This window comes from Rhodococcus sp. NPDC060176 (assembly GCF_042728675.1).
In the GTDB taxonomy this organism is placed as follows: Bacteria; Actinomycetota; Actinomycetes; order Mycobacteriales; family Mycobacteriaceae; genus Rhodococcus_F.
Genome location: NZ_JBHWYS010000009.1, coordinates 57,672 through 115,342 on the forward strand (window position 1 = coordinate 57,672; position 57,671 = coordinate 115,342).

A 57,671-nucleotide genomic window follows, 5' to 3' on the forward strand; every position below is an offset into this window, starting at 1 on the left:
CCGAAATAGGCCGGGTCGTCGGAGTTGACCGTGACGATCAAACCCATCTCGAGCATCGATCGAAGCGGATGGTCCGACAGCGAATCGAACACTCGCAGACGAACGTTCGACAAGGGGCAGACCGTCAGTGGAATCTCCTCGTCGACCAGACGCTCGATGAGGGCAGGGTCCTCGAGCGCCCGGACGCCGTGGTCGATGCGCTCGGCGCCGAGAATGTCGAGCGCCTGCCAGATGTACTCGGGCGGTCCCTCCTCACCGGCGTGAGCAACCACGTGCAAGCCCTCGGCACGCGCACGGGCGAAGACATCCTCGAACAGTGAGGGCGGGTTGCCGACCTCGGCGGAGTCGAGTCCGAGTCCGACGATCGGCGCCTGCAAGCGAATGATCTCGGAGAAGACCTCTTCGGCGTCCTTGACCGGCTGATCACGGAGAATGGCGGCGATTGCCGCACTGCTGAGCCCGAACTCGCGCTCACTCGATGCCACCGCATCCATGATCCCGTCCAGGACCTCGGTCAGCGGAACACCGCGGACTACGTGCGCCTGCGGATTGAAGAAGAACTCGGCATGCGCCACTCCAGCGGCTGCTGCCCGACGGAAATACGCCCGTGTCAGGTCGGCAAAATCCTCCGCGGTACGCAGGACGGCCATGTTGGCGAAGTAGAGATCGAGGAACGACTGCAGGTCGGTGAACTCGTACCTCGACTTCAGATCGTCGATGTCCTTGTACGGCAAATCCATTCGATTGCGCTCGGCGAGCCGGTAGATCTGTTCGGGTTCCAACGAACCCTCGATGTGCATGTGCAGTTCTGCAACAGGAGTAGCCATTTCGGTTCAGCGCCCCTTCCAGACCGGGGCACGCTTCTCGGCGAACGCCGTTGCACCCTCGCGTGCATCTTCGGATGCGAACACCGGCGCCATGACCTGCAATTGCTTCGCGAAAGCTTCGTCGTCGGACCAGCCGCCGGCCTTGACGATGATCTCCTTGGTGACGGCAACCGCGAGCGGTCCGTTGTGGGTGATTCGATCTGCCAGGTCGAGTGCGCCTTCGAGCGCCTTGCCCGGCTCGGTCAACGTGTTCACGAAACCGTAGCGGTATGCCTCCTCGGCGGTGAAACTGTCACCGGTCAGGGCCAGTTCCAGTGCCTTCTGGTACGGAATCCGCTTGGGCAGGCGCAGCAATCCGCCGCCACCTGCAACCAGTCCTCGCTTGACCTCCGGGATACCGAACTTCGCTTCGGACGACGCCACCACCAGGTCGGTGGCGAGCACGAGTTCCGTGCCGCCTGCCAACGCGAAGCCCTCGACCGCCGAAATGATCGGCTTACGTGGGGGCCCTTCCGTGAATCCGAGGCCGCGTCCCGGCACGAGTACGTTCTCGCCGGCCACGAATGCCTTCAGATCCATACCGGCACAGAAGTTTCCGCCTGCACCTGTCAGCACCGCCAAGGACAGATCGTCGTCCGCATCGAGCTCTTCGACCGCAGCGGCCAACGCGTGACTGACCGCCGAGTTGATGGCGTTGCGCGCCTCGGGTCGGTTGATGGTGATGATCAGTGTCCGCCCGCGCCGCTCGGTGAGAACCTCGTCCGCCATGATGTCCCTCTCGTTTGTCGACCACACTCGCGTGACTACGCGACGTTGCGTTCGACAATACGGACGAAGCCATCGGGGTCGATCTGCGCGGTGTCGTGAGTGCAGAACCACCCCTGGGTGAATCTCGTCGAGGTCGCTTCCGGCGAATTCCAATACCGACGCGTGACACTCGGCCCGCGGCACAGCAACTCGCCGAAACCACCTGGCGCGTCCGGGCCGTACAACGCCACTTCCATTCCGCCGAAGGCGATTCCGACGCTGCCGAGGTGTGTGGGTGCCGACTCGGTCGGCAGAATGAGACCGGCCCCACAGGTTTCGGTTTTACCCCAACCGATCACATGTCGAGCGGCCGGGAACATCGTCAGCAGCTTCGCTTCCTGCTCGGCCGTGATCGGCGATCCGCTGCAGTCGATCCACTGCACCGACCTCGAACCGGCACGCGCCGCCGGTCCGAGCGTGAGCAACCGTGGCTCGAGCAAGTCCTCGGGCCGCCCGGTCACGATGTCGACGGTGTGCACACTCTCGCGCCAGAAGTCGCCGGCGAGGACCACCGTTCCACCGACCACCAGCGTCGCGAGCACGTGCACGAACTGACGCACGGACTTGAAATCATTGTCCACCAGCAGATTCCGCACACCTTCGACGCCGTAGTCGCGCGAGTGCAGAATACCGACGATAGCGGAGAGTACGTTCTCGTTACTCAACTCGACGCCCAGCATCTCGCCCGAAGGATCGGCGGTGTACGCGAGGATCGCCATCTCGTCCGGGGCGGCGCCGTCATCGATGAACGGAACACCGTGTGGGAGTTCCCCATCGAGCACCAGCACCGAGCCACTGTCCGCGATGACGAAGTCCGCTGCGTCGTCACTCAGGTGCACACCGACAGAGACCGGGACACCTCCCGCGAGGATGACGCCGAGGCACGCCTCCATCCACCGCACCCCCGCGGCGACACGAATCGCCACACGATCGCCGATCTCGACGCCTCGCGACTTCAGTCCGCCTGCGACCCGCGACGCCTCGGCCCACAGTTCCGCGAAGGTGACCTGCTCGCCGTCGACCTCCTCGACCGCAATGCGCGAGGAGAACCGATGAACGGCAATATCGAGGAGTTCGGACAGCGACGGGTCCAGTTGGCTGTACCGAAGCACTCCGTCCCCCGCGCGAGTGACGCGGGCGTCGGCGAGGAGCAGATTCGAACACGGGTATTCCACAAGCGTCGACCGCATCGATACCTCCACGTCACTGACGAACCCACCGGTCCTTCGACTATATGACGTGGATCACAGTTCGTGGAGGTCTCTGACGATAAAGGCCGTATATCTACTTTCCGGAGTAGACGGCCTTACCCGGGCCGGCGTCGAGGAAACTGCGGACGGCGCCGCGCAGGTCGTCGGTGTCGAACAGCGCGCCGGACACCCCGGGCGTCACCGAATCCGCATGAGCGATGCCGCCGGAACGCCACGCCGCCACGATCTGTTTGGTGGCGTCGTGTGCTCGCGTGGGTCCGTCCGCCAACCTGGTCGCGAGGGACCGCGCCGCACTGTCGACGTCGTCGTGAACTGCATTGACGACGCCCCAGGCGTGCAGGGTTGCGGCGTCGTACAGATCGCCGGTCATGACCAACTCCCGAGCCCGTCCGGAACCGGCGCGCTCGGCCAGGCGTTGCGGTCCACCCATGGACGGCGTCAGACCGACCACCGTCTCGACCAGCCCGAACTTTGCCTTGGGCGCCGCGAGAATGATGTCGCAGGCCAAGGAGATCTCGAATGCCGCAGTCAGCGTCAACCCGTGCGCCGCGTAGATCACCGGGCACGGCAATGCCTCGAGCGGATGGCAGATCTGGGCGAACAGCTCGCGCCACAATTCCGCGCCTTGCTCCGGGTTCAGTCCGTCGAAGACGTGGACGTCGACGCCGGCCGAGTTGACCTTGCCCTCCGCGCGCAGGAGGACAGCCCGCGGCGGATTCTCGGTCAACGCTGCAACGTCGGCGATGACCGCGTCGAACATGGCCTGGTCGAACAGATTGAGTGGTCCGTGCGCGAAGGTCAGGACAGCCACCTCGGCACCACCATCGGTGGTGAAGCGCTCGAGACGGGTGGGGTGCGATTCGGGAGCAGTCATGCCGCCACACTGCCACATGGAACCGGCCTACGATCGTCGGGTGGACGGTCTGAGAAATGCACTCGCGGACGTTGTGGGACACCGGTTCGTCGTCGAGGACGCCGACGTGTTGGCGACCCGTTCCACCGACCAGACGGGGCGCTACAGCGGGCACGCCAGCGCCCTGGTCCGACCCGGAAATACCGCCGAAGTCTCGGCAGTGCTGAACGTGTGCCGCTCCCACGGTGTACCGGTCACCGTTCAGGGCGGACGAACCGGCCTGGTCGCGGGCACGGTGCCCGAGCACGACGACGTCCTGCTCTCCACCGAACGCCTCACGACGATCGGTGAAGTCGACGCGGCCGGCAGGCGGATCACCGTCGGAGCGGGAGTGACACTCGCGCAGGTACATTCCGCCGCGGCCGACGCCGGCCTGAAATTCGGCGTCGACATAGCTTCACGGGACACGGCGACCATCGGCGGCATGGTCTCCACCAATGCCGGTGGCCTGCACACGGTTCGATACGGGAACATGGCCGAACAGGTGCTCGGCCTCGAGGTGGTGATCCCCGACGGAACCACCGTGCGCCGGTCACCGAAAGTGTTGTCCGACAATTCCGGATACAACCTGCCCGCACTGTGGGTGGGCAGCGAAGGAACTCTCGGTGTGGTCACGGCAGTCGATCTGGAACTGCACCAGGTGCCGGCTCACCGGGTCACCACACTGACCGGTTTCGACAGGCTGGAGGACGTCGTCGATGCGGGGCGAACGTTGCGCACTCTCGACGGCGTCGACGCACTGGAATTGTTGGACGGCCGCGGACTCGAACTGGCCGCTCGACACGCGAACGCCGCGGTGCCGACAGGGCGGGCGTGGTACCTGCTCGCCGAGGTGTCCGGTGCCCACGATCCGCTGGAACGCCTGGGCGAAGTACTCGAACGCATCGACCCGCCGGAAACCCCGGCGGTGGCGGTCGACGATCCCGGCTCGACGCGCTTGTGGGCAGCGCGGGAGTGCTTCGCCGAAGTGGTCGGACTGTTCGGTCCCCCACTGAAATTCGACGCGGCACTGCCCCTGGACTCGCTTGCCACCTTCGCCGAAGACGCCGCGGCGGTGATCGCGAGTCGCGCCCCCGAAGCGATTCCGATCCTCTTCGGCCACGTAGCCGAGGGAAACATCCACCTCAACGTCCTGAACTGCCCGAACGCCGACACCGTGTACCGCAGCGTCCTCGAACTGGTTCGCGATCACGGCGGAAACGTCAGTTCCGAGCACGGGGTGGGCTCGCTCAAACGCAACTATCTGGACCTGGCCCTCTCCGCGGAGGACATAGCCACGATGTGGGCGATCAAGCGAGCCCTGGACCCGAGCGACTATCTCAATCGTGCAGTGATGTTTCCCGACGCGCTTCGGCACTGACGGCCATCGCGTCGTCGTGTGCGTCGCCGCGCAGAGGCCGAGCGAAGCACACCGAAGCGACGAAGCCGATGAGCAGCACGCCTGCAGGTAGCCAGATCGACTCCGACATCGCCGTGCTGAACGGTTCACGAACGAACTCGGGCAGGTGACCCACTCCGGCTTCTGAACTGCCGCCGGTCAGACCCTGAGCCGCCAATCGTGCGGTGATCAGTGCGCCGATCGCGGCACTACCGAGAACCGCGCCGACCTGCCGGGTGGTGTTGTAGACGCCGGCTCCGGCGCCGGCCTGCATCGGAGGCAGGTTGTGTGTCGCGGTTGCCGCGAGCGGCGACCAGATGCATGCGTTGGCGAAGCCGATCAGACCGATCGGCAGGAGCAGTTCCCAGATCGCGACGTCGGGAGACATCACCAGCGCCAGCCAACCCAGGGCGATCGCGAACAGCAGGAAGCCGGTACCCGCGATGTAGCGCGGATGCGTCTTGTCGACGAGCTTGCCGATGATCGGCGCAAAAATGCCGGTCAGCACGGCCATCGGAACGAGGAGGAGCGCCGACTGCGTCGGGGAGAGTCCGCGAACTGCCTGGGTATAGAACATCAGCGGAAGGACCATCGACGTGATCGCGAAGCCCATCGCGGTGATGGCGACGTTGGCGAGCGAGAAGTTGCGGTCCTTGAAGAGTTCGAGTGGGAGCAAGGGCTCGTTCTTGTTGCGCGACTGGTAGAACACGAACACCGCGAGCAACACCACACCGGCGCCGATCAGGCTCCAGACGAATCCGTTCCAGTCGTACGAACTGCCCTCCTGGATTCCGAACACGAGCAGGAACATGCCTGCGGCGCTGAGAATCACGCCGGGAATGTCGAACTTGTGCTCGCTGGTCGGCAACGACGGAACAAGCTTCCACGCGAGGAGGAAGGCGATGACACCGACCGGGACGTTGACGATGAAGATCCATTCCCAGCCGAGATTGTCGACCAACACACCACCGGCAAGCGGACCGACCAGCGTCGCGACGCCGGCAACGGCGCCCCACAGGCCCATTGCGGCGCCACGCTTGTTCGGCGCGAACGTGCGTGTGATGACGGCCATCGTCTGAGGCGTCATCATTGCGGCGCCCAGACCCTGGAAAGCCCTTGCCACGATGAGCATCTCGACGCTGCCGGACAGACCACACCACAGTGAAGCGCCGGTGAACAGTACGAGGCCGATCATGTAGAGGTTCTTCGGTCCGAACCTGTCACCGAGTCGGCCGGTGACGAGCAGCGGCACCGCGTACGCCAGCAGGTACGCGCTGGTGACCCAGACGACCTTGTTGATGTCGGTGCCGAGGTCCTCCATGATCGCGGGGTTGGCGACAGCGACGATGGTGCTGTCCACCAGAATCATGAAGAACCCGATACACAGCGCCCACAGCGCGTGCCAGGGATTGACCTGCTTTTCCATCTTCAGTCCTTAGGTAGTGCGGACGAGCCCGCGGTGCCGGCCAGCCGGTCGAGAAGTTCTTGTGAGAGCCAAGGCATTTCGCCACTCTCGATATCTGTCACCAACGCGCCGATCCACTCTCTTTCGGCGATCGTGAGTGCGTGGGCGTAGTCCGCGCCCACCGTGAAGATTCGTGGTTTTTCCGCGGCCTTCACCGCTTCGTAGTCGACCTCGAATTTCGCAATCGTCTTGTCGAGGTGCGCGAGACGGATCCGAAGCATCTGACACGCAGTTGATGCGGAAAGGTTGTGCATTTCGGCGAGCGCGAGCGGCAACCGCGGATACTCCCGCACCGGAACCGCCAACATCTCACGTAGTTGGTGCTCGAGAGCATCACGGCCTCGGGCGGTGATTTCGTACGTCGTGCGCTCTGGCCGATTGCCCTCACGATCGGTCCCGATTGAAGCCAGCAATTCCTGCTTCTCCAGCCGCGCAACCGTGTGATAGAGCGATCCCGGCTTGATCTTCACCAGCTGATCGCCCCGTCGAACCGAGGCGAGTTGATACATCTCGTACGGGTGCATCGAACGCTCGGACAGCAGGCCCAGAACGGTGATTCCCAAAGGCGTCAGTGACACGTCACCCATGAGTCCCCTCCCTGACAAGCCGCAATTGACTATTTCTTGACTATTCCGCGCGAAATAGTCCACATGGAATATACGACCTTCGGCCATCTCGATCAACCCGTTCGAACCGGACTAGCCTGTAGCGAGTGGACGATCATCACCTCGACATCATCCGACTCGCATGGGCGCGCGAACTGGGCCTCGGCGACTCCGCGTTGCGACCGGCACACACCGCCAGGGTGGTCGGCGACGACATCCACGTACTGGACCTGGCCGGCGGTGGCGCGATTGTCGGACCGCAGTGGTTCATCGAGCGCACGGCGGACATCTCCGTCGAAGCGCTTCTACAACCTGCACGCCTACTGGACGTCACCGGCGATCACGGCGGCCGAATCACCGGACCCGTCGACCTCGCATTCCTCGGCGACTACACCGAGACACCACCAGAGGAACAACTGTTGATCTCCCACGAGGTCGACGACGCCCTCGCCGTCGCTGCGCTGTGCCCGCCCGACGACAGCACCACCGCTGATCTCGAGAACCGCACGCGGTGGTTCACCGCACTCACCGATGACAACGAGGTACTCGGATGCGCGGCGTACTCCGAATTCCAAGGTTTCGTGGCAGATCTCACGACCCTGACAGCCCCAGCGCACCGCCGGCGCGGAATCGGCTGCGGAGTAACACTTCTGGCTGCGGAGGACGCACTGGATTCGGGGTTGATCCCACAACTACGAACGAGTCGGGGCAGCGCCATCAGCGCAACGCTTCCACGTAAAGCCAAATTCGACGTTTTGGGGGCATACGCTCGAGTACACGTGCACCTGCCCAGTTGACACTCGAACGAGAGGAACCGCAGATGAGTACGGAAGATGGCGCGAGCGAACCGACATTCGTCGAAGAGGGTCGTGAATTCAAACGCGACACCAACTACATCCAGACCCGGATCACCGAGGACGGTCGCGACGGTTACCCCGTCGAACCGGGGCGATACCGGTTGATCGTGGCACGTGCCTGTCCCTGGGCAAACCGCGCCATCATCGTCCGCCGCCTGCTCGGCCTCGAAGACGTACTGTCGATGGGCATCTGCGGTCCGGTCCACGACAAGCGAAGCTGGACTTTCGATCTCGATCCCGGCGGCGTCGATCCGGTACTGAAGATCCCGCGACTACAGGACGCATACTTCGCCCGAGATCCCGACTACCCCAGGGGAATCACGGTGCCCGCCATGGTGGAGATCTCCACGGGCAAGGTGGTCACCAACGACTACCCACAGATCACCCTCGATTTCTCGACGCAGTGGAAGAAGTACCACCGCGAAGGTGCACCGGATCTGTACCCGGAGCCTCTGCGAAACGAGATCGACGAAGTGGCCGAGTACGTGTTCCGCGATGTGAACAACGGCGTCTACCGATGCGGGTTCGCCGGTTCACAGCAGGCGTACGACGAGGCATACGACACGCTGTTCGCCCGGCTCGACTGGCTCACCGAACGTCTTGCGCGGCAACGCTTCCTGGTAGGCGAGAGCATCACCGAAGCTGATGTACGCCTGTTCACGACACTGGCGCGATTCGATCCCGTCTATCACGGCCATTTCAAGTGCAACAGAAGCAAACTCAGCGAGATGCCGGTGCTGTGGGACTACGCGCGCGATCTGTTCCAGACCCCAGGGTTCGGTGACACCATCGACTTCACGCAGATCAAAGCTCACTACTACATCGTGCATTCCGAGATCAATCCGTCCGGAATCGTGCCCAAGGGACCGGAATTGACGCACTGGCTCGAACCACACGGCCGCGAACAGTTGGGCGGCCGACCGTTCGGGGACGGCACACCGCCTCATCCGCCCATCCCATCCGAAGTGGTCCCAGCGCAGCACTGGGCCACCAGATAGATCGCGGCGAGGCTACTCCCCTGCGTATGTCCCGAAACTCCAGTACACACCTTCTGGATCACGGCACGTGAAGCCTCGCGAACCGTAGTCTTCGTCGCGCAATCCCTGCGTGATCGTGGCGCCGGCGGCGACAGCGCGTTCGTAGAGTGCATCGGCGGCGTCTGCGTCGTCCACCACGATGTACACCGAACCGATTCCGGGTGGTAGGCCGGCGATCGCCGAATCGGTGCGCGGCGAACCCAGCATGATGCCGCCACCGCCCGGCCAGTCGAGTTGGGCGTGGTCGACCACGTCGCCCTCTCCGTAGACGGCCTTCTCCACGAAACCGAAGGTGCTCACCAGAAAGTGGATCGCCGAACGGGCGTCGAGGTAGCGCAGTGTCGGCCAGATGGTCGTCGTACGAGGTTCCGGGGTGGCGGTCATAACACTCGAACTCCTGCCTGGGAAAACTCACGAAGAAAACCGAGTCTCGTACGAGCCTATGGCCCCTGCGATCACCGCCGCTACCGAAAACTTCACCTATTCTCGAGATACGGTCCACCTCGTTTCAGAGGAGGACAACTGTGGAGGGGCAGCAATGAGCAAGTCGACGAACAACGACAGCGGGCGTATCGAGAAGGTCCTCGTTTCCGTTCTCGACAACGGAAGCCGCCTGCAAGCGCCCGCAGTGGCCAAATACGTCAACCATGTCCGTAAGGCGCACCCCGACGAGTCGCCCGCTCAGATCGTCGAGCGGATGGAGAAGATGTTCATTCTCGCCGTGACCGGAAGCGGCAGTGCCGTCGGTGCCACGGCCGCGGTGCCGGGCGTCGGCACGGTCGCGTCCATCGCTGCCGTCGGTGCGGAATCGGCTTTCTTCCTCGAAGCGTCCGCGCTGCTGACGTTGGCGATTGCGTCGGTGCACGGAATCTCCGTGCAGGATCACCAGCAACGACGCGCCCTGGTCCTGGCAGTCGCCCTCGGCGAATCCGGCATGGAGATCGTCCAGAAGGCCACCGGTATCACGGCCAAGAATTGGGGAACCGCGATCACGAGCAAGATTCCCGGACCCACGATGAAGGGAATGAACAGCACCCTCGTGCGGAAGTTCGTGACGAAGTACGCCGCCAGGCGCAGCGCACTGATCCTCGGCAAACTCGTTCCCGCCGGGATCGGAGCCGTCATCGGCGGTGCGGGTAACCGGGCCATCGGCAAGGGCGTCGTCAAGAACGCGCGTGAAGCCTTCGGACCCGCGCCCGCCAGGTGGACCGATCACCTCATCGTGATGCCTGCCGACGATGCCGCCCTCCTCCCCGAAACGAAGACACGCCGGGCAATCCGCAGATAGCTGTCCGGGCCGTAGGCTCGCATCACGTATTCGCCGCCGACCCGGGAGCAGCATTGACGAACACCGCACTGGGATCCTTCTCTGCGCCGATCGAGATTCGTGGGTTGACGAAGACGTTCAAGGCGGCGCACGCGGTCAACGACCTGAGCTTCGACGTACAGGCGGGCTCGATCACCGGCTTTCTCGGCCCGAACGGTTCGGGCAAGACAACCACGTTGCGCATGCTCCTCGGCCTGGTGTCGCCGACCTCGGGATCGGCCACCGTCAACGGAGCGCCGATGCGTTCGCTCCCCAACCCGGCGCGGACCGTCGGCGCCGTCCTCGACGTGGGCAGCCTCCATCCGAAACGCACTGCGCTGGCACACCTCGAGATCTACGCCGCCGCGATCGGTATGCCGACTCAACGCGCCGCGCAGGTACTCGGAATGGTCGGTCTGGGTTCGGTCGGAGCCCACAAGACCGGAACATTCTCGCTCGGGATGCGCCAACGCCTGATCCTTGCCACCGCGATGCTCGGTGATCCCGAGATCCTCGTACTCGACGAACCCGCGAACGGACTCGATCCGGAAGGCATGGCGTGGCTACGTCAGTTCCTGCAAACCTTCGCCGGTTCCGGCCGAACAGTTCTGATCTCCAGCCACGCGCTCCGTGAGGTGGAAGCAACCGTCGACAGCGTGGTCATCGTCAGCGCCGGCTCACTCGTCTACCAAGGGACCATGGACGAACTTCGCCGCTCGCAGCGCAGTCGACTGCTCGTCTCCTGCTCCAACCCCGCGCTCCTCGCCACGGCGTTGGCCGCTCGCGGAATCATCGACGCCCAGATCACTCAGGACGGACGGCTCGCGGTGGGCGGCACGGACACGTCCGCGCTCCCACCGGTGGCGACGGCGGCCGGAGTCACGATCTTCGGCGTCGCGACCGAAGGTGCAGATCTCGAGCAACTGTTCCTGGCGATGACAACGCCGCAATATGCCGTCCCCCCGGTCGGATACCACCGCCCACCCGGCCCGGGTTCGGGACCGGGCTACTACGGCCCTGCCGCATACGGACCTTCCGGAGGACACCGATGACCACGCTCGTGCGCGCGGAGACACTCAAAGTTCTCACCCGGCGCTACTGGTGGGCACTGGCAATCGCACCGGTCGTCGTGGCTGTGCTGATTGCTGCCTCCACTCGGACGTTCGTCGAAGTTGTGGCCGATTCCGCCGACACGACTTTCGACATCAACATTGTGTCCACCGGCGTCAGCCTGGGTGTCTCGAACACCCTTGTCCTGGTGTTCGCGGCCGTCTTCGGAGCGCTCACAGCCGGTTCCGAATTCGGCTACAAGACTCTCACCACGACGTTTCTCACCGCGCGTGGGCGCGACGGCGTTCTCGGCGCGAAGCTTGCCGTCGTCGCGGTATTCGCCGTCGGCTACGCGCTGGCGGTCGAAGTTGTCAGCATCGGTGCGATGTTGCTCTTCGGCCGGGATTTCAGCTTCACCACCGATCTTTTCGCCATCTGCGCCGCAGGCATTCTGGCGTGTGCTCTGTGGGCACTGCTGGGTGCCGGGGTAGCACTGCTCACCGGATCGTCGATGGCGGGCGCCCTTTCGGTCATTTTGTGGTTCGTCTTCGGTGAATGGATCGTCCGCGCAGTGCTGCTCGCGATGGATCTCGGCGGGATCGGCGCCGCGCTTCCCGTTTCGGCCACGATCGGCACGATCGTCAACGCGGCACCGTCGATCGACGTCGACGCCTTTGCGTCCTGGCCGAGCGGCCCGATGATGCTGGCCGCGTGGGTCGTTCTGTTCTGCGGACTCGGTTGGCTGCGAACCCGGACCCGCGACATCACCTGAAAAAGCTGTCTGGGGCCGGGTCTACCGTGGATCTCGATGAACACGATCAACACGGACAGTCCGGTAGCTGGAGACGTGGATCGAGCTCCGGGCTGGATCCGCCGCTTGGCCCACGCATGCTGGTTGCACCGAAGAGTTGCCATCGGCGCGCTACTCGTCACCGTCATCGCCTCTGCGATCGACATCTCGTTTCCACTCCTGACCCGCTATGCGCTCGACGCCGCCGGCCAGGAGAACCCTGGCAAGGTGATCGGCTTCGTCGCGTTGGCGATCGCGTTGCTCGCGATCGTCCGCTTCGCGTGCCAGTACGGCCGGCGGATGTTGGCCGGCCGACTCTCGCTCGATGTTCAACACGACTTGCGGCTCGCCCTCCTCGGCTCGTTGCAACGCCTCGACGGACGGGGACAGGATCAGATCCGCACCGGCCAGGTGGTCTCCCGGTCCATCACCGATCTACAACTCGTCCAGGGTTTGCTCGCCATGGTGCCGATGTCGGCGGGTGCACTCCTGCAATTCGTACTCGCGATCGGCATCATGGCATGGCTCTCCCCGCTGCTGACTCTCGTCGCCGTGGCCGTCATCCCCGCCGTAGGACTCGTGGTGTTTCTGATGCGGCCGATGCTGTTCGCCGCAACGTGGTCCGCGCAGCAGCGGGCAGCCGACCTCGCCCAACACGTCGAGGAAACTGTCACGGGAGTTCGCGTCGTCAAGGGATTCGGGCAGGAACAACGAGCCGTCGACCAGCTCGAAAAGCACAGTCGCACGCTGTACTCCGAGCGGCTTCGCGCCGCGTGGTTGAACGCAAAATTCGCGCCAACCATGGCCGCCTTGCCCCAGCTCGGGCAGGTGGGAGTGATCGCCCTCGGTGGGTATCTCGCGCTACACGACAAGATCACTGTGGGAACGTTTCTCGCGTTCGCCACCTACATCGTCACGATGATCGGAGTCACCCGAACCCTGTCGTCGGTGATCGTCATGGCGCAGCTGGCGCGCGCCGCTGTCGAGCGTGTCTACGACGTCATCAACGCCCAGCCAGACATCGCCGATCCTGACCATCCGGTGGACCTGCCCGACGGACCGCTCGGAGTCACCTTCGAAGACGTGGCATTTGGATTCGACACCGAACGCGGCGTCCTGACCGGGCTGAACATCCGCATAGAACCGGGCGAGACCGTCGCCGTCGTAGGTCCGGCCGCGTCGGGGAAGACCGCCTTGTCTTTGCTTCTCCCCCGGTTCTACGCGCCGACATCGGGTCAGGTCAGCGTCGATACCGCCGGCGAGACGTTCCCCATCGCCGAACTGCGCACAGAACAGTTGCGTGCCGCAGTCAGCCTGGTCTTCGACGAGCCATTCCTGTTCTCCGACACCATTGCCGCCAACATCGCACTCGGCCGCGAGGACGCCTCCGGCGAGGAGATCCGTGCCGCCGCGGCTTTAGCACAGGCAGACGCCTTCATCGAGGCACTCCCGGACGGGTACGACACCGTCGTCGGCGAACGCGGCCTGACGCTGTCGGGTGGACAGCGTCAGCGCATCGCGCTTGCCAGAGCCCTGCTGGTCGACCCGAGGATCCTGGTCCTCGACGACGCGACCTCCGCGGTCGACGCGGCAACCGAAGCCGCAATCTTCGACGCGTTCCGAGCCAAACGGCGGCAGACCACCCTGATCCTCGCCCACCGGCGATCCACCCTGACGCTGGCGGACCGAGTTGCGGTACTCGACGGCGGACTGATCATCGACTCCGGAACCGTGGACGAACTGGAAGCACGATGTCCGCTCTTTCGGGCCCTGTTCTCCTCCGCACCGGAACTACCAGCCGAACTCGACGAGGCCGACCCTGATGCCTTCGGTCATGACCACCGCGAGCCGACAACCGCGCAGTTGTGGCCGCAGGCACCTGAATCCGAAGCCGACAACACCACCAGTGCCTCGCAGGGTGCAGGCGGTCCGATGGCCGGAGCCCTCAGCGGAATCGCAGTGACGCCGTCCTTACGGGCGGCAGTCGATGCTCTTCCACCCGCTCGCGAAGATCCCGGAGTCGCACCCGAAAGTCTGCGCGAATCGAATCCGCACTTCTCACTCCGACAGATCCTGCGGCCGGTTCGCTGGGTTCTGCTGGCAGTAGTCGCATGTCTCGCTCTGGACTCCGCCGCAGCGATCGCCTTCCCCTCCCTCGTCAGATATGCGATCGACCACGGGGTCGTGACCGCGGACAGCAACACGCTCTGGATCGCGACAGCTTTCGGCGCGCTCCTGGTCGCCGCAGACTGGGTTGTCGTCGCGGTCATGACGGTGCTCACCGCCAGGGCAGGCGAACGCGTGTTGTTCGGACTCCGCGTCCGCAGCTACGCACACCTGCAGCGGCTGGGCCTCGACTACTACGAACGAGAACTGTCCGGGCGCATCATGACGCGCATGACCACCGACGTCGACGCGCTCTCGTCGTTCATCCAGACCGGCATGTCGACGGCGATCGTGAGCGTCCTGACCGTCGGCGGAATATCGATCGCACTCCTGGCGACCGACGTGACGCTCGGTCTGGTGGCGCTGGCCGTCATCCCACCGCTCGTGGTTGCGACCGTGATCTTCCGCAAGATCTCCTCGGTGGCCTACAGCCAGTCCCGCGAGCGGATCTCACTCGTCAACGCCGACTTCCAGGAGAACATCGCCGGCCTGCGAGCAGCTCAGGCCTACCGCCGCGAGGAAGGTGCGGCGCGCAGGTTCGCAGAACGCTCCGAGAGCTACCGACGATCGCGGATGCGGTCGCAGCGAGCCATCTCGATCTACTTCCCGTTCATCTCGTTCTTGTCCGACCTCGCGTTGGCCGCGGTCGTGTTCGTCGGCGCGCACCAGATCGCCAACGGGTCGACGTCGCCCGGCGTGCTGATCGCGTTCGTGCTCTACCTCGGACTGCTGTTCGGACCGATTCAGCAACTCTCACAAGTGTTCGACGGTTACCAACAGGCAAACGTCGGATTGCAGCGAATCGGCGACCTGCTGCGCACTCGAAGTTCGATCGAGACTGCCGACAGCGAGGATCTGATCGCGATTTCCGGACGGCTCGACGGCGCCGTCCATCTCGACGGAGTCGGGTTCCGGTACTCGGGCGCGGACGTCGACGCGCTCTCCGACTTCGATCTGCAGATTCCGCCGGGCACGACGGTCGCTCTCGTCGGCCGAACCGGCGCCGGAAAGTCGACGGTGGTGAAGTTGCTCGCCCGCTTCTACGACCCGACGTCCGGATCCGTCGACGTGGACGGAACCGACATCCGGAACTTCCACCTCTCGCAGTACCGACGTCGCCTCGGCGTAGTACCGCAAGAAGCGCATCTGTTCACCGGCACGGTCGCCGACAACATCGCGTACGGCAGGCCTTCGGCTTCGCACGCGGAGATCGAGGAAGCAGCGCGTTCCGTCGGCGCACTGAATTCGATAGCCGACATGCGTGGAGGCATGAATCATCCCGTCGGCGAGCGCGGCCAGGGGCTCTCGGCGGGCCAACGGCAACTCATCGCATTGGCCCGTGCCGAACTCGTCGACCCGGACCTTCTGCTCCTGGACGAGGCGACCGCGACGCTCGATCCCGCGACCGAACGAATGGTGCTCGAAGCAAGTCGGTCGGTCACCCGGAAACGGACTTCCGTCGTCGTGGCTCACCGCCTCGCGACAGCTGCCCGAGCGGACCTCGTTGTCGTAGTTGACCGGGGACGTATCGTTGAATACGGCCCGCACGATGTTCTGCGGTATGCCGGTGGTCACTACTCGGGACTCTGGGATGCATCGCAGGCGCGTGAGGGGAATAATCTGACGTCGAGAACTGTCATCGAAGGCAACCCCGTCGCGTGACAGTCGGCACGGATTTGTACCGCCGAGAGGTAGTGCGCGATCGCAAGATCACGGACTTCCGTGAGACAGCTCACAAATTGTGTGCCGCACAATTGCTCGTCACACGCTCGGGCTAATCTCACATATATAGGCGCTCTGATCGGGTACCGAAATAGAAACGAGGCGAACACCTGCCGTGAGCAGCAGTTCTACATCCCAATTCGGACAGAACCAGTGGCTGGTTGACGAGATGTACCAACGCTTCCAGGACGATCCGTCGTCCGTGGATCCCAGTTGGCACGAATTCTTGACCGATTACTCGCCGGACTCGGCGAACACGGGAGGTGGAAACGGGACTGCCTCGAACGGCAACGCGGCTGCACCCGCCGCTGTTGTAGCTCCGCCTGCTGCTCCCAAGGCCACGCCTCCCGCCCCCAAAACCGCACCTCCTGCGCCGCCCGCCAAGGCGGCCGCACCGGCCCCCGCGAAGACGGCAGCGCCCGCCGCCAAGGCCGCCCCTTCCAAGCCCGCAGCAGCCAAGCCCGCGGCCGCTCCTGCGAAGCCCGCCCCTGCCGGTGGAGCTGAGGAAACCAAGGTTCTCCGCGGTGCCGCAGCCGCAGTCGTCAAGAACATGTCGCTCTCGCTCGAGATCCCGACAGCAACCAGCGTGCGTGCCATCCCCGCGAAGCTGATGTTCGACAACCGCATCGTCATCAACAACCACCTCGCACGTACTCGTGGCGGCAAGATCTCGTTCACCCACCTCCTGGGTTACGCGATCATCCAGGCAGTCAACGCGTTCCCCAACATGAACCGGCACTTCGCCGAAATCGACGGCAAGCCGAACGCGGTCACGCCCGAGCACACCAATCTCGGACTCGCGATCGACCTTCCCGGCAAGGACGGCAACCGCTCACTGGTAGTTGCCGCCATCCGGAACACCGAGTCGATGAACTTCGTCCAGTTCCACGCGGCATACGAGGACATCGTCCGCCGTGCCCGCGAAGGCAAGCTCACCGGCGAAGACTTCTCCGGCGTCACCATCTCGCTGACCAACCCGGGCGGCATCGGCACGGTTCACTCCGTTCCCCGCCTGATGAAGGGTCAGGGCGCCATCATCGGCGCCGGCGCGATGGAATACCCCGCCGAGTTCCAGGGCGCCAGCGACGAGAAGCTGGCCGAGATGGGCGTCGGCAAGCTGATGACCCTCACCTCGACCTACGATCACCGCATCATCCAGGGTGCCGAGTCGGGCGATTTCCTGCGCACGATCCACAACCTGCTGATCAGCGACGAGTTCTACGACGAGATCTTCCACGCGCTCGGCAACCCGTACGAGCCGGTGCGTTGGCGCAAGGACGTGCCGGAAGGCGCCGTCGACAAGAACACCCGTGTTCTCGAACTGATCGCTGCATACCGTGACCGCGGCCACCTCATGGCCGACACGGACCCGTTGCAGTTCGTCAAGGACAAGTTCCACAGCCACCCCGACCTCGACGTCATCAGCCACGGCCTGACGTTGTGGGATCTGGACCGCGAGTTCAAGGTCGGCGGCTTCCACGGCCAAGAGAAGATGAAGCTGCGCGACGTGTTGAGCGTGCTGCGCGACGCGTACTGCCGCCACGTCGGCGTCGAGTACACGCACATCCTCGAAACGGATCAGCGTCAGTGGATCCAGGACCGCGTCGAGGGCCATCACGCCAAGCCTTCGGTCGCTCAGCAGAAGTACATCCTGAGCAAGCTCAACGCCGCCGAGGCCTTCGAGACGTTCTTGCAGACCAAGTACGTCGGCCAGAAGCGCTTCTCGCTCGAAGGCGCCGAAGCCGTCATCCCGATGATGGACGCCGTGATCGACCAGGCCGCCGAGCACCAGCTCGACGAGGTCGTCATCGGTATGCCGCACCGTGGCCGACTCAACGTGCTGGCCAACATCGTCGGCAAGCCGTACTCCAAGATCTTCACGGAGTTCGAGGGCAACATGAACCCGGCAGCCGCTCACGGCTCCGGCGACGTGAAGTACCACTTGGGTGCCAGCGGAACGTACATCCAGATGTTCGGTGACAACGACATCGCTGTCTCACTGACCGCAAACCCGTCGCACCTCGAGGCCGTCGACCCGGTTCTCGAAGGCCTGGTCCGCGCCAAGCAGGACATCCTCGACAAGGGTGAAGAAGGCTTCACCGTCCTGCCGCTCATGCTGCACGGTGACGCTGCATTCGCCGGTCAGGGCGTTGTCGCCGAGACGCTCAACCTCTCGCTGCTTCGCGGTTACCGCACCGGTGGCACCGTGCACATCGTCGTGAACAACCAGGTCGGCTTCACCACCGCTCCGGAACATTCACGCTCGTCCGAGTACTGCACCGACGTCGCGAAGATGATCGCCGCACCGGTCTTCCACGTCAACGGCGACGACCCCGAGGCTTGCGTCTGGGTTGCTCAGCTGGCCGTCGACTTCCGTGAGAAGTTCGGCAAGGACGTTGTCATCGACCTCATCTGCTACCGCCGTCGCGGTCACAACGAGGGCGACGACCCGTCGATGACCCAGCCGGCCATGTACGACGTCATCGACACCAAGCGCAGCGTTCGTAAGAGCTACACCGAGTCCCTCATCGGCCGCGGTGACATCTCGCTCAAGGAAGCCGAAGACGCACTTCGCGACTACCAGGGCCAGCTCGAACGGGTCTTCAACGAGGTCCGTGAACTCGAGAAGTTCCAGCCCGAACCGTCCGAGTCCGTCGAACTCGACCAGACTCCCCCGGCTCGCCTGACCACGGCTGTCGCTCCCGAGGTCCTCGAGCGCATCGGTGATGCGTTCGTCAACGTCCCCGACGGCTTCACCGTTCACCCGCGCGTCAAGCCGGTTGCCGAGAAGCGCCGCGAGATGGCCCGTGAGGGACATGTCGACTGGGCGTTCGCAGAATTGCTCGCGTTCGGCTCGTTGGCCGAGCAGGGTGCCTTGATCCGCCTCGCGGGTCAGGACTCCAAGCGAGGAACGTTCACGCAGCGTCACTCGGTCCTCATCGACCGCAAGACCGGCAACGAGTACAGCCCGATCGCCAAGATCGCTGCCGACGCCGAAAACGGCGGCAAGTTCATGGTCTACGACTCCGCACTCACCGAGTACGCAGGTCTGGGCTTCGAGTACGGCTACTCGGTCGGTAACCCCGACGCTCTGGTCCTGTGGGAAGCGCAGTTCGGTGACTTCGTCAACGGCGCGCAGACCATCATCGACGAGTTCATCTCTTCGGGTGAGGCCAAGTGGGGTCAGCTCTCCGACGTCGTGCTGCTCCTGCCGCACGGTCACGAGGGTCAGGGTCCGGACCACACCTCCGGTCGCATCGAGCGTTTCCTTCAGCTGTGTGCAGAAGGCTCGATGACCGTTGCGGTTCCGTCGACTCCGGCCAGCTACTTCCACCTGCTGCGTCGCCATCACCTCGACGGCATCCGCCGTCCGCTGGTGGTATTCACGCCCAAGTCGATGCTGCGTAACAAGGCTGCCGTCAGCAACGTCGAGGACTTCACGACGGGCAAGTTCCGTTCGGTCTTCGAGGAGCCGGCATACGAGAGCGGCGAAAGCGCACGCGAATCGGTCAAGCGGGTTCTGCTGGTCAGCGGCAAGCTGTACTGGGAACTCCTGGCGAAGAAGCACAAGGACGAGCGTGACGACATCGCCATCGTGCGCATGGAGCAGCTCTACCCCGTGCCGAAGCGTCGCCTCAAGGAGACCCTGGACCGTTACCCGAATGCGGATCAGTTCCGTTGGGTCCAGGAAGAGCCCGCAAACCAGGGTGCGTGGCCGTTCCTCGGGCTGGCTCTGCCGGACCTTCTGCCGGAGACCTTGACCGGTATCAAGCGCATCTCGCGTCGTCCGATGTCCGCTCCCTCTTCGGGATCGAGCAAGGTCCACGCGGTGGAGCAGCAGGAGATCTTGGACGAGGCGTTCCTGCCGACCAACTGAACAGTGGCGTTCCTGCCGACCAACTGATCTCAGTAATTTGACAAGGGCCGGGCCCCACATTCCGCAAGGAGTGTGGGGCCCGGCCTTTCTGCGTTCACGTCAATTCGATTGCAGCAGACCCAGATCCGGCCCGGCATCGAAGCCGACGGCGGCCAGTGCCAACGCAGGTAACGACTGAACCGTCAGGTCGATCAGTTCCTCGCGGGTGATGGCGGGCGCTCGGAGCCAACTGATGGTGGCTTCCTCGACAAACGCGATCCAACCGCGAACGGCCAACTCCACCTGAGGTGTTCGAGTCAGGCCGATCTTCGGGAGCTGATCGAGGGTTCTCTTGGCCATGATGTCGCGAGTCTGCTCGAACACCTCACGCATCTGCGGATCCCCGCTGGCGGTCCCCCGGAGCAGCGAGACGTAGGTATTGCGGTTCTCGGTCACGTAGTCGACGTACGACGCCAGCACCGAGCGGAGGGTGAGCATCGGATCGTCCGACTCGCTCGGCTCGGTGCGCTGGAGCATCTGTTCACTGCTGTGTCGGACGATCGCCAGATGGAACTCGCTTTTCGACGCGAAGTAGTGGAACAGAAGCCCCCGCGAGACACCAGCCTGATCGGCGATGTCCTCGACGGAAATCTGTTCGAGCGGCCGTTCGGCCAGCATCCGCGCCCCGAGGTCGATGAGTTGCGCTCGGCGTTGCGCAGGGTCGAGCCGTGTTCGCTTTACTGCGTCCATGCCCAATAGACTACTGAATATTCGTCAATAAGCTATTGACCGTGACTCAATAAAGGCATATCGTTCCCTACATGAGTCTTCCAGTTACAGATACCTCAGCACCTGCCGCGGATACTCGCCACGTCGGCACACTGATCATCGGCAGTGGTTTCGCCGGTCTCGGTGCGGCGATCAAACTGGCACAGGCCGGCATCACCGACTACGTCGTTCTCGAGCGCGGCAACGACGTCGGCGGGACCTGGCGTGACAACAGCTACCCGGGCGCCGCGTGTGACGTGCCGTCGCATTTGTACTCGTACTCTTTTGCACTCAATCCGGAGTGGACGCGCTCCTTCTCCACTCAGCCCGAGATCTACAAGTACATCCAGTCGGTGGCCAACCGCCACAAGGTGCTCGACAAGCACATCTTCGACTGCGACGTTCTCTCCGCACGCTGGGACGAGGCGTCTGCTCGGTGGCACGTCAGCACCAACAAGGGCGAATTCGTCGCAAAGATCGTCGTCTCGGCCGTCGGCGCATTGTGTGAGCCTTCACTTCCGGACATCAAGGGCATCGACGGCTTCAAGGGCGAGATCTTCCACTCCTCGCGTTGGAACCACGACGCCGATCTGACCGGCAAGCGTGTGGCCGTCATCGGAACCGGCGCCTCGGCCATCCAGATCGTGCCGGCCATCGGCAAGAAGGTCTCGCATCTCGACGTGTACCAGCGCACGGCGCCGTGGATCCTGCCCCGCGCAGACCGCGAGTACACCAAGATCGAGCACCTCGCGTTCAAGTACCTCCCCGGCTTCCAGAAGTTGTGCCGCACCGGTATCTACTGGATGCGAGAGACGCAGGTCGTCGGCCTGGCCAAGGCGCCGGTCTTCATGAAGCCGTTGCAGTTCGCCGCCGAGCGTCACCTGAAGGCCCAGATCAAGGACAAGGATCTTCGCAAGAAGGTCATGCCCAACTTCCAGATCGGCTGCAAGCGCATGCTGATCTCGAACAACTACTTCCCCACCCTCGCCCAGGACAATGTCGACCTGGTGACCGAAGGCATCGAGGAGGTCACCGCCAACGGGATCGTCTCGAAGACCGGCACCACCCGTGAGATCGATGCCATCGTCGTGGCGACCGGATTCCACGTCACCGACTCCCCCACCTTCGCGGGAATCTTCGGCAAGGACGGACGCTCGCTCGCCGAGGTCTTCGAAGAGACCGGCATGCAGGGATACAAGGGCGCGGCAGTTGCCAACTTCCCCAACATGTTCTTCCTCGTCGGACCCAACACCGGCCTCGGACATTCGTCGATGGTCTTCATGATCGAGTCGCAGATCAACTACCTGGTCGACGCGATCGCCACCATCGACAAGTACGACATCGGCACCATCGAGGTGCGCAAGGACAAGCAGGACAAGTACAACAAGGACCTGCAGGCAGCTATGTCCAAGAGCGTGTGGAACAACGGCGGTTGCGCCAGCTGGTACATGGACAAGCACGGAAACAACACCACCCTGTGGCCTGGCTTCACCTTCCAGTTCCGCAACGCCACCAAGCATTTCGACCTCGCGGCATACCGCAGCGTCGCCACCTCGGATCTCGGCGCCGTCGGCACCGCGACCACTTCACAGATCGACCTCGACGACGAGAAGGCAGTAGCACAATGAGTGATTTTGCAGGCAAGGTCGTAGTCATCACCGGAGCGGGATCGGGCATCGGTCGCGCACTAGCGCTGAACCTGGCCGGCCAGGGCGCCAAGTTGGCAATCTCCGACGTGGACACCATCGGGCTCGCCGAGACAACGCGTCTGGTGGAAGCCATCGGCGCCGAGGTGAAGTCGGACCATCTCGACGTCACCCAGCGCGAAGCGGTTCTCGAGTACGCCGACGCGGTTGTCGCCCATTTCGGCAAGGTCAACCAGATCTACAACAACGCCGGAATCGCCTACCACGGCACTTTCGAGAAGTCCGAATTCAAGGACTTCGAACGTGTCATGGACGTCGACTTCTGGGGAGTTGTCAACGGCACCAAGGCATTCCTCCCCCACGTCATCGCCTCCGGCGACGGGCACATCGTGAACGTGTCGAGCCTCTTCGGTCTGCTGTCGATGCCGGGTCAGAGCGCATACAACTCGGCCAAGTTCGCCGTTCGCGGTTTCACCGAGTCGCTTCGCCAGGAAATGCTGATCGCCAAGCACCCGGTGAAGGTGACCTGTGTGCACCCGGGCGGAATCAAGACCGCCATCGCACGCAACGCCACCGCAGGCCCGGGTGAAGATCTTGCGGTCTTCTCCGAGTTCTTCGACCGCAAGCTCGCGCGCACCACTCCGGAAGATGCCGCCAAGACGATCGTCAACGGCGTTCGCAAGAGCAAGCCGCGAGTTCTCATCGGGATGGACGCAATCGCACTCGACGCCTGGGTTCGCCTCGTAGGATCGGGCTACCAGCGCATCGTCGCGATCGTCGCCGGCCGAATGATGCCCAAGTCCAGCTGAGTTCGTTTCACAGCGCAGTTCGTTTCACAGCGCAGTTCGCATATAGAGTCAGGAGCCCTGCCGGTGAGCACGTTCACCCTTCCGCTGCCCGTGGTCGCATTCTTGTTGAAGCCGTACTTCCGTCTGGCTTTCAACTCGCGGCTGCCGTATCGGATTCAACGTCTGTTGCTCGAGGCCGGGGCACCGCTACAGCAGGTTCCAGCGGGCGCCGTCGTGCGCCCGCTGGAGCTGGCTTGCCGACCGGCAGAGAAGATCACCGTCGGCGCAACCGAGCGCCCCACCGCAGTTCTCTACCTGCATGGCGGGGCGTACACGCTGGGTTCGCTGTCCACACACCGTTCTCTCGCAGCTCATCTCGCCCGTGAGTCGTCCAGTGCGGTCTTCACCTTGGACTACCGTCTCGCGCCGGAGAATCCGTATCCCGCCGCTCTCGACGACGCGGTCTCAGCCTTCATGCAGTTGGTCACCGAGTTCGACTATTCGGAAGACCGCGTTGCCATCGCCGGCGATTCGGCCGGTGGCGGCCTGGCCGCGGCGACCGCTATCCGTCTGATCGAGCGTCACGGCGTGACCCCCGGCGCGCTTGCCCTGATCTCACCGTGGGTCGATCCCGGCGATCGGAGTGCTACCAAAAAGGCCGACCTGGTGGTCAACACAGCGTGGTCCTTCGACGCCGCCGACGCCTACCTTGCCGGAGGCGACCGTACTGATCCCGGCTACGCACCGATGCATGGCAAGCTCGACGGGTTGCCACCCACCAGGATTCACGTCGGTTCCGAGGAAGTCCTCTACCCGCAGATCATGACGTTCACCGACAAGCTCTCCGCTGCCGGCGTCGACGTGTCCCTGGTGGAGTACGCGCGACTGTGGCACGTGGCTCACGCACAGGCGTCACTGGTGAAGGAAGCAGCAGACGCCGTTTCCGACCTCGGCCAGTTCATCGCATCGAAACTGATTCGTGCCAAGGATGATTCGAGTTCAGCAGTGGGCTCGAACAGTCACTGACGGGTGTCCCACCAGGTGCGGGCGACTTCCGAGGCTGACGCCTTGCCGGTCCGCACCTGCTCGATCATTGCGGCGAGATCGGTGGTGGACAGTTCACCGGCAACGACGCTGAGCGCCTTGACAGCCGAATCTCCCAGTGCGCCCGCTCGAAAGAGCGGAACGACATTCTGCGCAGCCAGAACGTGATTCGAATCAGCGAGCACTGTGACGGCATCGGATTGTGCCAACGCCGACAGCGTCGTGGTTCCGAATACTTGTGCACCGGGTACGTCTGCCGGCGTTGCCTGATCGACACCGGCGAAGACACACTCGGCGCCCTCGGCCAACTGTTCCACTGCCCCGTCCTCGACGAATCTCGCGGAGACGAGCGGCCTCGCCGCGGCACACGAAGGAGCAAAGGCTTCTATCGTCTTCGCTCCCAACGACTGTGCGTATCCGGTGTCGAGTGCGAGGACCGCACGATCTTCGGCCATCGCATAGTCGGAGACCGAAAGACCCTCAGGCAGAGAGCGACTCAAGGCTTCGAAGACGTCGTCGGCCTTGCGGGCCGGGGATGACGGGTCGTAGTGATCGAGCAGCGCGCCAGTGAACTCGGGCACCAAAGTGACTCGCGCTGCGTCCAGAGCCTCGAGTGATTGGTTTCGGCCACCACCCACCGATTCGACGCGAGCCGACAGGCCGGAGGAGGAGAGCACCGTCGAATACACCTCGGCCAACACCGAACTCTCCACCGATGCGTCAGCAGCCACCACGATCTGGTCACGAGACTCCGCTTCGGCACCCTCTACCACCGAATCACCGTTTGCGCATCCGCTGAGAATCGGCAGGACCATCAGTGCTGCAACAACAGTCGAATACTTCGTGCGTGTGCTCTTCACCGAAATCCTCACATCCAATCCCATGGATCGAAAACCGTGCCATGTCGGTACCTATCGTTACACTTGTCGGGCGATGCGCGGTAACCAGTCCTGACGCAGCCACTCGGTGGCGGCGCCGTCGAAGTCACTCGGGTGGCTTCGCCACAAGGGAATGGTTTCCGACGCCCGAAACACGGGACGCCCGAAAAACCGGAAGGACGCTCATGCGCACCTCACGATTTCGTTCCAACCGTTGGCTCGTAGCCGCGGCAACCGTTGTCTCTCTGACTGCACTGACAGCGTGCGGTAGCAGCGACGGCGACTCCAACAGCGATCCCAACGCGATCGTCGTCGGCTCCGCCAACTTCACCGAGTCCGAGACGATCGCCAACATCTACGCCGAAGCACTGCGTGTCAACGGGTTCGATGTGTCCACGTCGTTCAACGTCGGCAGCCGTGAGGCGTACATTCCGGCGCTCAAGGACGGGTCCATCAGCGTCATTCCGGATTACACGGGAAACCTCCTGCAGTACTTGGATCCCGACAGCACAGCCACCAGCTCCGCTGACGTCCTCGCTGCCCTTCCCGCAGCTCTCGGGTCGGAATTGGCGATTGCGACACCCGCGTCCGCCGAGGACAAGGACGCCGTCGTCGTCACCAAGGAAACCGCGGACAAGTGGAACCTGAAGACGATCGCCGATCTGGCTCCGCATTCCGCCGAGGTCAAGTTCGGTGCTCCGGCCGAGTTCCAGGAACGTCCAGCCGGATTGCCCGGTTTGAAGTCCAACTACGGCCTCGACATCTCGGCTGCCAACTTCGTTCCGATCGCCGACGGCGGTGGACCGGCAACCGTGAAGGCTCTCTCGTCCGGTGACATCACAGCGGCAAACATCTTCACGACGTCGGCCTCCATCCCGGAAAACAACTTCGTGGTTCTCGAAGACCCGAAGAACAATTTCCCGGCTCAGAACGTGGTGCCGGTGCTGCGTGCCTCGAAGTCTTCCGACAAGTTGAAGACGGTCCTCGATGCGGTGTCCGCCAAGCTCACCACCGAAGAATTGTTGGCACTCAACGTCCAGGTGTCCGGCGACACGAAGACGGAGCCGGCAGCGGCGGCCAAGGCGTGGGTGACGGCGCAGGGCCTCGACAAGCCGGTCTCGTAGTCACGTGATCACCTTCGAGGGTGTCACCAAGCAGTATCCGGACGGCACCACCGCCGTCGACCGTCTCGATCTCACCATCGAGGCCGAGTCGTTCACGGTGTTCGTGGGGCCCTCCGGGTGCGGCAAGACGACGTCGATGCGCATGATCAACCGGATGATCACACCGACGTCGGGCAAGATCTTCGTCGACGGTCGTGACATCGCCCAGACCGACGCGGTGAAACTGCGCCTCGGCATCGGGTATGTCATTCAGAATGCCGGCCTGCTTCCCCACCGCACCGTGATCGACAACGTCGCAACGGTTCCGGTGCTACGCGGTGAGTCCCGCCGCGCCGCACGTAAAGCCGCGTTGGGTGTGCTCGAACGAGTCGGACTGGACATTTCACTTGCCACTCGCTATCCCGGGCAACTCTCGGGTGGGCAGCAGCAACGTGTGGGAGTTGCCCGCGCTTTGGCAGCCGATCCGCCGATCCTGTTGATGGACGAGCCCTTCAGTGCCGTCGATCCTGTGGTGCGTGAGGATTTGCAGACCGAAATGCTCCGTCTGCAAAGCGAACTGAAGAAGACGATCGTCTTTGTCACCCACGACATCGACGAAGCAGTCAAACTCGGCGATCATATTGCCGTCTTCGGTCCCGGTGGGCGTCTTCAGCAGGTGGCGGCGCCTCGCGACGTGTTGGCCGCTCCGGCAACAGATTTTGTCGCCGGATTCGTCGGACGCGATCGCGGCTATCGGGGATTGTCGTTCCGCGCTGCCGACGAGGTTCCTCTTCACCCGGTCCGTACGGCCGTCGAGAACGAATTGAAGGCTCTGCGTCTCGAATTGGGCGAATGGGTTCTCGTGGTCACGGACAGCGGAAGCCCCCAGGGATGGATCGACGTGACCGGCGTCGAAGGTCTGCGCTCGGGACGCACCCTTGCTCAGTCGACGTCGGCCGGTGGTTCGCTGTTCTCCCCCGGCGGCGATCTCCGTCAAGCACTCGACGCGGCAATCTCGTCGCCTTCCGGTATCGGCGTTGCGGTCGACGGCGAGGGTTCGGTCATCGGCGGGATCCTCGGTTCCGAAGTCGTTGCGAAATTGGCAGATCAGCGTCGACGCGAGGACGAGGAACGCAACCGAGTCGCCTTCACCGAGGGATTCGGGGCGTAGCGGCATGCGCTGGCTCATCGACAATTTCTCGACGGTTGTGGACTACTCGAAGACCCATCTGTATCTGGCGCTGCTGCCCTTGCTGATCGGTCTCCTGATTGCCGTGCCGGTAGGAACAGCGATCCGCAACGTCCGGTGGCTGCGCCGAATCACGTTGACCCTGGCGAGCATCGCGTTCACGATTCCGTCGCTCGCGCTGTTCGTGACAATCCCCCAGTTGTTCGGTCTCAAGACCCTTGATCCGCTCAACGTGGTGATCGCACTCAGCGTGTACGCGACGGCACTGCTCATCCGGGCTGTGCCCGAAGCACTCGACTCGGTGCCGGACAACGTCATCGACGCCTCCACCGCCGTCGGGTTCACGCCACTACGACGCGCCCTGACGGTCGAGTTGCCGTTGGCGCTGCCGGTGATGATCGCGAACATCAGAGTTATTGCCGTTACCAACATTTCGCTGGTTTCGGTCGGATCACTGATCGGAATCGGCGGTCTGGGAGTTCTGTTCAAACAGGGCTACGACCGTGACTACCCGGATCAGATCGTTGCCGGCATCATCGCGATCGTCGTGCTGGCACTGGCGCTCGATCTGATCCTGTATCTGATCGGCCGATTCCTGACCCCGTGGACCAGGACGTCGCGCTCGTCGAAGGTTCCGGCCGTCCTGTCAGCCGAGGGGGAACCCGTATGAGCATCTTCACCGGAGCCTGGGACTTCATCGTCGATCCCGGAAACTGGAGCGGCGACACCGGTATCGGCACCCGCATTCTCCAGCACCTGTGGTACAGCGTTCTGGCCGTGGCACTTTCGGCCGTGATCGCGGTACCGATCGGATTGATCATCGGGCATCTGCGCCGCGGTGAGATCGTGGTCGTCAGTCTGGTCAACGCACTGCGGTCACTGCCCACACTCGGCCTGCTGACCTTCCTCGTTCTGCTCATGGGACTCGGAGTCATGCCGCCGATTCTCGCGCTCGTGATCCTCGGCATTCCTCCGCTCCTCGCCGGCACGTACGCCGGAATCGCCAGCGTCGACCGTGGCGTCGTCGAGGCCGCGCGGGCGATGGGCATGACCGAGCTCCAGGTGCTCTTCCGAGTCGAGATTCCCAACGCGCTCCCGCTGATTCTCGGCGGCCTGCGCAACGCGACGCTGCAGGTGATAGCCACAGCGACCGTCGCCGCCTACGTCAACCTCGGTGGCCTCGGCCGCTACATCTTCGACGGTCTCGCGCTCTACAAGTACGACCGCGTGGTCGTCGGCGCAATCCTGGTCGCGGTTGTGGCTCTTGTCGTCGACGGTTTACTGGCAGTGGTCGTCTGGGCTTCTGTTCCCGGTACCGGCAGGCTGCGTCGAACACCTGACCTCGCCCGTCTGTAGCTCGGATACCCACGAAAAAGCCCCGATCGGAACCTTGTGTGCGGGTTCCGATCGGGGCTTTCGTAGTCCCTCTTAGCTGGTCACGCCCTCAGCATGCGCTGCGGCCGCGACGGCTTCCGCTACTGCGGGTGCCACGCGAGGGTCGAGTGGGCTGGGGACGATTTTGTCCGCTGCCAACTCGTCGCCGACCACCGACAGGATTGCCTCGGCGGCAGCGAGCTTCATACCTTCGGTGATGCGACGGGCGCCGGCGTCGAGCGCGCCCTTGAAGACACCGGGGAAGGCGAGAACGTTGTTGATCTGGTTCGGGAAATCGCTACGGCCCGTCGCCACGATCGCCGCGTACTTCGACGCGGTTTCGGGGTGAATCTCCGGGTCCGGGTTGGAGAGTGCGAATACGATCGACTCGGGAGCCATCGAAGCGATGAGCTCCTCGGGGATCTTGCCCGCCGAGACACCGAGGAAGACGTCGGCACCTTCGAGCGCCTCGATGGCACCACCGTGCAGGTCGCGCGGATTGGTGCGGGCCGCGAGTTCTGCCTTCACCTCGTTGAGGTCACTGCGCTCACCCGAGATGATGCCCTTCGAGTCCAGCACGATGACGTCGGCGATTCCCGCGGCGAGCAGGATGTTCGCGCAGGCAACACCAGCAGCACCGGCGCCGGAGATGACGACCTTGAGTGCGGTGATGTCGCGGCTCTGGACCTTCACTGCGCCCTTGAGCGCCGCGAGGACCACGATCGCGGTTCCGTGCTGATCGTCGTGCATGACAGGGCAGTCGAGAGCTTCGATGACGCGCTTCTCGATCTCGAAGCAACGCGGCGCCGAGATGTCCTCGAGGTTGACCGCGCCGAAGCTCGGACGCAGACGGATGAGCGTCTCGACGATCTCGTCGGGATCCTTGGTATCGAGAACCAGCGGAATGGAGTTCAGTCCGGCGAAGTTCTTGAACAGTGCCGATTTGCCCTCCATGACGGGCAGCGACGCGCGGGGGCCGATGTCGCCGAGCCCGAGAACCGCGGTGCCGTCACTGACCACGACGACGAGTCGGTTGGTCCAGGTGTATCGATCGGCAAGGGTTTCGTCGGCAGCGATGGCGCGGCTCACCTGAGCAACACCCGGCGTATAGGCGATCGAGAGGGCGCGCTGCGTATCGAGCGGCGCGGTGGTCTCGACCGAGAGCTTGCCACCGACGTGAGCGGCAAAGATTTCTTCGTCGGTCAGCTCGACCTTGGGTACGTTGATGGCTTCAGTCACGAGGGACACGATGACACTCCTGATTAGTCCAGCCTCATTCGGGGCTGGGTTACTGGGAAGTAATCCTTCGGACCGGTGCAAAATCACGTTCACAACGGTCAGAGATCATTTCTTCCGCGAACGACTACTGAGAAGAAGAGCATTCGGCGTGCGCGAGAAAGTGGGCCGCAATACATCCGAAGCGTCATGGTGTGGGGCGGGTGAGCCCTGGCGTATCCATGCAATCTAGGTTCCGGGAGAGATTCTGACGAAACCTGCACTTCGGGGCCGGGCTGTGGCGCCGCCTCGAAGTAACTCCAGTTTGCCACCAGAGTCGGATCACAATCAAATCCTCCAAGCGGTCGGATTCCTCACCACACTCGAAACCGAGCCGTCATCCCCACCCAGTCATCCTCACCGTGTCATCCCCACCACTGCGTCACCAACAACAGCCCCGCCACCACGAGCACGATCACCGATCCGGCAACCGCCGCGATACCCCGCCTACGGTCACACCAGATCTGCGCAGCAAGAGCAACCACCGAGGCCGCAATGTGCGCAGTGATCGATGTCGTTCCCGGCCCCGGGAATCCGCGGTTTCCGCCAAGATATGCCGAGCCGATGATCACGAGCGTCAAGACCACGATCCCGGCCGCCACGGTGCCGCTCAGGGCACGTAGAGCGCGGACCAGCAGCCATTGACGATTGTCGGCGGGATACTCGTCTTCGTACTGATAGTCCTGATAATCCTGGTACTGGTATTCGTCCTCGTACCTGTCGTACCGGTCGTCGTATGTCATCTCTTACGCTCCCGCGACGAATCCGCGGACTGATTCCGCAATGAGTTGAACCGCGATAGCGGCGAGCAGAAGACCCGCGATGCGTGCCAGCAGGCTGATGCCGCCCTCGCCCAGTATCCGGATCAGTGCCGTCGAGAACCGCAGGACCACGAACAGCACGAGGTGAATGGACAGAATCGCCAGCGCGATCGCCAGGTACGACGCCGCTTCACCGTCGGCTTGGGCGACAAAGACTATGACGGCTGCAATCGCACCGGGACCGGCCATCATCGGCGTTCCCAATGGAACGAGTGCGACGTTGACGTCGTCGGCTCCCTGCGGACGGTTGGAGGCCTTGCCGGTCAGCAGTTCGAGTGCGATGAGAAGCAGGAGTAGTCCGCCGGCGCCCTGCAAAGCCGGTATGCCGATGTGGAGGTAGTTGAGAATCGCCTGACCACCGATGGCAAAGACCGAGATGACCGCAAGCGAGACGGCCGGGGCCTGCCATGCCGCCCGATTGCGATCTTCACGGCTCTTGCGGCCGACCAGTGACAAGAACACCGGAATGACTCCGGGTGGATCCATGATCACGAACAGCGTGATGAACACGGTGAGGTAGAGCGTGGTGTCGAGCATCAGCGCCCCAGTACCTCCACGCCGGTGGCGGCAGAGACGAGTTTGTCGAACTCGGCCTCGTCCGTGAGCTCGTCGCCGAGTCCGATCGTCTTGTTCTCACCGTGATAATCCGAGGATCCGGTGACTGCCAGTCCGAGGTCGCCGGCCAGGCGCCTCAAGACGTCGCGATCGTCGCTGCGATGGTCCGGGTGATCGACTTCGAGACCCCCGAGACCCAGCGCCGCTAGATCACGGATGTGGTCGAGTGCAAGCAGTCCGCCGCGCGACCGCGCCCGTCCGTGCGCAAGGACGGTCACTCCCCCGGCCGCTGCCACCAGTTCGACGGCGTACTCGAGCGGAGTGTCGTACTTGGGCACGTCGTACCGCCCGCGACTGGACAACAGGTCGGAGAAGGCTTCGCTGATGCTCGACACCACGCCGGCTCGCATCAGGGCCGCTGCGACGTGCGGACGTCCGACAGACGGGCCGGCGTCGGCGAGGATCTGATCGGGATCGACAGGCAGACCGTCACGCGCCATCATCGTCGTCATCACCCGGATGCGTTCGACGCGTTCGGCGCGCAGTCGCTCACGTTCTTTGGCGAATTCGGGGTGCGTCGGATCGAACAGGTACGCCAGCAGATGAACAGCCACGGGCCAACCGCGCTCACCTCGACCTTCGCACGACATCTCCATCCCACGAACCAGGGCGACGCCGGCCGGTAAGGCGTGCGCGGCCTCGGCCCAGCCTGAAGTCGTGTCGTGATCGGTGATGGCGACGACGTCGAGTCGGGCGTCGGCTGCGGCACGCATGAGGGCAGCCGGGGTATCGGTGCCGTCCGATGCGTTGGAGTGGGTGTGAAGGTCTATTCGCACTGTTCCAGTGTGTCAGCAATCGGCAACTTCATCGCGCTCCGGTGGGCGAGCCGGAAGCTGACGTACGATTACGCCGCAGCGGCAGCGCAATTCGATCAGGTGTCGCTGCAGTGCCGTTCCACTGCACCACAGGTTCCACTGCATTACTGGTTCCACTGCATTACAGACCGAGAAGGAGCGAGCGTGCCAACCATGCCGTCACTGCCGAATTGGTCGAACGGCAAATCGACGCAAGCTGATGCGCCCAAGATCCCCGTTCCTGCTGCACGCGCGATCGTCGACTGCGCGGTTTACGTGGACGGCGTGCGGTTACCGGGCAAGTACACGCACCGCGCCGCGTTGGCCGAGGTTCGTAGTCGCGACAACGCGTTCGTCTGGGTGGGAATGCATGCACCCGACGAAGGTCAGATGCAAGATGTCGCAGCAACTTTCGGACTGCACGAGCTGATGGTCGAGGACGCCGTTCATGCACACGAGCGTCCGAAACTCGAACGCTACGACGACGTCATGTTCCTGGTGCTGCGCACGGTCGTCTACGTTCCGCACGAGTCCGTGGCGACGGCGAGCGAGATCGTCGAAACCGGTGAGATCATGGTGTTTGTCGGTCCTGACTTCGTGGTGACCGTCCGCCACGGGGATCACTCCGAACTGGCGAGCGTGCGCAAGTCACTCGAGCAGAACCCCGAGCGCCTCACCATGGGCCCGTTCGCGGTGTTGCACGCGATCACCGACCACGTCGTCGACAGCTATCTCTCCGTCATTCAGCTGGTCGAACAGGACGTCGACAGCATGGAAGAGTTGGTATTCAACCCGCGAAACACCGTTGCGGTCGAGCACATCTACCTGCTCAAACGTGAAATCGTCGAACTACGACGCTCGGTCACTCCACTCGGATTGCCACTGCTCCAACTCACCCAGCCCGCGGGCGGTCTCGTCCCGAAGGAGATCCGCCGGTACTTTCGTGACGTCCGCGATCACCACACGATCGTGTCCGAACGCATCTCGGAATACGACGAGGTGTTGAGTTCTCTGGTCGATGCCGCGCTGGCGAAGATCGCGGTGCAGCAGAACACCGACATGCGCAAGATCTCCGCGTGGGTCGCCATCGCCGCCGTGCCGACCGGCGTTGCCGGAATTTACGGAATGAACTTCGAGAACATGCCGGAACTCGGCTACAAATACGGCTATCAGTCCATCCTGTTTCTCATCGCTTCGGTATGCGTCGGCTTGTTCTTTCTCTTCCGTCGCAACAACTGGCTGTGAACAACTCCTTCTGACTCCCTGTACTTGCCACCGTCGCAGGCGGACAATGGATATGGGTACGCATTTTCATTCCGTTCCCGAAATCCATTTTGCGACAAGCAAATTCAGGCCCAAGGAGTAGTGGAGGAACAACCATGCCTACAGTCGAGCAATCCGTAGAGATCGCGTTGCCACCCAAAGACGTCTGGGAGTACCTGTCCGTCGCCGAGAATTGGCCCAACTGGGAAAACTCGATGGTCGAATGCACACAGATCACCGACGGCCCGATGGGCGTGGGAAGCCGCTGGCACGGCGTCTCGCGAATTCTGGGCAAGCGTCTCGAGTGGACATCCGAATTCACCGAGTACGACGCACCGAGATCGTCGAAATCGACGTCCGTCGAAAGTCCGGTCAGCTTCTCGCAAACCACAACCTGCGAAGAAGTCGGTGACGGCACTCGGGTCACCTACCGACTCGACAGCGAAAGCGGACTCGGCGGTGTATTCGGCAAGATGGCCGACCCGATCGTCACGAAAGCATTTTCACGGACGGTTCGGGTAAGTCTCGAGAACTTGGCAGACATCCTCGTGCACGCCGAATGATCTGACGGACGAAGCGCCAGCGCAGCTAGAGCGAGGCGGCGGAACGGTGCGGATCGCGGATGTCGATCCCCGCCTCGGTCCACGCTTCCCGCAGCGCCTCTGCGCCGCGCAGACGCACCCAGGCGGCTTCGGTACCGGTGAGGGGGACCACGCCGAGGAAGCGCACCGGATCGAACGGCTCCGGCAGCGTCAGGTCTTCGATCCCGCTGTCACCGAGAAGCACCGCCGTGAACGCGGTGTCCTTCCAGAGCGGCTCGCCCAGGTCCAGCAGCGCGTCTTCGAGCAGCACGACGCCTTCGACGGAGGGTGCGGCAGCCAGCACAGCGAGAGTCCTGGCCACACCCGACGCGATACCCGTTCCTCCGCGCAGGGTGAGCACCAACTCGGCGCGGGGTCCGCGCGTGGGGTCTGCGACCAGTTCGTTGGGGTCGCCCATCGGATGACGCGAGCAACCGAGGGTGATGTAGCGGACCAGGCCGTCGGGTGATTCGAAACGCAGCACGTCCAGCGGTTCGACACCCAGGAACGTCACCGAGGCAGCGGCGGGCTCCGGCCCCTCGATGCTGCTGACGAGATGGGCCCGGACGGAAGATACGACACTGTCTGACACTCGTCCATCTAAACACCGCGCCCTCGAGGTTCGCAGCGCAGATACCTCGCGCTGGCGGTAGCGTCGTCGAAATGGTCTCCGTTCTTGCTGTCAGCGACGAGACCGTCGAATACCTGTGGAGCAGTCAGGTTCGTTCGCTCGGAGTCGACGTGATCCTCGGTGCGGGCGATCTGCCGTTTGCCTATCTGGAGTACCTGTCGGATCAACTGAACGCGCCTTGCGTGTTCGTTCCCGGGAACCACGACGTCGATCTGTCCGGATACTCGAACAAGAAATCGGGTTGGATGCGGGCGGGCATGCCCGCGCAGTGGCCAGGGCCCACCGGCGCGGTCAACGCCGACGGACGCATCGTGACCGTCGCCGGTCTGCGGATCGCGGGTCTCGGCGGTTCCATCCGTTACAACACCGGCCCCAATCAGTGGTCCGAGCGCCAGCAGAGCCGACGCGCTCGCTCGCTCACCTGGCGAAACGCCTGGCAATCGCGGCTTTCCGGCAGCCGGGCGGGCGTGGATGTGCTGCTCACCCACAGCCCCGCCCGTGGCGTCGGCGACGCCGAGGATCGACCACATCGAGGGTTCGAATGCTTCACGCCGTTGATTCACAACCTCGATCCGACGGTCATGATTCACGGCCACATCCATCCGCACGGGCGAACACCTCTCGATCTGGAGGTGGGCCGGACTATCGTGCTCAATACCGTCGGCTTCACGCTGATGGAGATTTCCCCAGGTACTCCGCCGACGATCGTGAGGCGCCGACATGGCTCGTGACACCGGTTTTCCCACAGCCGACGCGGAAAACGACTTTGCTCGTCAGCGTCGACGCGCCGACGTGGCACGTCTGGTCAGTTGGCTACGACGCGAACCGGACGACGTCAACGCGATCCTGCCGTTCGACGAGGTTGTCGCCGCTCTCGGCAAGGTCGGCGAGAAGTCTCTGGGTCTGCAGGTCGTCACCATCGAATCGATCGTCGGAAGTGTCGACCGCACAGGCGATTTCGACAGGTACTTCCGGCCGACGTCAACTCACTCTCGTGCGCGTTGGGAACGGCTTGCCGTGGCGCAACGACGCGGCGAATCGGTTCCACCTGTCCAGTTGTATCGCGTCGGCTCCATGCACTTCGTGATCGACGGACACCACCGAGTGTCCATCGCGTGTGCGATGCACCAGAAAACCATCGACGCGTACGTCACCGAAATCATCACGCGTATCTCACCGGAAGGCATCACTCAGCGCGCCGATCTGCTCATCAAGGACCATCGCCGCCTCTTCCTCACCCGCGTTCCGCTACAGGGCTCTCAACGCGAAGCCGTACAAGTCACGGACCCGTGGGAGTACGCCGAACTCAGTGAGTGCGTGGAGGCCTGGGGTTTTCGCCTCATGCAGGAGAAGGGCGAGTTTCTCGGCCGGGACACCGTCGCCCGCCGCTGGTTCGGTGAGGAGTTTCTCCCCGTCGTGCGAATGCTGCGGGGCGCCGACATGCTGCCCGAGCACACCGATGCCGAGGCGTACCTGTGGATCGCACGGGAGCGGTACCGGTTGGTGCGGCGCCACATGTGGAACGACGAGATCGTGGCCGAACTGCGCGATCGAGCACCCCGAAAGCACAAGCCCGCTACGTAGATACAGTGAAGTGAACCTCGCGGTTCGGGATCTTCGGGTGCATGAACTTCAGCAACGAACGCGCTTCTTTCTCGATGGACGCGAGGGCGGTCTTCGGTTGCTGCGCAAACAGAGTCGCACCCAACTCGACCGTCTCCTTTTCCGGCGTCACCGTCGCAAATCCCACCACCTTCCCGCGCACCAGGATGGCGGGCTTGATGATGCCGTTCACGGTGAAGACGCGAGTTCGGTACTGCTCGTCCATGATTCGAGAGCGGTCGGCGTGCGAGAGCAAGATGTTGTCGAACGGTGCAAGTATGCGAACCGGGGGTGTTCCGGAGGTCGGTCGTGGCGCGTCCGGCAGGTCGAACACCTCGGCCCCATTCTCGTTGACAAAGGTGACCAAGCCGGGTCGTAGCCGCTCGAATACTTCGGCGAGTCTGGTCAGACCCGACCACGCTTGGGCGTCCTTCACGCTCGCGGGGCCGAACGCGGCCAGGTAACGCAGCACCAGTGTGTCGGGCACCGGAATCGAATCCACTTCTGCGCCCGGCCAATTCTCCAACGTCGTCAGCGCCGGTGCGCCGGATTGTCCCCACAACCCTCGCGGTGGAACCTGCACCATCGGCAACAGTCCGCGAACTCCGTGTGCCAACCCTTCTGGCGCGTGGCCGGGAAAACGCTCCGCCAGTAGAGGCCTCATCTGCATTTGGGTAAGCGGCCCGTCCGCTACGAGGTCCCGTCCCGCCTGCGCCAGAGCGTCGAGATCCAACCCGGTGAGCGCCGCACGCTGTGTGCTGTTGGTGTGGAGATCGCGTTCCATGATCGTCTGAACCGTCGCCCGGAAGGGGCCCGCATCCGCGGCCGCGAGAGCAAAAACCGTGCCCCGCATGGCAACCAGCCGCACCACCTGGCGCTTCTCCACAAGGGTGGAGAGGTCTTCTGCCGCAAAGTTCTTCAGCCGCGCCCACAGCGCCAGATAGGGAGGCGTCGGCGCCTGTGCTTGCAGACCCGCCAGGTGCTCGATCGCATCCAAGGCGCTGACATCGGCGCGTCTCAGGAGGAACTGCCTCGCCAGTGTCGCCAGGTTGAGCTCGCGGTCGGTTATCAGCGTCATCGACAACTCCTCAGCGATCGTGGTCGGATTCGGTGACGATCTGGAACGGTATCTCGACTCGCGCGAGGGTTCCGGACTCCTCACCCGGCCCGACCGAGAACGAGCCGCCCGCGGCAACCGCCCGCAGCTCGTGCGAGAGCAGCCCTATGTGGCCGGCAGCTCGTCGTTCGGCAATCCGATCGGCGCTGATCCCCCGACCGTCGTCCGAGACCACCAGCACCGCACGGTGGTCCAGTCGTGCGAGCTCGATCCGAACACTGTGCGCACCGGCATGTTTGACGACGTTGGCCAGCAGCTCTCGTGCGGCGCCGAACAGAACGTCGTCCGCGGACGTGCGCAGATCGTCGTTCCAGCCCGAAGTGTCGACGTCGACCACCACTCCGCCGCGTCCCTGCGCCGATCGCGCGAGGTCCCCGATTGCGCGGGCAAGACCCACGTGAACAAGGACAGTGGGATGCAACTCCGAGACGGAGGATCTCAGTAGCGTCGTCGCTTCACCGAGCGCTTTCGCGGCTCGCGCCAAGGCGACAGGTTCCGCACTGTCGGCCAATTCGTCGAGATCCATCCGCGCCGCTAGGACGTACTGCAGCGCCCCGTCGTGTAATTGCTCCGACAGTTCCGTGCGCTCACGCTGCTCGAGCCCCATGAGCTCGGCCAGAAGACTCGTTCGATGGCCGACGAGTTGTCCGATGGTCAGCACGCGTGATCGTTGAATCCGAGTCAATCCGACGGCGCCGGCGCCCACTCCGACCAATGCCATGGTGCTCAACAGAATCGATGGCCACGGCTCGGAGTTCGAAGTCATCGTTGCCCAACTGGAAACAAAGAACACACCGATCGTGCAGGCCACGACGCCGACACACACGTCGGTTCGCAGTTGTGTACACGCCAGGACCGGAATGACGAAGAGCCCGTTGCTCAGGATGTCGGCGGTCCAACTCTGCTCGGCTGCGAGACCGGTCAGCAGTGTCAAAGTTGCGAGCACAGCGAGGTCGACGAACAACCCGAGCCAGATCATCGTCACCGGGCCGGTGCCGCCCCTGCGGATCCACAAAGCCACCGCTGCCGACCAGAGGGCGTACGCGCCCAGGATGGCAAAACACCATCCCGCGTCGTTCATGGGCGGGACGAAGATCAATGTCAGGGCGATGAACAGCACCAGAGCGCCGCGCACCGCCAACTGGAGGTACGCACCACGGTATGCATGTTCGCGCAGTATCCGTTCGAGGTCCGGGCCGCCGGGTAGGTGTTCGGTTCGTACCGAGGATCCGTTCATGTGTCCTCCTGTGCCGCCCATCCCAGTTCCCTGTGAATGAGCTTCGCACACGAGATTTCACAATCAACCCGCAATACCGTGAAAGGCAGGTTCATCCCCCCACACAGTTCTCACAGGAGAGACCATGATTTTCACCGGAGAGTCCACGATTCGGACCCGAGCAGGTAAGCGTCGCATCGCCACTCGATTTGCCGTCGCCGGCGCCCTGGCCGCCGCACCGATAGCAGTGGTGACCGGGACAGCACAAGCCGCCCCGGCCACGACCCATCACGAACAGTTCGGCCTGCTGATCCCCCTGCCCGAGCCGACCGACGCCGCGCCCGGCCCGGAACAGGTACCGCTCCCCTGGGCCGCGACGTATTCGGTCACCTTGCCCGGGTAGAGGTTCACAGCAGCAGATTGGCTCCCGTACCGCCGTCGAACACCGCGATCTTGGCGGGGTCGAACCAGAGATCGATCGACCTGCCCTGGGACACCGTGGACTCGGACGAGAGCCTGGCAACCAGTTGACCGCCACCAGCGACAGCTGTTCCCGAATCTGCGGCGAGTTCCTCGAGTTCACGAGAATTGACGGCAGGACCACCGGCAAGGAAATACGCGTACTTGTCCGAACCCATCGACTCCAACACGTCGACGTCGACAGTGAACGTCCCGCCGTGCGGCGCCTGCGCGGCATCGACCAGTGCGACATCCTCGAAATGTTCCGGCCTGATCCCGACCACCACGTCTTTACCCGATCCACTGCCCGAAATCTTCGACTGCGCCGCCGCTGGTAGGCGAACGTCACCGATCGGCGTGCTCACACCCTCGGCAGTCAACTGCCCGGGGAAGAAGTTCATGGACGGGGACCCGATGAACCCCGCCACGAACAGATTGTTCGGACGGTCGTAAAGCTCCTGCGGCGCACCGATCTGTTGCACAATGCCGCCGCGCAGCACGACCACCCGATCGCCGAGCGTCATCGCCTCGGTCTGGTCGTGGGTCACGTAAATCGTTGTCGTACCGAGTCGCTGCTGTAGGCGGGCGATCTCCGTCCTCATCTGCACGCGCAGTTTGGCGTCCAGGTTGGAAAGCGGCTCGTCCATGAGAAACGCCTTCGGGCTGCGAACGATTGCGCGTCCCATCGCGACACGCTGACGCTGACCACCCGACAGGTTCGCCGGTTTGCGATCGAGATGCTGGGTGAGGTCCAGTACCCGCGCTGCGTCGTCGACCTTGGCATTGATCTCGTCCTTGGACATCTTCGCCAATGTCAGTGGGAACGCGATGTTCTGGCGCACCGTCATGTGCGGATACAGCGCATACGACTGGAACACCATCGCGATGTCGCGGTCCTTGGGGGCGCGTTCGTTGACACGCTCACCCGCAATCCTCAGTTCACCGGTCGAAATGTCTTCGAGCCCGGCAATCATGTTGAGGGTCGTGGATTTTCCACAACCGGACGGGCCCACGAGAATGATGAATTCTCCGTCGGCGATGGTGATGTCGACATCACTGACCGCCTTGGCTCCGTCCGGGTACAGCTTGGTCACCTTGTCCAGCACGATCTCGGCCACAGGCTTATCCCTTCACTGCGCCGGAAGTAAGCCCGGCCACGATACGACGTTGGAAGAACAGAACAAAGATGATGATCGGAATGGTGATGACCATTGCGGCCGCGGCGATGGACCCGGTGGGCTCCTCGAATTGTGAAGCGCCGGTGAAGTTCGCGATGGCCGCAGGGGCGGTGATGGAACGTTCGGTGGACGTCAGCGAAATCGCGAACAACAGATCGTTCCAGCAGAAGATGAACACCAGAATGCCCGCGGTGACGATGCCGGGCGCGGCGAGCGGAGCTACCACCTTCCGAAACGCCTGCCCGGGCGTCGCGCCGTCCATCTGCGCCGCCTTCTCGAGCTCCCACGGGATCTCCTTGAAGAACGCCGAGAGCGTGTAGATCGCCAACGGCAACGCAAAGGTGATGTACGGCAAAATGAGTCCAGCCCAGGTGTCGAAGAGTCCGAGGCGTCGTTCGATGTCGAACAGCGGGCTCACCAACGAAATCTGCGGGAACATCGCGATCAGCAGGGCAACGGCCACGAGCACCTTCTTGCCCGGAAAATCCAGGCGGGCAATGGCGTACGCCGCCATCGTTCCGATCACCACGGCGATGACCGTCGAGATGAGTCCGATGCCGATGGAGTTGATCAGTGCACTGGTGAAGGCGCTGGTGTCGAAGATCCCTCGGTAGTTGTCCAGGGTCCACTTCTCCGGAATGAACTTGCCGTCCTTGATGGTTCCGGCAGGTTTGAAGGACAGGCTGGCGATCCACAGAACAGGAACCAACGCGTACAGCAAGACCAGAAGGTTGACCACGGACCAGCTGATCTTGAGTCTGGGAGTCACGGTCATGTCAGCGTCCTTCCGTATCGGATCCGGGAGCCGAGGCACCGAAAAGTTTGATGAAGACGAACGCGATCAGGGCCACACACACGAAGATCAGCACACTGATCGCCGATCCGATGCCCAGGTTGAACGCCTTGAACAGGTTGTCGTAACCCAGGATCGACACCGACCCGGTGTCGTTCGCTCCCTTCGTCAGCACGTAGATGTTGTCGAAGATGCGGAACGCGTCGAGCGTGCGGAAGAGCAGTGCGACGAGGATGGCGGGCTTCATCAGCGGAAGGATGATGCGCACCAAGCGAGTCCACGCACCGGCGCCGTCGACCTGAGCCGCCTTGAGGAGGTCGTCCGGAACCAAAGCCAAACCGGCGAGCAGGAGCAGCGCCATGAACGGCGTCGTCTTCCACACCTCGGCAAGGACGATGATCGCGAGCGACGGGATCTGGTCGGTGAGCGGTGCACTGCCGTCGGGCAGGAGGTTGGCGAGGTAACCGGTACCCGGCGTCCACGCGTAGTACCAGCTGTACGCCGCAGCGACGGTGACGATGCCGTACGGGATGAGCACTACAGTGCGGACGAGGCCCTTACCCACGATCGTCCGGTGCATCACCAGCGCGATGGTCAGGCCCAGGACGAACTCGATGACGACCGAGACGACGGTGATCGACGTCGTCACGGCAAACGCCTGCCACCAGTAGCCGTCGGTCAGCACCGATACGTAATTGTCGAACCACACGAACTTTCGTTGGTCCGGGAAGCGCAGGTCGTACCTCTGCAAACTCAGCCACACTGCGTAGACCACGGGATACGCGGTCACTGCGATCATGAGTATCGCGGCCGGCGCCACCAACCACAGGCCGAGTCGACGCTCGGCCGCCTTTCCGTCCGACATCTTCGACTTCTTGGAGTGCTCCGGCTCCGGCGAGGGGTCGGCGACTGCCGTTGCAGCTCCGGAGTTTTCGCTGTCGATCGTCACGGAATCAGCCCCTCGGAATTGACTGCCTTGCGTACCTGCTCGGCAAGATCGTTCACGGTCGATTCCGGATCGATGTTTCCCACAGGGTTGAGCGTGGCAGTGATGAGCGTCGAAATACTCTGGTAGGCAGGAGAAACGGGACGAACCGACGCGGTGTCCAAGCTGTCGCGAACCTCACGCCACGCCGGGTACGCCTCCTGGAAGGCCGGATCGTCGTACAGGCTCTCGAGCGTCGGCGGGACACCACCGGCGACGGCGTTGTTGCGCTGATTCTCCTCGTTGCGCAGGCAGGTGAGCGCTTCGAAAGCGAGGTCCGGATGCTGACTGGTCTTGGCCACGGCTACGTTGAATCCGCCGATCGTGACCTCGGCCGGTTTGCCTTCGATCACCGAAGGATAGGGAGCGGCAAGGAAATTGCGTTCTCCGTTCACCGTCAGCACCGTATTTCCGGTGTTTTGGCTGGTGACGTTGCCCTTGTCGTCGATGTACGGAAGGTCGCCCTTCTCGGCGTTCTCCATGATGCCGGGAAGCACGAACGGCCAATTGACCTGGAAGGCGGACTTACCGCTCTCCATGCCCAGGCGCGACGACGCTTCGTCCCCCTGCGAAATCGAGGGATCCGCGCCCTTCGCGGTGGCGACGCGCTTCATGACGGTCAGTGCCTGTTGGGCAGCATCACCGTCGGCGACCGTCACTGTGGTTCCGTCCGGCCCCACCACCGATCCACCCGCACTGGCGAGAAGCGTGTTGAACCAGACCATCAATCCTTCGTACTGCTTGCCCTGCACGCCGATCCAGCTGGGTCGTCCCTCCGCGGCCAGACCTTCGGAGATGTCGATCATCTGATCCCAGGTTTGGGGCGGTTGGCCGTCCGGCATCAAATCCTTTCGATACCAGAGCAATTGGGTGTTGGTGTTCAGCGGCGCCGCGTAGAGCTGGTCCTGCCACTTAGCCGATTCCAGCGGGCCCTCGAGAGTCCCGTCGCTCACCTCGGCCGCGACGTCGGAAGGAAGCGGCAATGCCCAACCGGCTTCGGCGAATTCGGCGGTCCACACCACGTCGAGCGTCATCAGGTCGAGTGACTTGTCGTTGCCGGTCAGACGCCGGGCCAATTGAAGTCGCTGGTCGTCAGCACCCTTGGGCAGAGTTTTCTGCTCGACCCGGTACGCGCCGTTCGAAGCCGCCGAACAATTGGCGGCGGCTTCCGCATACTGCTCGGCGCCGTCGGCGGCGGTGTAGAAGGACAGCACCACCCCGTCGTGGCTGTCTGATCCACACGCACTGAGCAAGGGCGCCAACAACAAGGTTGCCGCGCCGAGCAGCCCCACCCTGTATTTCTTTTTCTGCCCCGCCCGCGATCTCTCGTTCTGCCCCGCCCGCGATCTCTTGTTCTGCACAGCCGTCCTCCTCGGGCGGCGAGACGGCGCAGTCGTTACGGCTGGCCGACGCACCACACATCGGCACTTTTGCCGGAGAAGGGACCTATTTCCTTGTCCGGCAAACGGTCACGGGAAGGTGAGTGTTACCTCGCCCGCGTGTACATAAAGTAACCGAGATCACACAAGTTGGCAGCACGAGCAAGAATGTCAGATGGCGAGCTTGGCAAGAAGGTCGCGCGCCGACTCCGCCGTCTTGGGCTCGCACAGTACGTCGTAGCGTCCGGCGACCAACTGCATCGTGGAGGCGAAGTCCCGCTGCCCCCGCGTCGCGGCGTACGGGATGGTCGTGGAGATGACACCGAAGATGATGCCGCCCACGATGCCCGCGATCAGCGGGGCGAGGAAGCCACCGGTGACGATTCCGAGCACCAGGCCGAAGAACACACCGAGCCAGGCGCCGGAGACGATGCCGCCACCGATCACCTTGGCCCACGTCAACCGACCGAGGACTCGCTCGACCTGCATCAGGTTCACGCCGACGATCGTGACGTCCTGAACCGGGAATTCTTGATCGGAGAGGTAATCGACTGCGCGCTGCGCTTCGGCGTAGGTGGGGTACGACCCGATGGGCCATCCCGAAGGCGGTGTCGGCAACGCTCCACGGCGCGACCCATTCGACGATTGACCGAGCGGATTGGACATGGCTGGCTGCGCTCCTCTTTTCGGGCACGTCATCCACGCGGATGACGCAAGTACATCTACCCCTATTGTGCCCTTTACAGACCTGATTCGTTCGGCTATGCGAGCGTCAGGCGTGTTCGGGTGGCGTGAATTCCGACGTGCGCGTCATCCCCGCGGCGCGCCCCTTGGCCGAAATCACCAGTGCCATCTTGCGACTCGCCTCGTCGATCATCTCGTCGCCGAGCATGACGGCACCCCGCCCTCCCCCGGCGGCCGAGGTGTGGAATGCGTACGCGTCCAGGATGAGTTCCGCACGGTCGTAATCGGATTGGCGCGGACTGAACACCTCGTTGGCCGCCTCGATCTGCGTGGGATGCAGTACCCATTTGCCGTCGAAGCCGAGCGCTGCCGTTCGCGCCGCCGAACGAGTGAAGGCCTCGACGTCGCGGATCTGCAGGTACGGCCCGTCGATCGCCTGGACTCCGTGTGCCCGTGCGGCCATCAAGATGGTCATCAGAATGTGGTGATAAGCATCACCGCGGTCGTAACCGTCCGGTTGCTCGCCGACCACCAGAGTTCGCATGTTCAGGCTCGCCATGAAATCGGCCGGACCGAACACGAGCGCCTCGACACGGGGGCTCGCGGTGGCGATCGCGTCGATGTTGGTCAATCCGATCGCGTTCTCGATCTGCGGTTCGATTCCGATTCTGCCGACCTCGAGGCCATTGGCTTTCTCGACCTGCGTCAGCAACAAATCGAGCGCCTGCACGTGACTCGCGTCGGGAACCTTGGGCAGCAGAATGGCGTCGAGATGGGCTCCGGCGCGGCCCACCACCTCCACGACGTCGGCATACGTCCATTCGGTGGTCCAGTCGTTGACCCGGACGACCTTGACCTGTTTGCCCCACCCGTCCTCGGCCAACGCGTCGCCGATCGACTCGCGAGCGGCCTGCTTCGCCAGCGGCGCTACTGCGTCTTCGAGGTCGAGGAAGATCTCGTCGGCGGGCAATCCCTTCGCCTTGTCGATCATCTTCCGACTGCTGCCGGGAACTGCCAATACCGATCGACGGGAACGGTTGCGTGAAGTCATTTGCGGACTGCCCTTCTCGATTTTCGGTGGCGCCGTTGCAGATTTTGACGCTGGACGAATTAGCCTTGCAATCATGGCAGCAGCAGGCAAGGTATTTGCAGCCAGGCTTGCCGGCCTGGTTGTCCTCGGCCCGGACGGCGAATCGATAGGTCGTGTGCGCGACGTCGTCATCACGGTCCGCATCGGACGCCAGCAACCGCGAGTTCTCGGTCTGGTGATCGAAATGTTCACGCGCAAACGCATTTTCGTCCCGATGTTGCGAGTGACCGCTATCGAGCCGAGTGCTGTCACCCTGACCACGGGCAACGTCAGTCTGCGGCGCTTCAACCAGCGTCCGGGCGAGGTTCTCGCTCTGGCACAGGTACTCGATTCGCATGTGCGCGTGGACGACCCGGAACTCGAAGAGCTTCACGGCGCCGACACGATAGTCGTCGACCTCGGGATCGAATCGACGCGAACCCGCGACTGGGTCGTCTCGAAGGTCGCAGTTCGCGGCCATCGAGGACGCCTCGGCCGACGCGCGGCGATTCACGTCGTCGACTGGCAGCACGTCGCCGGCCTCACCCAGAGCGACCTCTCGCTCCCCGGCCAGGGCGTCGCTCACCTTCTTCTGCAGTACGAAGGGATGCGACCCGCCGACGTGGCCAACGCCATGCGCGAACTGCCGGAGAAGCGCCGCCACGAACTGGCCGTGGCACTCGACGACGAACGCCTCGCCGACGTCGTCCAGGAACTGCCGGCGGACGATCAGACCGACCTGCTGATGCACCTGGAAGTCGAACGTGCCGCCGATCTACTCGAAGCAATGGATCCCGACGACGCCGCCGACCTGCTGGGCGAGCTGCCCGAGACCGAAGCCGAATCACTACTGCAGTTGATGGACCCGCAGGATTCCGAACCCGTTCGACGCCTGCTCGAGCACTCCCCGGACACCGCCGGCGGTCTGATGACACCCGAACCGGTGGTACTGACGGCCTCGACGACCGTCGCCGAGGCTCTTGCCCGCGCCCGAAACTACGACGTCACTCCGGCCCTGTCGAGCATGGTCTTCGTCGTGCGTCCGCCTACCGCGACTCCGACCGGGCGCTACCTCGGCTGCGTCCACTTGCAGAAACTTCTGCGCGAGCCTCCCGCCAGCCTGGTGGGCGGAATACTCGACACCGACATGCCCAGGTTGGCCCCGGACGACTCGCTGGCGTCGGTCACTCGATACTTCGCGACCTACAACTTGGTGTGTGGGCCGGTCGTGGACGACGAGAATCACCTGATCGGAGCCGTGACGGTCGACGACGTGCTCGATCACCTCCTGCCGGAAGACTGGCGTGAGGATTACTCCGACGACGAGGAACTACTCCGATGAGCGAACGGGCGTCGAGCACGACCGCACGGCAACGACTGGAAACGCCTCGCGGAAGCCGCCGGTTCAATCTCGATTTCGACGTCGAAGCTGTCGGACGCGTCAGTGAACGCATCGCCCGCTTCCTCGGCACCGGGCGTTATCTCGCAATCCAGACGATCATCGTGATCGTCTGGATCCTTATCAACGTGTTCGCGGTGGCTCTGCAGTGGGACCCGTACCCGTTCATCCTGCTCAACCTGGCCTTCTCCACCCAGGCCGCCTACGCGGCGCCGCTGATCCTCCTGGCACAGAACCGTCAGGAGAATCGCGACCGGGTCTCTCTCGAGGAGGATCGCTCACGCGCCGAGCAAACCAAGGCGGATACCGAATTCCTCGCCCGTGAACTCGCAGCTCTGCGCATCGCCGTCGGCGAGGTTGCCACCCGCGACTACCTGCGACGGGAGCTCGAGGAGATCAAGTCGATCCTTGCTGCCGACGGCGAACCGACCCCGAAGAAGAAGCACCGTGACTCGAATACTGCGAAACAAAGTCACAACTAGCTGAGCGTTCGCTGAGTTTTGCTGCACGCACCGTGACCGATATGTAACGTAAGTCACAGCAATATGGATATCACGGTGGGTACTCCGGAGCGGGAGCGCCAGCAAAGGGGAATCGTGCGAGTACGCGGAATGATTGCAGCATCCACACTGGTGGGGGGACTGCTCGTCGTAACAGGTCCAGCGGCCCTCACTGCCGGAAGCGCACCGACCGGAGGGTCACAGGTTCCCATCGCACTGGCGGGCGCCGCCTCGATTGCACAGCCGGACTCTGTCGACTTCCTCCCGACGCCCCGCACGGTCCGAACGCAAAGATCTGCCCCGCCCAGCGATGCGGTCGCCGGCGCCCCGGCAGCCCCTAACGCCGCGGCTGTCGTCCTCACCTCTCTGGGCATCCCCGAGATCGTCCTGAACGCATACCGCTCCGCGGAGCTGGTGATGATGACCGAGGCACCGGGATGCGGAATCCCCTGGCATCTCCTGGCCGGCATCGGCCGCATCGAATCCGGTCACGCCAACGGCGGCAAGACGACGTCGGTGGGTACAACGGTCACCCCGATCCTCGGCCCTGTCCTCGACGGACGGCTGGCAGGCAACGAAGTCATTCGAGACACGGACAAGGGCGCGATCGACGGCGACCCCACTCACGACCGCGCCGTCGGGCCGATGCAATTCATTCCGGCCACCTGGGCCGGATATGCCAGCGACGGTAACGGGGACGGAATCAAGGACCCCAACAACGTCTTCGATGCGGCACTCTCGGCAGCGAAGTACCTCTGCAGCGGCGGACTCAATCTGCGCGATGTCGCTCAGGAGACCAAAGCTGTTCTGCGATACAACAACTCGGCCGCGTACGCAGCAAACGTGATCATGTGGTCGACGGCATACAAGAACGGTGTCATCCCTTCCGGTCAGCTGCCGTACACCTCGGGCATCGACACCGGCAACTCGGTGATCAACGCCGCCGCCTCGGCAGACTCCGCCGCTTCGGCCGTACTCGCCGCTGCTGCGGCTACCGATCCGGCAGCCGGTGACAAGGAATCAGCGTCGACGACGGCAAGCCCGACCACCACTCCCCTCTTCCCCGGCCTGCCGGACATGCCCGCGCTCTCACCCGAGATCCAGGCACTGATCCCGCCGGGAGTAATGCCGGCCGGCCCGACTCCGGGACCCAACGCCGCCCGGAACGCAGCCCCCGGCCCGATCATCCCGCTCCCCGTCCTGACCTCACGGGGTCTCGTCTGGCCGATTCTGACGGCAGAGGGATGGCGCTGGCCCGACGACATGTGCGTGATCCTTCCGGACCCCGCAGCCCTCGACGCCTTGCAGGACGGCATCCTTCTGCCGTGCACGGTCCCAGGCATGGCTGTGGCTGCCACGGCGCCCGCCACCACCGACGCCGCACCCACGGAATCTTCGCCGCCCGCCGCCCCCTCGCCGGAGCCCGCACCGGCACCCGCACCCGCACCCGCACCGGCACCCGCACCCGCACCGGAGCCCGCTCCGGCCCCGGCTCCGGCATTCGTGCCGTTCTTCCCGGGCCTGCCCGGCATGCCCGCTCTGTAACCGAAAAATCACGAAAGAACAGTGCATATACCCCAAACTGCCCTTCTAGATCACGGTTGAATAACGGAAACGCAACAAATCAGGTAGCCTCGACTCCGTCAGTTGAACGGAAAACCTCCTCGCGGAGGTTCAGGAGGCATACACAGTGGGTCGGCACAGCAAGAAGACAGATTCGCACATCCGCCGAAATTCGGTCATCGCGCTCACCGGACTCATCCCTATCGGACTCGTCACCGCAGCCAACACGGCCGGCGCCGCTCCCAAGGTCCCGTTCTTCAACACCAGCTCCGCCGAAACGGTGGACACAGCCGCACAAGCCACGCAGGAACCGCAGGCGCAGATCCTGCCCGCTGTCGAAGCAATCGCCGAGCCCGCTCCCGCCGCAGCGCCCGAGCCCGCGCCGTTGGCTCCCGTGCAAGCGACTCCCCCGCTCCCGGCATCCATGGCCGAGGGCGCACTCGGAATCCCGAGCGTGAGCGTCGCCGCCTACCAGAACGCCGAGCGGATCCTCGCCGTCGAGAAGCCCAACTGCAACATGCACTGGACGCTCCTCGCCGGTATCGGCCGCGTCGAATCCGGCCACGCCAACGACGGCAAAGATGCCGACGCGAACGGCAACCTCTACAAGCCCGTGATCGGTCTGCCGCTCAACGGCAGCCTGCCCGGCCAGGCCGTCATCATGGACACCGACGGCGGCGCCCTCGACGGCGACACCGTCTACGACCGTGCAGTCGGCCCGATGCAGTTCATCCCGTCCACCTGGAATCAGTACGCCGGCGACGGCAACGGTGACGGAATCGCCGACCCGCAGAACCTCTTCGACTCCGCATTGACCACGGGCAAGTACCTGTGCGACGGCGGACTGAACATGCAGGACGTCACCCAGGTCGCGTCCGCGATCCACCGCTACAACAACTCCGCGGCCTACGTCGCCAACGTTCTGGCCTGGTCGCTCGGGTACTCCACCGGCATCGTCCCCGCCGCATCGGACCTGCCGCGCATCCACTGACCTACCTGGACTTACCATGGAGTCATGTCTGTACTGACCGAGTCCGACGTACGCTCAGCGCTCGCGCGAGTTCTGGACCCAGAGATCCGCAAACCCATCACCGAACTGGGGATGGTCAAGGGGATCACCCTCTCCAGTGACAACAGCGTCGACATCGGCATCTATCTCACGACCGCCGGTTGCCCGATGCGCACCGAGATCACCGAACGCGTCACCAAGGCCGTCGCCGACGTCGCCGGAGTCGGCGCGATCCGCGTCGAACTCGACGTCATGGACGACGCTCAGCGAACCGAACTCCGCAAGTCGCTTCGCGGCGATTCCGCCGAGCCGGTCATCCCCTTCGCCCAGCCGGGTTCACTCACCCGCGTCTACGCCGTGGCTTCCGGCAAGGGTGGCGTCGGAAAGTCCAGTGTGACAGTCAATCTCGCGGCGGCCATGGCCGCGCGCGGACTGTCCGTGGGTGTCCTCGACGCCGATATCTACGGTCACTCGATCCCCCGCATGCTCGGCACCGACGCCAAGCCGACTCAGGTCGAGCGCATGATCATGCCGCCCGTCGCCCACGACGTGAAGATGATCTCCATCGCGCAGTTCACCCAGGGCAACACTCCTGTCGTCTGGCGCGGACCGATGCTCCACCGTGCGCTCCAGCAGTTCCTCGCCGACGTGTTCTGGGGCGATCTGGACGTGCTGCTGCTCGATCTGCCGCCCGGCACCGGCGACATCGCCATCTCGGTGGCTCAGCTCATCCCGAGCGCCGAGATCCTGGTCGTCACCACACCGCAGCAGGCCGCCGCCGAGGTCGCCGAGCGCGCGGGCGCCATCGCCCTGCAGACCCGTCAGCGTGTGGCCGGCGTCGTCGAGAACATGTCGTGGCTCGAACTTCCCGACGGCACCCGTATGGACGTCTTCGGCGAAGGCGGCGGGCAGACCGTCTCCGATCGCCTCACGAAGGCCGTCGGCGCCAAGGTTCCGCTTCTCGGACAGATCCCGCTGGATCCGTCCGTCCGCGAGGCAGGCGACGCCGGGACACCGATCGTCCTCAGCGCCCCCGACTCACCCGCCGCCATCGCACTCAAGGACATCGCCGACAAGTTGGCCGTCCGTCAGCGCGGGCTGGCCGGAATGTCGCTCGGTATCAACACGGTTCGCAACCTCTAGAACCCCCGACATACGAAAGGGCGCCTGTCACCGATCGGTGGCAGGCGCCCTTTCGTATGTCGAATCTAGGTTGCGTCGAAGTCCACGGGAGGACGTTCGCCGGCAGTGAGTGGCTTGTCCTTCGACAGCGTCTTCGGCTCCTGCACTCCGCTCTGCGGCTTCTTGTCGAAGTTGCCAGTGAAGATGGAGTCGTCACCGTCGAGGAGGTGCTGGGTGATCACAGCGCGCGGCGTCATTCCGCGCAGCTTGTTCAGATCTGCGAGTGGTTTACGCAGATCCTCGAAGTCGGTGCCTAGTTCTTCCTTGAGCTGATTGGAAGCGCCCGAGGCATATTCGCGCACCTGCCTCAGGGATTTCGTGACCCAGGAGACCGCACCAGGAAGCCGCTCAGGTCCCAAGATGACCAGAGCCGCTACGAGGAGGATCATGAACTCGCCCCAACCGATGTTGCCAAACACAGGGTCAGCCTACTGTGTGCTCGCTCGGTACGCGCATGTCCGGATCAACCTCACAGGAAGATCGCAGGGTCCGATCAGTCCGACACCGGGGTGACCGAAATGTCGACCTGCCGTCCGTCGCGGATCAACTGAACATTGACAGGCTGATCGACGGTCGTCGCGTTGACCGCAACCACCAATTCGTCGGCACTTGTCACCGGTCGGTCACCGACCTTGACGATGACGTCACCCTCGACGATCCCCGCACGTTGAGCGGGGCTGCCGTCGCGGACGTTGGCCACGGCAGCGCCGCTGGTCGCGTCGTTGACTGCGGTGCGGGCATTCACGCCGATGTCGGGGTGATGAACCTTGCCGTCGCGGATGATGGTCTGCGCCACCTCGGTGACCGTGTCGATCGGAATCGCGAAGCCGAGCCCGACCGAACCACCGGACTCACTGAGCATTGCCGTGTTGATGCCGATGACGCGGGCTTCGTCGTCGACGAGCGCACCACCGGAGTTGCCGTGATTGATCGCCGCGTCGGTCTGGACGGCGTCGATGACGGCGTTGGTGTCAGTGCCTTCACCCGACAACCGCAGAGGCCGATTCAGTGCACTGACGATTCCGCGGGTGACGGTCTTGCTCAATCCGAGCGGTGAGCCGACGGCGACGACGTCGTCGCCCACCTGAACATCCTCGGATTTTCCGAGCTGAGCGACCGTCAGGTTGTTGGCCGACACCTTGAGCACCGCGAGGTCTGTCTTGACGTCACGGCCGACGATCTGCGCATCGGTCTTGGTTCCGTCGGAAAAGATCACCTGGATCTTCGCGTCCTGAGCGGGCGGAACGGCAGAGGAGATCACGTGGTTGTTGGTGACGATGTAGCCGCCGCCGTCGATGACCACACCCGATCCCGTACTCCCCTGGTCACCGACGGCAACCTGAATCGACACCACGGAAGGCAGCACCGCGTCGGCGACCTTCGCCACCTGAGACTCCGGTTGTTCGCCGCCGCCGGATTGGACGAGGGTGACACGTGAGCTGGTGAGTGAACTGCGATCGGCAGTGATGACAGTGGCCAGTAAGCCACCGACAAGAGCGATGACGAGCGCCATCCCGGCAAGTGCGGCCAGCGCCGAGGGAGCGACCTTGCGACCGAACAACACCTCACGCACATCGAGCTTCCGGGCGGGCTGCAACTGCACCGGCGCCTCGGACTCTGCGGGATTGCCCAGGGAGACGGCGGATTCCGGATCACGCCACGGATCGCTCGGCGGCTCTTCTTCGGTCGCGTTGTTCGCCGACGCCTCGGGATCGCGGCCGATCGACTCGGTGGCGTCCGCGGGTCGTCCGAATGCTTCGGCCAGAACCGGGTCCGGAGCGCCGAGCACGACGTCGGAGGACGGGGTCGATCGCGCGGCCACCGGAGTGAACGAGCCCTCGACTCCACTCGGCCGACCGAACACCTGGCGCGAGGCCGGATCGATCTGGGGTCGATAGACCGGACGGGGGTCGAGAACCGGCGCATCTGCCGGTCTGTCCACCGAACCGTTTGCCGAAGAATCCGAACTCACTCCGGAGTGCCCCCTTTTTCCGTCAGTCACATCGTCCAGTATCACTGATCCGCGCCGGGAAGCAGGCGCGCGGCGTCATTTGCGCCAGCGACGGGACAACCTCTTGCTGATGGTGGAGAAGCCCGCGGGCTGATTACCGACGGAACTGTCGGCGTTTTCCGAATTGGGTCCGGTAGTCGGACTGTTGCACGAGGGAATCTGGCTGAGAAGTCCCACCAGGGACAACGGCATCGTCATCTCGCCGCTTCGACGCAGCGCACCACGCGCCTGCTGCTGAGCATCGACGGCTGCAGCGCACTCGGCGCAGATCGAGATGTGATGGGAGGCCCTCAAGTAGGCCTGCATTCGGAGCTCTCCGTCGACGTAGGCAGCGATTGCCTCGCTGGCCAGATGTTCGGTCGAACCGAACTGGCGATGTGCCCGCGCCTCCGTCATTCGTCCCTCCAGGTGATTGACCACGTCCCGCTCTGTAGCTCGAACCCGACCGTCAGAAACCGACGAGTTCGGATTCGGCCGCGCGCTGCGCTGCCAGATGATCACGAATCGCCTGTCGCCCACGATGGATACGGCTACGAACCGTTCCGAGCTTCACTCCCAGTGTGGCACCGATTTCCTCGTACGACAGACCTTCGATGTCACAGAGCACAACAGCGGCACGAAATTCAGGTGCGAGCGAGTCCAATGCGGCCTGCAGACCTGCGTCGAGGCGCGCGTCATGGTAGATCTGCTCGGGGTCAGGACCGGGTGAGGGAACGCGGTCGTAGTCCTCGGGCAACGCTTCCATACGGATGCGGTTGCGTCTGCGAACCATGTCGAGGAACAGGTTTGTGGTGATGCGGTGCAACCAGCCCTCGAACGTTCCGGGCTGATAATCGGAGAGCGAGCGGAACACCCGGATGAAGGTGTCCTGCGTCAAGTCCTCGGCGTCCTGGGCATCGCCTGACAACCGGTAGGCCAGGCGGTACACCCGGTCACCGTGCTGACGCACGAGTTCGTCCCAAGACGGCATGGAGGACTTCTCACCAGTTGCATCGAACACAGCTGTGCCGATCAATTCGGAATCCACAGCCGATTCCGTCGTCAAAACTTCCGACTCTCGAGGGCGAGGCTCGTCGTTGACCTGGTAAATAAGTTGATCCTCCTGCTCGGGATCGCGTAGTTCGATCACCGCGTTGTCCGAATCACGTGATGCGCGATATTCGGGAGAACCAGCCGATGCTGTGATTTGTTCCCGATCACCGAGCTGCGAAAGATCAACTTGGTAGAAATCGATACCGCCGTGCGATCTTCGATCCGGCGATGTATACACCTTTTCTCATCGCGGTGTGCACGCCATATGAGGAGCCTGAGGGATTCCTGAGAATCCTGGTGACTGCGCGCCTTGCAGCGACAATCCGAACCGCCCGATAACCTCATGAGCGTGACCCACGCCGAACAGATACTCCGCCACGTCGAGGACGTAGTTTCCGAGGACGAGATTTTGACCGCGGCGCGAGATCGAGCGCTGGATCTCGGAGCCCATCCGGTGACGCCCGCCGTCGGCGCGACGCTCGCCATGTTCGCGAGAATGCTCGACGCGAAGACCGCCGTCGAGGTGGGCACCGGAGCCGGCGTGAGCAGCCTGTGGCTTCTGCACGGCATGCGCGACGACGGCGTCCTGACCACGATCGACAGCGAACCCGAACACCAGCGGGCGGCCAAACTGACCTTCCGCGAAAGTGGAATCGCTCCGGCACGCACTCGCCTGATCAACGGACGCGCACTCGACGTCCTTCCCCGTCTCGCCGACGGCGGCTACGACCTGGTGTTCGTCGACTGCGCCGCGATCGACCACCCGCACTACGTCCGCGAAGGTGTCCGCCTGCTGCGCTCCGGCGGGGTCATCGTTCTGCACAACGCCCTCGCCGACGGCCGTGTTGCCGACAGCTCCGCTCGCGATGCGACGACTGTTGCGGTCCGCGAAGCAGCGAAGGCCGTGACCGAGGACGAGCGACTCATTCGAGTGCTCCTCCCCCTCGGCGACGGCCTCCTCTGCGCGAGCAAGCTCTAGATCCAGACGCCTTTCCCGATGGCGACGACGCCACCCTGACTGACAGCGAATCGTTCGCGGTCACGTTCGAGGTCGACGCCGATGATTTCGCCGTCGCCGACCACGACGTTCTTGTCGAGGATCGCGCGCCGTACGACGGCACCCTTGCCGATGCGCACACCCGGCATCAGCACGCTGCCCTCGACGGTCGCGCCGTCCTCGATCATCACGTTGGAGCTGAGTACCGAATTGCGCACGGTCGCGGCAGAGAGGATCGACCCCGCACCGACCACCGATTCCTGCGCGAGTCCGCCCTTCACGAACTTGGCGGGCGCGAGGTTCTCGGTGGCGCCGCGGATGGGCCAGCGACGGTTGTAGAGATTGAAGATCGGATGCACGGACACGAGGTCCATGTGAGCGTCGTAGAAGGCGTCGAGGGTACCGACGTCGCGCCAGTAACCGCGGTCTCGATCGGTGGCGCCGGGAACGACGTTGTCCTTGAAGTCGTAGACCGACGCCTCACCTGCGGCGACCAAGGCGGGAATGATGTCGCCGCCCATGTCGTGGTCGGAGTCGGAGTTCTCCGAATCCGCGCGAATGGCGTCCACGAGCACCTTGGTGGTGAACACATAGTTACCCATGGACGCGAACGTCGAGTTGGGGTCGTCCGGTGTCCCGGGAGGATGGGCGGGTTTCTCGAGGAACTGGGTGATGCGTCCGGACTCGTCACTGTCGATGCAGCCGAAAGCAAAAGCCTCGCTTCGCGGTACACGAATTCCCGCGACGGTCACCCCTGCCCCGGATTCGATGTGGTGCTGCACCATCTGTTCCGGATCCATCCGGTACACGTGGTCGGCACCGAAAACCACGATGTACTCGGGGTCCTCGTCGTAAACGAGATTGAGCGACTGCAGGATTGCGTCGGCGCTGCCGGTGTACCAGCGCGGCCCGAGCCGCTGCTGGGCCGGGACCGGAGTGATGTACTCACCCGCGAAACCGGACAACCGCCACGTCTGCGAAATGTGGCGGTCGAGTGAATGTGACTTGTATTGCGTCAACACACAAATACGCAGATATCCCGCGTTGACAAGGTTGCTCAACACGAAGTCGATAAGTCGATATGCACCTCCGAAGGGCACTGCGGGCTTCGCTCTGTCCGCGGTCAGCGGATACAAGCGTTTGCCCTCGCCCCCGGCGAGCACGATTCCAAGCACATGCGGCTGGCTTCTCACACCGCTAACCTATCCGCACTGGTGAACTCCCGCTAGCGAAGCAGTCCGAGAGGTCCGATCGTGTCCCTCTCCGAACGGGCGGGGAAAGCGCGATCGGTAGCCGGATCGACCACGGGCGGTTAGGTTTAGCGCGTGCGAGTCGCGATGATGACCAAGGAATACCCGCCGGAGATCTACGGCGGCGCAGGAGTACACGTAACCGAGCTCGTCGCTCAGATGAAGCGGTTGTGCGAGGTCGACGTGCACTGCATGGGCGCCCCGCGCGAAGGCGCGATCGTCCACTCTCCCGACCCCGCGCTCGCCGGATCCAACCCCGCCTTGACTACGCTCTCCGCCGAACTGCGGATGGCGGACGCAGCGGCGGGCGTCGACATCGTCCACTCCCACACCTGGTACACCGGACTGGCCGGGCATCTCGCCTCGGCGCTCTACGACGTACCGCACATCCTCACTGCCCACTCACTCGAGCCCAGACGCCCGTGGAAGGCCGAGCAGCTAGGTGGTGGCTATCGGATCTCGTCATGGTCCGAACGCAACGCCGTCGAGCACGCAGACGCGATCATCGCCGTCAGTTCCGGAATGCGACTCGACGTCCTCGACGCGTATCCCGCCGTCGATCCGAGTCGCGTGCACGTGGTGCGCAACGGAATCGACACCGCGGTATGGCATCCCGGTGGATCTGCGCCGGGCGCGCCGTCCGCGCTCGCGTCGATCGGTGTCGATCCAGCCAAACCTATCGTGGCCTTTGTCGGACGCATCACCAGACAGAAGGGAGTTGGTCACCTCGTCGCGGCGGCACACCACTTCGACCCGGAGATTCAACTCGTGCTGTGCGCCGGCGCTCCCGATACACCGGAGATCGCCGCCGAGACGGAGAAGGCGGTGGCCGAACTCGCCAGGCATCGAGGCAACGTCTTCTGGGTACGCGAAATGCTCCCGACCGAACAGATCAGGGAAATACTCTCGGCAGCAACGGTATTCGTCTGCCCTTCGGTGTACGAGCCCCTCGGGATCGTCAATCTCGAGGCGATGGCGTGCGAGACCGCCGTGGTCGCTTCCGATGTCGGCGGCATCCCCGAGGTGGTCGGCGACGGCGTCACCGGGCGACTCGTGCATTACAACGCCTACGAGCCGAACGCATTCGAGGAGTCACTCGCGGCCACCGTCAATGCCGTTGTCGCCGACCGAGAGGGCGCCGAAGCGATGGGTCGGGCGGGCAGAATCCGTGCGATCGACGAGTTCTCCTGGGCCGAAATCGCCAAGCAGACACTCGAGGTCTACGCCGATGCCGTCACGAGACGCTGATCCAGGTCAGATTTTGCGGTAGGTCGAGATCGTCGCCGACGCGGTCACGGTGCTCGGCTGCGGCAGCTTCGCCACGGCGGCAGCAAGATCGGCGGGCGTCAGGTGTCTCGCCGACGGTCCCATACCCACCAGGTCGAGGATGTCCTGGTGGGACAGTGACATCGTGAACTCGACCTCGTCGCTGCTCACGCGGTCGAAGTAGCCGGCCATCGAGGATTCGAGGCGTTCTACTTTGCGA

General features: G+C 63.5%; 55 protein-coding genes (2 of these 55 cut by a window edge). 27 read left to right on the forward strand and 28 right to left on the reverse strand.

The genetic code is table 11. The annotated features are described in order from the left end of the window. The 4 genes from ACFWEM_RS28825 to ACFWEM_RS28840 form a co-directional block, all read right to left on the reverse strand. Positions 1-827, reverse strand: the 5' portion of a protein-coding gene (locus ACFWEM_RS28825; protein WP_378539179.1) for an adenosine deaminase. Its footprint begins 139 nt before the window's first position; only the first 827 of its 966 coding nucleotides appear in the window; it begins with the start codon at positions 825-827; its stop codon lies beyond the left edge, outside the window. 6 nt (positions 828-833) lie between these two features. After that, on the reverse strand, positions 834-1,595 hold the full coding sequence (locus ACFWEM_RS28830; protein WP_378539180.1) for a crotonase/enoyl-CoA hydratase family protein: 762 nt from the start codon (positions 1,593-1,595) through the stop codon (positions 834-836). A 35-nt stretch (positions 1,596-1,630) separates the two neighbouring features. Next, a complete protein-coding gene (locus tag ACFWEM_RS28835; protein ID WP_378539181.1) occupies positions 1,631-2,824 on the reverse strand; it encodes a class I adenylate-forming enzyme family protein in 1,194 nt (397 codons plus the stop codon). 94 nt (positions 2,825-2,918) lie between these two features. Beyond that, complete coding sequence (locus ACFWEM_RS28840; RefSeq protein ID WP_378539182.1) at positions 2,919-3,719, reverse strand: enoyl-CoA hydratase/isomerase family protein; 801 nt, start codon at positions 3,717-3,719, stop codon at positions 2,919-2,921. Here ACFWEM_RS28840 and ACFWEM_RS28845 point away from each other — a divergent pair. Then, on the forward strand, positions 3,718-5,118 hold the full coding sequence (locus ACFWEM_RS28845; protein WP_378539183.1) for an FAD-binding oxidoreductase: 1,401 nt from the start codon (positions 3,718-3,720) through the stop codon (positions 5,116-5,118). The two genes, ACFWEM_RS28840 and ACFWEM_RS28845, sit on opposite strands and share 2 nt — an antisense overlap. Here the strand turns inward: ACFWEM_RS28845 and ACFWEM_RS28850 are convergent. Then, positions 5,078-6,562, reverse strand: a complete 1,485-nt coding sequence (locus ACFWEM_RS28850; protein ID WP_003945132.1) for a DHA2 family efflux MFS transporter permease subunit — start codon at positions 6,560-6,562, stop codon at positions 5,078-5,080. The genes ACFWEM_RS28845 and ACFWEM_RS28850 overlap by 41 nt on opposite strands. A gap of 2 nt (positions 6,563-6,564) precedes the next feature. Beyond that, on the reverse strand, positions 6,565-7,188 hold the full coding sequence (locus ACFWEM_RS28855; protein ID WP_378539184.1) for a PadR family transcriptional regulator: 624 nt from the start codon (positions 7,186-7,188) through the stop codon (positions 6,565-6,567). A 125-nt stretch (positions 7,189-7,313) separates the two neighbouring features. Here ACFWEM_RS28855 and ACFWEM_RS28860 point away from each other — a divergent pair, with 125 nt between their 5' ends. After that, positions 7,314-8,003 (forward strand): GNAT family N-acetyltransferase, encoded by a 690-nt coding sequence (locus ACFWEM_RS28860; protein ID WP_378539185.1) that lies wholly within the window; start codon positions 7,314-7,316, stop codon positions 8,001-8,003. A gap of 23 nt (positions 8,004-8,026) precedes the next feature. Then, complete coding sequence (locus ACFWEM_RS28865) at positions 8,027-9,061, forward strand: glutathione S-transferase family protein (protein WP_378449069.1); 1,035 nt, start codon at positions 8,027-8,029, stop codon at positions 9,059-9,061. Between the two features lie 12 nt (positions 9,062-9,073). Here the strand turns inward: ACFWEM_RS28865 and ACFWEM_RS28870 are convergent, their stop codons facing one another. Beyond that, complete coding sequence (locus ACFWEM_RS28870; protein WP_378539186.1) at positions 9,074-9,484, reverse strand: VOC family protein; 411 nt, start codon at positions 9,482-9,484, stop codon at positions 9,074-9,076. 154 nt (positions 9,485-9,638) lie between these two features. Here ACFWEM_RS28870 and ACFWEM_RS28875 point away from each other — a divergent pair, with 154 nt between their 5' ends. The 5 genes from ACFWEM_RS28875 to ACFWEM_RS28895 all read left to right on the forward strand — a co-directional run bounded on the left by ACFWEM_RS28875 (position 9,639) and on the right by ACFWEM_RS28895 (position 20,011). Then, complete coding sequence (locus tag ACFWEM_RS28875) at positions 9,639-10,388, forward strand: hypothetical protein (protein ID WP_378449067.1); 750 nt, start codon at positions 9,639-9,641, stop codon at positions 10,386-10,388. A 53-nt stretch (positions 10,389-10,441) separates the two neighbouring features. Further along, entirely contained in the window at positions 10,442-11,458 is a 1,017-nt protein-coding gene (locus ACFWEM_RS28880; protein ID WP_378539187.1) for an ABC transporter ATP-binding protein, read from the forward strand. Continuing rightward, positions 11,455-12,228, forward strand: coding sequence for an ABC transporter permease (locus ACFWEM_RS28885; RefSeq protein ID WP_378539188.1), 774 nt, complete (start codon positions 11,455-11,457; stop codon positions 12,226-12,228). Before ACFWEM_RS28880 ends, ACFWEM_RS28885 begins: the two co-directional genes overlap by 4 nt. Positions 12,229-12,264: 36 nt before the next feature. Next, entirely contained in the window at positions 12,265-16,074 is a 3,810-nt protein-coding gene (locus tag ACFWEM_RS28890) for an ABC transporter ATP-binding protein (RefSeq protein ID WP_378539189.1), read from the forward strand. Positions 16,075-16,249: 175 nt separating this feature from the next. Further along, complete coding sequence (locus ACFWEM_RS28895) at positions 16,250-20,011, forward strand: multifunctional oxoglutarate decarboxylase/oxoglutarate dehydrogenase thiamine pyrophosphate-binding subunit/dihydrolipoyllysine-residue succinyltransferase subunit (protein ID WP_378539190.1); 3,762 nt, start codon at positions 16,250-16,252, stop codon at positions 20,009-20,011. A 99-nt stretch (positions 20,012-20,110) separates the two neighbouring features. On the opposite strand, the gene ACFWEM_RS28900 is transcribed toward ACFWEM_RS28895, so the two are convergent. Further along, entirely contained in the window at positions 20,111-20,740 is a 630-nt protein-coding gene (locus ACFWEM_RS28900) for a TetR/AcrR family transcriptional regulator (protein ID WP_007736130.1), read from the reverse strand. 71 nt (positions 20,741-20,811) lie between these two features. On the opposite strand from ACFWEM_RS28900, the gene ACFWEM_RS28905 reads away from it, so the two are divergent. The 3 genes from ACFWEM_RS28905 to ACFWEM_RS28915 all read left to right on the forward strand — a co-directional run bounded on the left by ACFWEM_RS28905 (position 20,812) and on the right by ACFWEM_RS28915 (position 24,218). Further along, a complete protein-coding gene (locus ACFWEM_RS28905) occupies positions 20,812-22,386 on the forward strand; it encodes an NAD(P)/FAD-dependent oxidoreductase (protein WP_003945071.1) in 1,575 nt (524 codons plus the stop codon). Further along, on the forward strand, positions 22,383-23,213 hold the full coding sequence (locus ACFWEM_RS28910; RefSeq protein WP_007736128.1) for an SDR family oxidoreductase: 831 nt from the start codon (positions 22,383-22,385) through the stop codon (positions 23,211-23,213). Before ACFWEM_RS28905 ends, ACFWEM_RS28910 begins: the two co-directional genes overlap by 4 nt. A 63-nt stretch (positions 23,214-23,276) precedes the next feature. Next, on the forward strand, positions 23,277-24,218 hold the full coding sequence (locus tag ACFWEM_RS28915) for an alpha/beta hydrolase fold domain-containing protein (protein WP_063316844.1): 942 nt from the start codon (positions 23,277-23,279) through the stop codon (positions 24,216-24,218). Here the strand turns inward: ACFWEM_RS28915 and ACFWEM_RS28920 are convergent. Continuing rightward, positions 24,212-25,096 carry an ABC transporter substrate-binding protein gene (locus tag ACFWEM_RS28920; RefSeq protein ID WP_030536932.1) on the reverse strand — a complete coding sequence of 295 codons (885 nt, stop codon included), beginning with the start codon at positions 25,094-25,096 and terminating at the stop codon, positions 24,212-24,214. The two genes, ACFWEM_RS28915 and ACFWEM_RS28920, sit on opposite strands and share 7 nt — an antisense overlap. 203 nt (positions 25,097-25,299) lie before the next feature. Here ACFWEM_RS28920 and ACFWEM_RS28925 point away from each other — a divergent pair, with 203 nt between their 5' ends. Genes ACFWEM_RS28925 through ACFWEM_RS28940 form a run of 4 tightly spaced genes read left to right on the forward strand, consistent with a single transcriptional unit; the run spans position 25,300 to position 28,762 of the window. Further along, positions 25,300-26,238, forward strand: coding sequence for an ABC transporter substrate-binding protein (locus ACFWEM_RS28925; protein WP_003945094.1), 939 nt, complete (start codon positions 25,300-25,302; stop codon positions 26,236-26,238). A gap of 4 nt (positions 26,239-26,242) precedes the next feature. Further along, positions 26,243-27,388 (forward strand): ABC transporter ATP-binding protein, encoded by a 1,146-nt coding sequence (locus tag ACFWEM_RS28930; RefSeq protein WP_230817417.1) that lies wholly within the window; start codon positions 26,243-26,245, stop codon positions 27,386-27,388. Between the two features lie 4 nt (positions 27,389-27,392). Then, on the forward strand, positions 27,393-28,076 hold the full coding sequence (locus tag ACFWEM_RS28935; RefSeq protein WP_378449059.1) for an ABC transporter permease: 684 nt from the start codon (positions 27,393-27,395) through the stop codon (positions 28,074-28,076). Beyond that, positions 28,073-28,762, forward strand: a complete 690-nt coding sequence (locus ACFWEM_RS28940; protein ID WP_378539191.1) for an ABC transporter permease — start codon at positions 28,073-28,075, stop codon at positions 28,760-28,762. Before ACFWEM_RS28935 ends, ACFWEM_RS28940 begins: the two co-directional genes overlap by 4 nt. Before the next feature lie 72 nt (positions 28,763-28,834). Here ACFWEM_RS28940 and ACFWEM_RS28945 read toward each other — a convergent pair whose 3' ends face one another. From ACFWEM_RS28945 to ACFWEM_RS28960, 4 genes are all read right to left on the reverse strand, one after another. Beyond that, entirely contained in the window at positions 28,835-30,028 is a 1,194-nt protein-coding gene (locus ACFWEM_RS28945; RefSeq protein ID WP_230817414.1) for an NADP-dependent malic enzyme, read from the reverse strand. Positions 30,029-30,420: 392 nt separating this feature from the next. Next, positions 30,421-30,798, reverse strand: a complete 378-nt coding sequence (locus ACFWEM_RS28950) for a hypothetical protein (RefSeq protein ID WP_378539192.1) — start codon at positions 30,796-30,798, stop codon at positions 30,421-30,423. A gap of 3 nt (positions 30,799-30,801) precedes the next feature. Then, the gene (locus tag ACFWEM_RS28955) at positions 30,802-31,416 is read right to left on the reverse strand and encodes a MarC family protein (protein WP_164490628.1); all 615 of its coding nucleotides are present in this window, start codon (positions 31,414-31,416) and stop codon (positions 30,802-30,804) included. Then, positions 31,413-32,267 carry a PHP domain-containing protein gene (locus ACFWEM_RS28960; protein ID WP_378539193.1) on the reverse strand — a complete coding sequence of 285 codons (855 nt, stop codon included), beginning with the start codon at positions 32,265-32,267 and terminating at the stop codon, positions 31,413-31,415. Before ACFWEM_RS28960 ends, ACFWEM_RS28955 begins: the two co-directional genes overlap by 4 nt. Positions 32,268-32,459: 192 nt before the next feature. Here ACFWEM_RS28960 and ACFWEM_RS28965 point away from each other — a divergent pair, with 192 nt between their 5' ends. Continuing rightward, positions 32,460-33,530, forward strand: coding sequence for a magnesium and cobalt transport protein CorA (locus ACFWEM_RS28965; RefSeq protein ID WP_003945070.1), 1,071 nt, complete (start codon positions 32,460-32,462; stop codon positions 33,528-33,530). A 134-nt stretch (positions 33,531-33,664) separates the two neighbouring features. Further along, complete coding sequence (locus ACFWEM_RS28970; protein WP_378539194.1) at positions 33,665-34,111, forward strand: SRPBCC family protein; 447 nt, start codon at positions 33,665-33,667, stop codon at positions 34,109-34,111. A 25-nt stretch (positions 34,112-34,136) separates the two neighbouring features. On the opposite strand, the gene ACFWEM_RS28975 is transcribed toward ACFWEM_RS28970, so the two are convergent. Then, entirely contained in the window at positions 34,137-34,721 is a 585-nt protein-coding gene (locus ACFWEM_RS28975) for a suppressor of fused domain protein (protein ID WP_219466400.1), read from the reverse strand. A 71-nt stretch (positions 34,722-34,792) separates the two neighbouring features. On the opposite strand from ACFWEM_RS28975, the gene ACFWEM_RS28980 reads away from it, so the two are divergent. Both ACFWEM_RS28980 and ACFWEM_RS28985 read left to right on the forward strand, forming a co-directional pair. Continuing rightward, the gene (locus ACFWEM_RS28980) at positions 34,793-35,491 is read left to right on the forward strand and encodes a metallophosphoesterase (RefSeq protein WP_378539195.1); all 699 of its coding nucleotides are present in this window, start codon (positions 34,793-34,795) and stop codon (positions 35,489-35,491) included. Further along, entirely contained in the window at positions 35,481-36,344 is an 864-nt protein-coding gene (locus ACFWEM_RS28985) for a hypothetical protein (RefSeq protein WP_003945080.1), read from the forward strand. Before ACFWEM_RS28980 ends, ACFWEM_RS28985 begins: the two co-directional genes overlap by 11 nt. On the opposite strand, the gene ACFWEM_RS28990 is transcribed toward ACFWEM_RS28985, so the two are convergent. Both ACFWEM_RS28990 and ACFWEM_RS28995 read right to left on the reverse strand, forming a co-directional pair. Then, positions 36,337-37,440: a winged helix DNA-binding domain-containing protein gene (locus ACFWEM_RS28990; RefSeq protein ID WP_378539196.1), complete on the reverse strand. Its 1,104-nt coding sequence runs from the start codon at positions 37,438-37,440 to the stop codon at positions 36,337-36,339. The genes ACFWEM_RS28985 and ACFWEM_RS28990 overlap by 8 nt on opposite strands. Before the next feature lie 10 nt (positions 37,441-37,450). Further along, positions 37,451-38,716 (reverse strand): sensor histidine kinase, encoded by a 1,266-nt coding sequence (locus ACFWEM_RS28995; protein WP_378539197.1) that lies wholly within the window; start codon positions 38,714-38,716, stop codon positions 37,451-37,453. A 124-nt stretch (positions 38,717-38,840) separates the two neighbouring features. Between ACFWEM_RS28995 and ACFWEM_RS29000 the strand changes: the two genes are divergently transcribed. Then, positions 38,841-39,098 carry a hypothetical protein gene (locus tag ACFWEM_RS29000; protein ID WP_378539198.1) on the forward strand — a complete coding sequence of 86 codons (258 nt, stop codon included), beginning with the start codon at positions 38,841-38,843 and terminating at the stop codon, positions 39,096-39,098. 4 nt (positions 39,099-39,102) lie between these two features. On the opposite strand, the gene ACFWEM_RS29005 is transcribed toward ACFWEM_RS29000, so the two are convergent. The 6 genes from ACFWEM_RS29005 to ACFWEM_RS29030 form a co-directional block, all read right to left on the reverse strand. Beyond that, a complete protein-coding gene (locus ACFWEM_RS29005; protein WP_378539199.1) occupies positions 39,103-40,272 on the reverse strand; it encodes an ABC transporter ATP-binding protein in 1,170 nt (389 codons plus the stop codon). Positions 40,273-40,276: 4 nt separating this feature from the next. Then, positions 40,277-41,107 carry a carbohydrate ABC transporter permease gene (locus tag ACFWEM_RS29010; RefSeq protein WP_378449050.1) on the reverse strand — a complete coding sequence of 277 codons (831 nt, stop codon included), beginning with the start codon at positions 41,105-41,107 and terminating at the stop codon, positions 40,277-40,279. Position 41,108: 1 nt separating this feature from the next. Further along, positions 41,109-41,990: a carbohydrate ABC transporter permease gene (locus tag ACFWEM_RS29015; RefSeq protein ID WP_172436712.1), complete on the reverse strand. Its 882-nt coding sequence runs from the start codon at positions 41,988-41,990 to the stop codon at positions 41,109-41,111. Between the two features lie 80 nt (positions 41,991-42,070). Further along, entirely contained in the window at positions 42,071-43,402 is a 1,332-nt protein-coding gene (locus ACFWEM_RS29020) for an ABC transporter substrate-binding protein (protein ID WP_378539328.1), read from the reverse strand. A 258-nt stretch (positions 43,403-43,660) separates the two neighbouring features. Further along, on the reverse strand, positions 43,661-44,155 hold the full coding sequence (locus tag ACFWEM_RS29025; protein ID WP_003945065.1) for a general stress protein: 495 nt from the start codon (positions 44,153-44,155) through the stop codon (positions 43,661-43,663). A gap of 106 nt (positions 44,156-44,261) precedes the next feature. Further along, positions 44,262-45,224 carry a CoA ester lyase gene (locus tag ACFWEM_RS29030; RefSeq protein WP_003945087.1) on the reverse strand — a complete coding sequence of 321 codons (963 nt, stop codon included), beginning with the start codon at positions 45,222-45,224 and terminating at the stop codon, positions 44,262-44,264. A 73-nt stretch (positions 45,225-45,297) separates the two neighbouring features. Here ACFWEM_RS29030 and ACFWEM_RS29035 point away from each other — a divergent pair, with 73 nt between their 5' ends. The 5 genes from ACFWEM_RS29035 to ACFWEM_RS29055 all read left to right on the forward strand — a co-directional run bounded on the left by ACFWEM_RS29035 (position 45,298) and on the right by ACFWEM_RS29055 (position 50,856). Beyond that, positions 45,298-46,584 (forward strand): magnesium transporter MgtE N-terminal domain-containing protein, encoded by a 1,287-nt coding sequence (locus ACFWEM_RS29035; protein ID WP_378539200.1) that lies wholly within the window; start codon positions 45,298-45,300, stop codon positions 46,582-46,584. After that, on the forward strand, positions 46,581-47,123 hold the full coding sequence (locus tag ACFWEM_RS29040) for a DUF1003 domain-containing protein (RefSeq protein ID WP_003945067.1): 543 nt from the start codon (positions 46,581-46,583) through the stop codon (positions 47,121-47,123). Before ACFWEM_RS29035 ends, ACFWEM_RS29040 begins: the two co-directional genes overlap by 4 nt. A 129-nt stretch (positions 47,124-47,252) precedes the next feature. Continuing rightward, entirely contained in the window at positions 47,253-48,686 is a 1,434-nt protein-coding gene (locus ACFWEM_RS29045; protein WP_378539201.1) for a lytic transglycosylase domain-containing protein, read from the forward strand. 145 nt (positions 48,687-48,831) lie between these two features. Further along, positions 48,832-49,695 carry a lytic transglycosylase domain-containing protein gene (locus ACFWEM_RS29050; protein WP_378539202.1) on the forward strand — a complete coding sequence of 288 codons (864 nt, stop codon included), beginning with the start codon at positions 48,832-48,834 and terminating at the stop codon, positions 49,693-49,695. A gap of 24 nt (positions 49,696-49,719) precedes the next feature. Continuing rightward, complete coding sequence (locus ACFWEM_RS29055) at positions 49,720-50,856, forward strand: Mrp/NBP35 family ATP-binding protein (RefSeq protein ID WP_095972904.1); 1,137 nt, start codon at positions 49,720-49,722, stop codon at positions 50,854-50,856. A gap of 65 nt (positions 50,857-50,921) precedes the next feature. On the opposite strand, the gene tatB is transcribed toward ACFWEM_RS29055, so the two are convergent. The 4 genes from tatB to sigE all read right to left on the reverse strand — a co-directional run bounded on the left by tatB (position 50,922) and on the right by sigE (position 53,951). After that, the gene (gene tatB, locus ACFWEM_RS29060; RefSeq protein WP_003945177.1) at positions 50,922-51,314 is read right to left on the reverse strand and encodes a Sec-independent protein translocase protein TatB; all 393 of its coding nucleotides are present in this window, start codon (positions 51,312-51,314) and stop codon (positions 50,922-50,924) included. 74 nt (positions 51,315-51,388) lie between these two features. Continuing rightward, positions 51,389-52,867: a S1C family serine protease gene (locus tag ACFWEM_RS29065; protein ID WP_378539330.1), complete on the reverse strand. Its 1,479-nt coding sequence runs from the start codon at positions 52,865-52,867 to the stop codon at positions 51,389-51,391. A 75-nt stretch (positions 52,868-52,942) separates the two neighbouring features. Next, positions 52,943-53,302: a hypothetical protein gene (locus tag ACFWEM_RS29070; RefSeq protein WP_003945180.1), complete on the reverse strand. Its 360-nt coding sequence runs from the start codon at positions 53,300-53,302 to the stop codon at positions 52,943-52,945. A 52-nt stretch (positions 53,303-53,354) separates the two neighbouring features. Continuing rightward, positions 53,355-53,951 (reverse strand): RNA polymerase sigma factor SigE, encoded by a 597-nt coding sequence (sigE, locus tag ACFWEM_RS29075; protein ID WP_029255812.1) that lies wholly within the window; start codon positions 53,949-53,951, stop codon positions 53,355-53,357. A 330-nt stretch (positions 53,952-54,281) separates the two neighbouring features. Between sigE and ACFWEM_RS29080 the strand changes: the two genes are divergently transcribed. Beyond that, complete coding sequence (locus ACFWEM_RS29080) at positions 54,282-54,917, forward strand: O-methyltransferase (RefSeq protein ID WP_007736091.1); 636 nt, start codon at positions 54,282-54,284, stop codon at positions 54,915-54,917. Here ACFWEM_RS29080 and glgC read toward each other — a convergent pair. Next, positions 54,914-56,128 carry a glucose-1-phosphate adenylyltransferase gene (glgC, locus tag ACFWEM_RS29085; RefSeq protein WP_003945185.1) on the reverse strand — a complete coding sequence of 405 codons (1,215 nt, stop codon included), beginning with the start codon at positions 56,126-56,128 and terminating at the stop codon, positions 54,914-54,916. The genes ACFWEM_RS29080 and glgC overlap by 4 nt on opposite strands. 132 nt (positions 56,129-56,260) lie before the next feature. Here glgC and glgA point away from each other — a divergent pair, with 132 nt between their 5' ends. Next, a complete protein-coding gene (gene glgA, locus ACFWEM_RS29090; RefSeq protein ID WP_378539203.1) occupies positions 56,261-57,433 on the forward strand; it encodes a glycogen synthase in 1,173 nt (390 codons plus the stop codon). Positions 57,434-57,439: 6 nt separating this feature from the next. Here the strand turns inward: glgA and ACFWEM_RS29095 are convergent, their stop codons facing one another. Further along, positions 57,440-57,671, reverse strand: partial view of a putative RNA methyltransferase gene (locus tag ACFWEM_RS29095; protein ID WP_378539204.1) — the 3' portion only. The gene runs 608 nt beyond the window's last position; 232 of the gene's 840 nt are visible here — the last part of the coding sequence; its start codon lies beyond the right edge, outside the window; its stop codon occupies positions 57,440-57,442.

Bases quoted from the DNA above. Each gene is read 5' to 3' on its own strand.
- ACFWEM_RS28900 (WP_007736130.1), bottom strand. From the start codon at position 20,740: ATGGACGCAGTAAAGCGAACACGGCTCGACCCTGCGCAACGCCGAGCG.
- ACFWEM_RS29030 (WP_003945087.1), bottom strand. From the start codon at position 45,224: ATGACTTCACGCAACCGTTCCCGTCGATCGGTATTGGCAGTTCCCGGC.
- ACFWEM_RS28980 (WP_378539195.1), top strand. From the start codon at position 34,793: ATGGTCTCCGTTCTTGCTGTCAGCGACGAGACCGTCGAATACCTGTGG.
- ACFWEM_RS28940 (WP_378539191.1), top strand. From the start codon at position 28,073: ATGAGCATCTTCACCGGAGCCTGGGACTTCATCGTCGATCCCGGAAAC.
- ACFWEM_RS29025 (WP_003945065.1), bottom strand. From the start codon at position 44,155: ATGTCCAATCCGCTCGGTCAATCGTCGAATGGGTCGCGCCGTGGAGCG.
- ACFWEM_RS28890 (WP_378539189.1), top strand. From the start codon at position 12,265: ATGAACACGATCAACACGGACAGTCCGGTAGCTGGAGACGTGGATCGA.
- ACFWEM_RS28935 (WP_378449059.1), top strand. From the start codon at position 27,393: ATGCGCTGGCTCATCGACAATTTCTCGACGGTTGTGGACTACTCGAAG.
- ACFWEM_RS28840 (WP_378539182.1), bottom strand. From the start codon at position 3,719: ATGACTGCTCCCGAATCGCACCCCACCCGTCTCGAGCGCTTCACCACC.
- ACFWEM_RS28885 (WP_378539188.1), top strand. From the start codon at position 11,455: ATGACCACGCTCGTGCGCGCGGAGACACTCAAAGTTCTCACCCGGCGC.
- ACFWEM_RS28875 (WP_378449067.1), top strand. From the start codon at position 9,639: ATGAGCAAGTCGACGAACAACGACAGCGGGCGTATCGAGAAGGTCCTC.
- ACFWEM_RS28910 (WP_007736128.1), top strand. From the start codon at position 22,383: ATGAGTGATTTTGCAGGCAAGGTCGTAGTCATCACCGGAGCGGGATCG.
- ACFWEM_RS28905 (WP_003945071.1), top strand. From the start codon at position 20,812: ATGAGTCTTCCAGTTACAGATACCTCAGCACCTGCCGCGGATACTCGC.
- ACFWEM_RS28970 (WP_378539194.1), top strand. From the start codon at position 33,665: ATGCCTACAGTCGAGCAATCCGTAGAGATCGCGTTGCCACCCAAAGAC.
- ACFWEM_RS28870 (WP_378539186.1), bottom strand. From the start codon at position 9,484: ATGACCGCCACCCCGGAACCTCGTACGACGACCATCTGGCCGACACTG.
- ACFWEM_RS29000 (WP_378539198.1), top strand. From the start codon at position 38,841: ATGATTTTCACCGGAGAGTCCACGATTCGGACCCGAGCAGGTAAGCGT.
- ACFWEM_RS28850 (WP_003945132.1), bottom strand. From the start codon at position 6,562: ATGGAAAAGCAGGTCAATCCCTGGCACGCGCTGTGGGCGCTGTGTATC.
- ACFWEM_RS29070 (WP_003945180.1), bottom strand. From the start codon at position 53,302: ATGACGGAGGCGCGGGCACATCGCCAGTTCGGTTCGACCGAACATCTG.
- ACFWEM_RS29035 (WP_378539200.1), top strand. From the start codon at position 45,298: ATGGCAGCAGCAGGCAAGGTATTTGCAGCCAGGCTTGCCGGCCTGGTT.
- ACFWEM_RS29010 (WP_378449050.1), bottom strand. From the start codon at position 41,107: ATGACCGTGACTCCCAGACTCAAGATCAGCTGGTCCGTGGTCAACCTT.
- ACFWEM_RS28990 (WP_378539196.1), bottom strand. From the start codon at position 37,440: ATGACGCTGATAACCGACCGCGAGCTCAACCTGGCGACACTGGCGAGG.
- ACFWEM_RS29080 (WP_007736091.1), top strand. From the start codon at position 54,282: ATGAGCGTGACCCACGCCGAACAGATACTCCGCCACGTCGAGGACGTA.
- ACFWEM_RS29040 (WP_003945067.1), top strand. From the start codon at position 46,581: ATGAGCGAACGGGCGTCGAGCACGACCGCACGGCAACGACTGGAAACG.
- ACFWEM_RS28865 (WP_378449069.1), top strand. From the start codon at position 8,027: ATGAGTACGGAAGATGGCGCGAGCGAACCGACATTCGTCGAAGAGGGT.
- ACFWEM_RS28950 (WP_378539192.1), bottom strand. From the start codon at position 30,798: ATGACATACGACGACCGGTACGACAGGTACGAGGACGAATACCAGTAC.
- ACFWEM_RS28965 (WP_003945070.1), top strand. From the start codon at position 32,460: ATGCCGTCACTGCCGAATTGGTCGAACGGCAAATCGACGCAAGCTGAT.
- ACFWEM_RS29055 (WP_095972904.1), top strand. From the start codon at position 49,720: ATGTCTGTACTGACCGAGTCCGACGTACGCTCAGCGCTCGCGCGAGTT.
- ACFWEM_RS28925 (WP_003945094.1), top strand. From the start codon at position 25,300: ATGCGCACCTCACGATTTCGTTCCAACCGTTGGCTCGTAGCCGCGGCA.
- ACFWEM_RS28985 (WP_003945080.1), top strand. From the start codon at position 35,481: ATGGCTCGTGACACCGGTTTTCCCACAGCCGACGCGGAAAACGACTTT.
- ACFWEM_RS29045 (WP_378539201.1), top strand. From the start codon at position 47,253: ATGATTGCAGCATCCACACTGGTGGGGGGACTGCTCGTCGTAACAGGT.
- ACFWEM_RS28855 (WP_378539184.1), bottom strand. From the start codon at position 7,188: ATGGGTGACGTGTCACTGACGCCTTTGGGAATCACCGTTCTGGGCCTG.
- ACFWEM_RS28845 (WP_378539183.1), top strand. From the start codon at position 3,718: ATGCCGCCACACTGCCACATGGAACCGGCCTACGATCGTCGGGTGGAC.
- ACFWEM_RS28830 (WP_378539180.1), bottom strand. From the start codon at position 1,595: ATGGCGGACGAGGTTCTCACCGAGCGGCGCGGGCGGACACTGATCATC.
- ACFWEM_RS28995 (WP_378539197.1), bottom strand. From the start codon at position 38,716: ATGAACGGATCCTCGGTACGAACCGAACACCTACCCGGCGGCCCGGAC.
- ACFWEM_RS28835 (WP_378539181.1), bottom strand. From the start codon at position 2,824: ATGCGGTCGACGCTTGTGGAATACCCGTGTTCGAATCTGCTCCTCGCC.
- ACFWEM_RS29015 (WP_172436712.1), bottom strand. From the start codon at position 41,990: ATGTCGGACGGAAAGGCGGCCGAGCGTCGACTCGGCCTGTGGTTGGTG.